Annotated in this window: 34 protein-coding genes; 20 read left to right on the forward strand and 14 right to left on the reverse strand. The window is 40.0% G+C overall.

Translation table 11 applies throughout. The features are described 5' to 3' along the window. A partial coding sequence (locus BGP78_RS01175) for an ISAs1 family transposase (RefSeq protein WP_119859688.1) occupies positions 1–388 on the reverse strand: 388 nt, incomplete at its 3' end. Between the two features lie 813 nt (positions 389–1201). After that, positions 1202–2635 carry a M12 family metallo-peptidase gene (locus BGP78_RS01180; protein ID WP_119859689.1) on the reverse strand — a complete coding sequence of 478 codons (1434 nt, stop codon included), beginning with the start codon at positions 2633–2635 and terminating at the stop codon, positions 1202–1204. Positions 2636–3435: 800 nt separating this feature from the next. On the opposite strand from BGP78_RS01180, the gene BGP78_RS01185 reads away from it, so the two are divergent. Further along, on the forward strand, positions 3436–4980 hold the full coding sequence (locus BGP78_RS01185) for an FAD-binding oxidoreductase (protein ID WP_119859690.1): 1545 nt from the start codon (positions 3436–3438) through the stop codon (positions 4978–4980). 399 nt (positions 4981–5379) lie between these two features. On the opposite strand, the gene BGP78_RS01190 is transcribed toward BGP78_RS01185, so the two are convergent. After that, positions 5380–7716 carry a TonB-dependent receptor gene (locus tag BGP78_RS01190; protein WP_119859691.1) on the reverse strand — a complete coding sequence of 779 codons (2337 nt, stop codon included), beginning with the start codon at positions 7714–7716 and terminating at the stop codon, positions 5380–5382. A 353-nt stretch (positions 7717–8069) separates the two neighbouring features. Between BGP78_RS01190 and BGP78_RS01195 the strand changes: the two genes are divergently transcribed. Next, positions 8070–9530, forward strand: coding sequence for a hypothetical protein (locus BGP78_RS01195; RefSeq protein WP_119859692.1), 1461 nt, complete (start codon positions 8070–8072; stop codon positions 9528–9530). A 63-nt stretch (positions 9531–9593) separates the two neighbouring features. Here BGP78_RS01195 and BGP78_RS01200 read toward each other — a convergent pair whose 3' ends face one another. Together BGP78_RS01200 and BGP78_RS01205 are read right to left on the reverse strand one after the other, a co-directional pair. Next, positions 9594–10613 carry a helix-turn-helix domain-containing protein gene (locus BGP78_RS01200; RefSeq protein WP_119859693.1) on the reverse strand — a complete coding sequence of 340 codons (1020 nt, stop codon included), beginning with the start codon at positions 10611–10613 and terminating at the stop codon, positions 9594–9596. Then, positions 10610–11470 (reverse strand): GGDEF domain-containing protein, encoded by an 861-nt coding sequence (locus tag BGP78_RS01205; RefSeq protein WP_259386072.1) that lies wholly within the window; start codon positions 11468–11470, stop codon positions 10610–10612. The genes BGP78_RS01200 and BGP78_RS01205 overlap by 4 nt, the downstream gene beginning before the upstream one ends. Positions 11471–11870: 400 nt before the next feature. Between BGP78_RS01205 and BGP78_RS01210 the strand changes: the two genes are divergently transcribed. Further along, on the forward strand, positions 11871–14657 hold the full coding sequence (locus BGP78_RS01210) for a TonB-dependent receptor (protein ID WP_119859695.1): 2787 nt from the start codon (positions 11871–11873) through the stop codon (positions 14655–14657). Positions 14658–14706: 49 nt separating this feature from the next. After that, a complete protein-coding gene (locus BGP78_RS01215; RefSeq protein WP_119859696.1) occupies positions 14707–16011 on the forward strand; it encodes a metallophosphoesterase in 1305 nt (434 codons plus the stop codon). 86 nt (positions 16012–16097) lie between these two features. Here BGP78_RS01215 and BGP78_RS01220 read toward each other — a convergent pair whose 3' ends face one another. The 5 genes from BGP78_RS01220 to BGP78_RS01235 form a co-directional block, all read right to left on the reverse strand. Then, on the reverse strand, positions 16098–17297 hold the full coding sequence (locus BGP78_RS01220) for a hypothetical protein (RefSeq protein ID WP_147386047.1): 1200 nt from the start codon (positions 17295–17297) through the stop codon (positions 16098–16100). A 99-nt stretch (positions 17298–17396) separates the two neighbouring features. Continuing rightward, a complete protein-coding gene (locus BGP78_RS01225; RefSeq protein ID WP_119859698.1) occupies positions 17397–19025 on the reverse strand; it encodes a trypsin-like serine protease in 1629 nt (542 codons plus the stop codon). Between the two features lie 568 nt (positions 19026–19593). Then, positions 19594–21438, reverse strand: a complete 1845-nt coding sequence (locus tag BGP78_RS01230; protein WP_119859699.1) for a S8 family peptidase — start codon at positions 21436–21438, stop codon at positions 19594–19596. 324 nt (positions 21439–21762) lie between these two features. After that, complete coding sequence (locus tag BGP78_RS22810; protein ID WP_259386074.1) at positions 21763–21897, reverse strand: hypothetical protein; 135 nt, start codon at positions 21895–21897, stop codon at positions 21763–21765. Between the two features lie 159 nt (positions 21898–22056). Then, positions 22057–22914 (reverse strand): bile acid:sodium symporter family protein, encoded by an 858-nt coding sequence (locus tag BGP78_RS01235; RefSeq protein WP_119859700.1) that lies wholly within the window; start codon positions 22912–22914, stop codon positions 22057–22059. 418 nt (positions 22915–23332) lie between these two features. Here BGP78_RS01235 and BGP78_RS01240 point away from each other — a divergent pair, with 418 nt between their 5' ends. The 14 genes from BGP78_RS01240 to BGP78_RS01305 all read left to right on the forward strand — a co-directional run bounded on the left by BGP78_RS01240 (position 23333) and on the right by BGP78_RS01305 (position 41433). Beyond that, positions 23333–26785, forward strand: a complete 3453-nt coding sequence (locus BGP78_RS01240) for a leucine-rich repeat domain-containing protein (RefSeq protein ID WP_119859701.1) — start codon at positions 23333–23335, stop codon at positions 26783–26785. Positions 26786–26881: 96 nt separating this feature from the next. Continuing rightward, positions 26882–27301 (forward strand): tetratricopeptide repeat protein, encoded by a 420-nt coding sequence (locus BGP78_RS01245; RefSeq protein ID WP_119859702.1) that lies wholly within the window; start codon positions 26882–26884, stop codon positions 27299–27301. 442 nt (positions 27302–27743) lie between these two features. Beyond that, the gene (locus BGP78_RS01250; protein WP_119859703.1) at positions 27744–28865 is read left to right on the forward strand and encodes a serine hydrolase; all 1122 of its coding nucleotides are present in this window, start codon (positions 27744–27746) and stop codon (positions 28863–28865) included. 396 nt (positions 28866–29261) lie between these two features. Next, positions 29262–29510, forward strand: a complete 249-nt coding sequence (locus BGP78_RS01255) for a hypothetical protein (RefSeq protein WP_119859704.1) — start codon at positions 29262–29264, stop codon at positions 29508–29510. 547 nt (positions 29511–30057) lie between these two features. Next, positions 30058–30549 carry a peptide deformylase gene (gene def, locus BGP78_RS01260; protein WP_119859705.1) on the forward strand — a complete coding sequence of 164 codons (492 nt, stop codon included), beginning with the start codon at positions 30058–30060 and terminating at the stop codon, positions 30547–30549. 360 nt (positions 30550–30909) lie between these two features. Then, positions 30910–32148, forward strand: a complete 1239-nt coding sequence (locus BGP78_RS01265; protein WP_119859706.1) for an MFS transporter — start codon at positions 30910–30912, stop codon at positions 32146–32148. 178 nt (positions 32149–32326) lie between these two features. Continuing rightward, positions 32327–33007: a translesion DNA synthesis-associated protein ImuA gene (gene imuA / locus BGP78_RS01270; RefSeq protein ID WP_119859707.1), complete on the forward strand. Its 681-nt coding sequence runs from the start codon at positions 32327–32329 to the stop codon at positions 33005–33007. Continuing rightward, positions 33004–34404 carry a DNA polymerase Y family protein gene (locus BGP78_RS01275; protein ID WP_182912193.1) on the forward strand — a complete coding sequence of 467 codons (1401 nt, stop codon included), beginning with the start codon at positions 33004–33006 and terminating at the stop codon, positions 34402–34404. The genes imuA and BGP78_RS01275 overlap by 4 nt, the downstream gene beginning before the upstream one ends. Further along, on the forward strand, positions 34404–37472 hold the full coding sequence (locus BGP78_RS01280) for an error-prone DNA polymerase (protein WP_119859709.1): 3069 nt from the start codon (positions 34404–34406) through the stop codon (positions 37470–37472). The genes BGP78_RS01275 and BGP78_RS01280 overlap by 1 nt, the downstream gene beginning before the upstream one ends. Positions 37473–37582: 110 nt before the next feature. Then, positions 37583–38878 (forward strand): class I SAM-dependent methyltransferase, encoded by a 1296-nt coding sequence (locus tag BGP78_RS01285; protein ID WP_119859710.1) that lies wholly within the window; start codon positions 37583–37585, stop codon positions 38876–38878. Between the two features lie 252 nt (positions 38879–39130). Further along, entirely contained in the window at positions 39131–39565 is a 435-nt protein-coding gene (locus BGP78_RS01290; protein ID WP_119859711.1) for a carboxymuconolactone decarboxylase family protein, read from the forward strand. Positions 39566–39585: 20 nt separating this feature from the next. Next, entirely contained in the window at positions 39586–40371 is a 786-nt protein-coding gene (locus BGP78_RS01295; protein WP_119859712.1) for a helix-turn-helix domain-containing protein, read from the forward strand. A 151-nt stretch (positions 40372–40522) separates the two neighbouring features. Then, a complete protein-coding gene (locus tag BGP78_RS01300; protein WP_119859713.1) occupies positions 40523–40708 on the forward strand; it encodes a hypothetical protein in 186 nt (61 codons plus the stop codon). Then, positions 40705–41433: a hypothetical protein gene (locus tag BGP78_RS01305; protein WP_119859714.1), complete on the forward strand. Its 729-nt coding sequence runs from the start codon at positions 40705–40707 to the stop codon at positions 41431–41433. The genes BGP78_RS01300 and BGP78_RS01305 overlap by 4 nt, the downstream gene beginning before the upstream one ends. 249 nt (positions 41434–41682) lie before the next feature. Here BGP78_RS01305 and BGP78_RS01310 read toward each other — a convergent pair whose 3' ends face one another. From BGP78_RS01310 to BGP78_RS01320, 3 genes are all read right to left on the reverse strand, one after another. Next, complete coding sequence (locus tag BGP78_RS01310; protein ID WP_119859715.1) at positions 41683–41874, reverse strand: hypothetical protein; 192 nt, start codon at positions 41872–41874, stop codon at positions 41683–41685. Between the two features lie 165 nt (positions 41875–42039). Continuing rightward, positions 42040–43470 (reverse strand): FAD-dependent oxidoreductase, encoded by a 1431-nt coding sequence (locus tag BGP78_RS01315; RefSeq protein WP_182912194.1) that lies wholly within the window; start codon positions 43468–43470, stop codon positions 42040–42042. 314 nt (positions 43471–43784) lie between these two features. Further along, a complete protein-coding gene (locus BGP78_RS01320; protein WP_119859717.1) occupies positions 43785–45005 on the reverse strand; it encodes a glycoside hydrolase family 18 protein in 1221 nt (406 codons plus the stop codon). 496 nt (positions 45006–45501) lie between these two features. On the opposite strand from BGP78_RS01320, the gene BGP78_RS01325 reads away from it, so the two are divergent. Together BGP78_RS01325 and BGP78_RS01330 are read left to right on the forward strand one after the other, a co-directional pair. Beyond that, a complete protein-coding gene (locus tag BGP78_RS01325; RefSeq protein WP_119859718.1) occupies positions 45502–47418 on the forward strand; it encodes a S8 family serine peptidase in 1917 nt (638 codons plus the stop codon). Between the two features lie 360 nt (positions 47419–47778). Continuing rightward, the gene (locus BGP78_RS01330) at positions 47779–48297 is read left to right on the forward strand and encodes a GNAT family N-acetyltransferase (protein ID WP_119859719.1); all 519 of its coding nucleotides are present in this window, start codon (positions 47779–47781) and stop codon (positions 48295–48297) included. A 60-nt stretch (positions 48298–48357) separates the two neighbouring features. Here BGP78_RS01330 and BGP78_RS01335 read toward each other — a convergent pair whose 3' ends face one another. Then, the gene (locus tag BGP78_RS01335; RefSeq protein WP_119859720.1) at positions 48358–49830 is read right to left on the reverse strand and encodes a flavin monoamine oxidase family protein; all 1473 of its coding nucleotides are present in this window, start codon (positions 49828–49830) and stop codon (positions 48358–48360) included. Positions 49831–50228 lie beyond the last annotated feature (398 nt).

The raw sequence follows: 50228 nt of genomic DNA on the forward strand, positions 1-50228 counted from the left end.
TGACCATATGAATAGTCGACTTTCTGTCAGATGGGTCATAAGAACGCCTCAGGGTTTTTCCATCAATGGCAATCACTTGGTTGTCAGTAAGTGTTTCGGTTTCTTTCATCCATTGTACAAAACACTTATGAAGTGCGTCAGGGTTAACACGACTGACAAGACGTGCAATGGTGTCATGAACTGGAATACCGTACTTAAAAGGAGCATACTGATGCAGCCATTCGAGCTTACAATGGCCAAAATTTTCAATGTCTTCCCAGCCTTCACAACCAGCAATGATAGCTGCTACGGTAAGAAACAAGACGTCGTGTAAAGGGTAAATCACTTTAATTTTTTGTCGTGGGTCTTCTATTAATTCAAAGTGTTTTGTCAAAACGTTCAGGCTCATAATGGGCGTTACTCAAAAATAGAGTATACGATCATGTTTGACTCCTTAAAGCAAGGTAGGTTGTGTTAATTGCTTAATATACACTCACGATCTAACCCTGGTTATATTGGCGTTTAGATATCGGGTTTAAAGAAGATGAACGTCGAATTAGGCTTGAAGGAGCTGCCCCTGTATTTGCAGGGCTGAGGCACATTGAATTTAATCAACTCAAAGCTGAGACGAGTTTTAATAAAGGCATGTCAGCAAGACAACATACAGCGATGCGCAGTACATCTTACCTTGAAAAAGTACTGAATCTATAGCAGTTTTTCATGCTCTTGCCCTGAGCAGTGCTTGATAGCACTAAAATTTCACAGTAACTTTAATTTTTTCCTTAATAATAATTTTATTTTATATCTTTTTATTTTTACAGCCCATATGCTGGTGAATTTGTCTTGTAGAATAAAAATACCTTTGTAAATTACATTGTTAATGCATTTGTGTTTTTATTGTTAACTCTACTAACCATGCTATTTAAAAACGCAATAAATTTAGAGTGCAAAAAGGGCTGTTTTAAGGTCGGTAGCGTGTCATAAATCGTCACATATAGTAATAATCTGTGTAATGGTTTCTATTTTAAGGCTATTTTTAGAGAGACGTTGTTTCCTAAATAATTAAACCACAATAATTGTTCATAGGCGTTGAAGTAGATGAACTATAAAGGAGTCGAATTTATTCCTTGTTAGTACGATTTTTAACTATCGAATGCAATTACTTTATACAGAAAACGCAACTTAGTGTTGCGTTTTATAGCTCATAATTATACGTCTTAAATTATTGGCATGAAGTGACCGTTTGCCAAACTTCTTTCCATTCACTTTTACTACTTGTGACCGCTGGGTTGTCGTTATAGCTCCACCAATTGGCTCTATAAAGCATGCCATTATGTGAGATCTCATCTCCTTTTTGATAGGTTTTATCGAGAGTCCATGAATCAAATTGTTTACAGTCAGCACCATTAGAAAAGTTGGTCAGTAAGGGGGCCCATTCATTATGTTGGCGGACATTATCGTATTCGTGTGCTGTTCCAATATATTTTCCATTAAACTCTCTAAGAGGAGTTGAAAAATAGTTGATTATTGGACACTCTTTTGGCCCTCCAGCTGTTCTTACACAGCTATAAGACATAATTGTTCTAAATGACCAGTCTTCAGCATCATAGTAGCCGTGTGCATATTGAGCGATATAAGGAATTTCCGCTGTAGCTTCCCAATTATGTTCAGCACCGAATAAGTGACCTATTTCATGAGGGAGTGTATTTATTTGTAGGCAATGTATATTGGTTACAGCCATAGACTGTGCTCTTTTTTCAGCACCTATAACTTGGGCTACACCACAATATTGTTCAAGTAAATTAGTAATGAGCATATCCATATCAGAGCCATACTTCGCACTTTCTTTAAGCTCTTCATCCATAGCGTCATTGTCCCAAATAAAATCATAACTTGGGAACAGTCGCTTTAGGTTTTCACCTTTGCTTAGAAAAAACTCTACCGCAGAAATAGACGCGTTGGACTCATCGTAGTCAACGGCTGTTATATTTGCTATTTCAATACGAACATTCACGCCACTATTTTTATAGGCTTGGTTTGTACTGTCGATGTAAAATTCAAGATACTCTTTGGGCCCTACACCAATTGTGTCGAGAAATTTTTTCACGTCATTTGTATAATAGAGAGATAAGCGTAGAGTTTGTTGTTTTGTTGGAGTTACAGTTTTTAAATCTGATAACTGTGCGGGTAATGAGAGTAAACCCTTTGATTTTTTAGCCCCTGCCATAAACTCTAATTCAGATTCTTCAGATAGTCCAGATGGTAGCTTAGACTCCATGACTATAAGTTTATTGTCTTGGCTGAATAGATGGAATGATTCATGAGGCGTGTTAATGATGCCTTGTGTTTTACCTTTTCTTGAAATGCTTATTGTGCCTCTTGTATCTCCAAACTCATCTCGTAAAAAAAGCGCACCAGAAGTGTCGTGTAGCTCGCTGCTAGTAAACTCTAGCATTAGCTCAGTGCCGTTAGGCAATGCCACAGCATAGCTTGTTGATTGCAAAGTTAGCTCATTAAATGGATTATTAGTCACTGTGTACTGAACTTGTTCGCCTCCCGAAATCATTTCAACCACTCTGCTAATTGAATAATCAGCTAAAGCTGTTTGTGTAAAAAAACAACCTGAACAAAGTAATGCTAATGTCATTTTATTCATTTTTTTCCCTTTAACGTTTTAAACTCCTAGTACCCAATAATTAAACTGCATTGATTTTTTTTGATTGTCAACTTTATATAATTTACTTAATTAGGCGTTATTTATTTTTTAGGGGATGCTGTTTACCTATTTATTAGCTTTTGTTGCGGTGATAGAGTCGATGAGTTTTTTCCATTAAAAGATTTTTAAAAGTTATTATTTATTCAATTATCTGTATACATTCAGGGTGTTTTTTGGAAGGGTAATTTTTTTAGCCTTGACAAGGTGTGATATACCTTTTTATTTTAACATGAATATCCTACCCACTATCTTTTTAGGGAGATATAGAAGTGGATATGAGTGTTAATGTTTTTGTTGTGAGGACTTGTTGATTTTATTGGGTTATCTAACAACAATGCAATAATGCTAGTCAAGCCTGTCCTGGTACATTGAATTTGACCATCTGATTGGAGGTTATAAAATCACCATAACTTAATTAAGTGTAATAATGGCAAAATAAACACGACTACAATATTCTCCCTAGTTCCGCTTAGAAGTATCAACAGTTGATTTTAATAGCATTATTTGCTCAATTAGGTCTAGCCCTTTTACGATGCTTTACAATATCACGTTCAAATGAGTGAAGAGAATTGAGCGTGATGAGTAGCAGTTGATATTCGCTTTTTCACAGTAACTTGAATCTGTGTTTATACATGAAATATTCTAATTTACTTGCAGTTAGTTTATTTATCACCTTCTTTATTAGGAAACTTTTTTGCATACTATATGAACAATTATTTTAATAATTCAAGGATGTGTTTATGGATCGCCGCCAGTTTTTAGGGTTTTCAGCAGTATCCGCTTTTTTAACTGCTTGTGGAGGAGGGAGTGCTGGTTCAAAAATAGCGAGTTCTTCGGTAGTCGAAGTGCCACCAGCACCAACAGTGGTGAGTAAGCTCAGTGCTGAGCAATGGCAAGGTTTGTCAGAACAATTGAATGGTGAGCTAATTTTGCCAACTAATGTTGTTGATTATTCTCAAGAACGGTTGGTTTTTCATACTCGCTTTGATCATATTTACCCGCAAGCTGTTGCTAAATGTCGAACAACAGATGATGTCATTGCCGTATTATCATTCGTTAAGCAGCATGATTTACACATTGTGCCTCGTTCTGGGCGTCACGGCTACGCTGGTTACTCAACAACTGAAGGTGTTGTGTTAGATGTTTCACAGTTGAACTCTATCAGTATTGACGATGGTTATGCGACGATTGGAGCAGGTGCGAGACTTGTTAATATTTATGATCAATTAACAAATCAATCGGTTTGTATTCCTGCAGGTACATGTTTAAGTGTTGGCATTGCAGGCTTGACATTGGGTGGGGGGTTTAGCGTGATAGGTAGGGCTCATGGGTTAACATGTGACGTACTTGAATCTGCACAGATTGTGACTGCTCAAGGTGAGCTTTTGACCTGTAATAATAATGAGAATTCAGATTTATTTTGGGCGTTAAGAGGTGGAGGCGGCGGAAACTTTGGTATTGTTACTTCGTTTGTATTTAGAACTCATAAAACCCAAGACATAAATGTATTTGAAGCAAGTTTCAGCTTCAATGACTTCGAGCAGCTTATGTCGAAGTGGCAAGTATTAGCACAGAGCTGGCCAGATGAAATGTGGGCGCAATGCCTTCCCAATTGGATAAATGGTTCCGTGAGAGTCACTGTACGAGCATTTTGTCTTAATCAAGCCGATGAGGCGAGAAGCTACTGGGAACAATTTATTGCGGCAGTTCATACCTCGCCTTTATCAAACAATGAATCGACTGAAAGTTATCGAGACATCATGTTAGGGAATTGCGTAAATAATATACCTAGCTGCCATTTAAGTGTGCAATCTGCGGGTGGACGAATGCAGCGAAGCGCGTTTGGTGCAAGTTCAGACTTTTTTGAAGGGATTATTCCTCCAAGTGGTATTAAAACATTGAAAGGGTTTATTGAAAAAAGCATCAATGAAGGTAAGTATGGCATGATTATTTTTAATTTGTTAGGTGGTGCAATTAAACATACTGAGGTCACAGAGACTGCTTACCCCCATCGAAGGGCGAATATTAGTGCTGAGTATTATGCACCGATCAATATTTCGTCGACCAATGAGCAGATTGATGAGACGCAAAAGTGGCAGAATCAATTTAGAGAAATTATGGCCCCTTGGAGTACGGGTGGTGCATATGTTAATTACATGGATCCTCTGATACTAGATTGGCAACAAGCATATTACGCCGGTAACTATTATCAGTTGCAAAAAATAAAGTCTAAATATGACCCAGAGGAAATGTTTAACTTTACGCAAAGTGTTGAACTTGCATAATTAAAATACTCCAAAATAAGATAGATTGGTGCAGTTTTTTATAGGCGAAAGGCTTCAAGTGTTAATAATGAACCTTGATAACTTTACTCAGGAGAGTTTGGCAGTTATTCACTTTTTACAGCTGGGATTGTGAAATGAATGTAGCTCCCTCATCGTTTTTTAAAGGCAGTTTTATAGAGTTTTTTTAATTTTGGCTTCTTAGGTTGTTAGGGAGATTTTGATATTAAGAATAAAAATTTGGTGTTCACCTATAAGCAGTTCAGTAATAATGCGTTTAAAAAAGATAGGCTTTACCTGAGGTATTATCTTTAGGAACCTGTCCGAAAAAATGACTGTGTGATAAAAGTGGTATTACAAAAAAGGGGGTTAATGCTATTTCCCCCTTACTTTTATTTATTTTTAAAAGTCCATCTGAAAGGTTGCTGATATTTGACGTGAACGACCGATTTGCGATTGGCCGTATGAGCCAAATGTGTTTTGTCTATCGTCGGCGTCATTAAAATAGGTGACTATATATTCCTCATCAAGCAAGTTACTCACATCTAACCTGACACTGTATTTATCCCAGTGATAGCCCATTTGTGCATTTACAATGACTCTGGCATCATTTCTTGGATTATTATTAACAGCATACTTCACGGCACTCATATCATTTTCAGGGTCTAAATAGGCAGAACTTGAATCGGTATATTTGGCGTTAACGTTCAGATATAGTCCATTATCAAAGCGATAGTTTGAGGCAATGTTAGCAGTCCACTCAGGAGAGTCTTCGAATGCGCGGCCCTTTAAGTCAACACCGTTAGAAATAAAGTGGGTAAATTCTGTCTTGGCCAAACCAATTCCCCCTTTAATACTGAGTTTTTCGCTTGGGTAATAAAATACTTCTGTTTCAAAGCCTTTTACTTTAGATTCGCCAGCATTAACGGTCTCCACATTAAATGTTGACCCATAATTTCTAGCGACCTGTTGATCTTCCCACTTTAGTAAAAATGCATTGGTATTAAATACTAATTTACCATCAAGTAAAACGGAGCGATACGAGAACTCATAGTTATTAGTATATTCTGGTTCGTAGGTATAGATGCGCGATTGAGCAATGTTAAACCCAACGCCACCAGAGCGATAACCACGCTGATAAATAAAGCTTGTGGTGGTATCTGCATCAATATGATAACTAGCACCTAATTTAGGGAGCCACGCATTTAAATCGGTTGACGAAACAGGCTCTACCCCTGTCGCCGCTGCAGCAAAACCGTTTAAATACTGGTTAAGCCCTGCAACGACTGCATTAATAGGCGCTGGTAGAGACGTGGGATCTGGCATACTGTTGTTAATACGATACTCGTTATTTGAGCTATTTGACTGCTCCTCTGTGTCATACCTTAGGCCTGCCAAAATATCGATTTTATCTGTGGCAGACCAGGTAAGGTCGCCATAAATCGCCGATGTTTTTACTTCTTGTGTTAGCCCGTAGTCCATTTCTAGTTTTAAAGGGTCTATATCAGGGTATAGTGGTGCCACCATCGCTGCAGTCTGCATGGCTACTTGAGCTGGTAGTCCTTGTGCTTGCATTAAAAAGCCAGCGACTGCAGTCGTAAAGTCAGATACACCAATCGCATCATACAATCTAAAGTAACGTTCGCCATCTGCTTTATCGGCCACGTCGACTTTTGAGGTATACACACCAATCACCGCTTGTAACGTATCTGTATCGTATGTTAGACGTAACTCTTGACTAAACGTTTCGTCTACGCGTCTATTTTGGGTATCTCTTACGATTTGCTCTGAAGACATATCACCATCCCAGTTATAACGGTACTCAGACTCGTTATAAGTTGAAATAGAATGTAATGCGAATGAGTCATTAATGTCCCACGTGACTTCTATGGTATAGATATCGGTATCTGTTTGTTCCCAAATATGGGTATTAAAGTCTACGGTGCGGTCATATAGAGATTCACCATAGTTATATAGACTCCAATTCGGTCCATATTTATTGACGTTTTGCGTGTACGTGAAAAGCACATCTACATCTTGGTTTGGTTCAAAAAGTACCTTGGCACGTAATGTCTCACTGTCTTCAAAATTTGAGAAATCGTCACGGGTTGTATTGTATATATCACCATCGAGAGATTTGTCTTCATAGCTCACTCTAAAAGCTAACATGTCATCTATAAGCGATGTGCCACCGGCAAATGCATAACCATACTGGCCATGGTCGCCCAGTGTGAATTGTGCTTTACCCGTTGTTTCATAGGTTGGGTCTTCAGAGCGTAAGACAATGGCACCAGCCAACGCATTTCGACCTTGCAGGGTGGACTGAGGGCCACGAAATACTTCTACTTGAGATAAATCCCACACAGACAAGCCACCACTTTTTATCATTCTAAAAGGTAGAGGAGCACCATCAAGATATACGCTGGTTAAAAAGCTATTACCACTTCCTGACACTGAAAACGCGTCTATGCCTCGAATACTGAAGCCTTTGTTAAAGTCACCAGCCACGTTTGGCATCATAGACATCACATCACTCATATTGGTAATGTTATTGTTTTGCATCTCTTTACTTGTTAATACAGCAACACTTGTTGGTGTATCTTGCAAGGTACGGTCAATTTTTTGGCCTTGTACAACGATAACTTCTAATTCTTTTTCTTCGTCGGCGTGTACGGCGGTTGTTATGCTTGTTGCCAATAAAGCGACGTTTATAGCGTGTGCAATTTGATTTATTTTCATCTTTTATCCAGAGAGTATTTGGGAACAAAAATTCGGCAATAGTCTACTGAAAAATGCAATAAATTAAAATGCAAATAACTCTCGTTTGTGTTGTTTTTATGGGGTGGGTGTTTTTTTGCTGTGCTATTTAGTAAATGCGTTGGTTTTGTGGGCTCTTATTGAACAATGGCCTATTACTCAGAATGTTGGCCTTCTATAAGAACATTAGATTAAAACGATGAATTAAAGCGGGTACTAGGTTTGAAAATAGCGCCAGTTTATGGCCTTGTGTCTTTATAATTTGAGTTTTGATTCATGTAGAGGGTTAAGCTATAGTGCGCAGTTATTATTATTGGTAATAAAAAAGGTCTAGGATGAAGGACGATTTCATTAGAGAAGGCATACGAGGGAGTTTAGTCGTTAAGGACTTCGTACCGGCGACTAATATCGGTAAATTTGATTTAAAAGTAGAGCCACATAAAAAGAAAATTACAGTCGTGGTAAAAGTTTTCTATCGTTTTATAGATAATCTACAAGATCAACTTACTTGGACCATGAGTCAAAAAAACGATTTTAAGCGAGATACACGGCGTGTCATTTTAGAAAAATGGTCAAATATTTATAAAATTCGCTGTACCAAGCAAAGCTGGGAAGAGTTTGTGATGGGGATTGATTTCGTCATAGCCGAAGTCAGTAACCCTGCTTATTGTCGATATGTCATAGAGGTTAAAAAGCTGGCCCGTTATAAGTCCAGTGGCGGCATAAACCACGGTGTGGTTCCTCATGTTTGTGGTGTTAATAACTTTGCCAATGAAGTGGATATAACGAAGAATCAAGAGCAAATATTTAACTACAAAGAAGGGTTGTTACGTTCTGGGTTACGGGGCTTATTACCTGCTGGAGATGGCGATTTTTTAACTTTTTCATCAGATCAGCATACGCTCGCATCGGGTATGAAAACCTATCTGGACCGTTTTTTAAGTATTGTCAGAGCGAGGCGCACCCCTGATGTATTAGGCGTTAAAGCATATGTTATTGGCCTCAAAGGTAAGAATGACAGTATGTTTACGCACAATTTAGAATCGAAACGTGCGACATCAATTGCAAGTTATATCAATGAACGTATTGTCGGTGATAACTTTGCGATTGTTTCAGACACGTCGCAACAATGGGCAAAAGATGCAGTCAACTTTTTAAAAACGCGTACACGCAATCATACCGTATCGGGTCAGGATGGAGGGGTGCTGATTGTTATTAGAACGCCTGAAGATGTTGAGCGCACAGTGCCACACAAATATGTGGTAATGACTCATGAATTTGGCCATATGTTGGGGTTGCCAGACGAATATATGGGGATCCACAGTGCATCCACTTTATCCAAGATCCAACTTGATAAAGTATGGCCTGCGACATTAGCGTCTACTACAGTATCAACAGGTAACAACCGGTTACGATTGATGCAAGACGGTTATACCCAAATGGTGACGCAGGCTAACGTACCGCTGCCGAACTTAATATCAACAAAAGCCACAGCGAAAAAACCAGAAGCGATATATGCGTCGCAAAAAGTCCAAGAAAAGAATGATCAACATTCATTACGTAAGCAACAGTTGAAAGACAAGTTTGGCCAAGATAGTTGGATATATAAAAAATATAAGAGTTCACATCCTTATATTTATGCGCCGCCAGTAGTCACTGCTATTTCTAATAGCATAATGCACAGCGGAAGCGATATTCAAAAAGCGCATTTTGTCACTATTTGGTCTGCGTTGTGCCATGCGACAAGAGATCATTTACAGTGCACCGATTGGGAAATAATTCCAGCACATGGATAGTCGCAACGTCGTTAAAACCCCTTTATTGATTGAGCTTGCTTATATTTGTGCGACTAAGGTTATTTAAGTATTTAACGCGACTGTGCTGCGCAATTGCGAAGGGGTCATGCCAGTCCAACGTTTAAATGTGCGCCGAAAGTTGGTCAAGTCAGAAAAGTTCAACTGAAGCGCCGTTTGTTCGTTTGAATAGCCCCGCTCTGTGATATTAATGACCGCATGCTGTTTAGCTAAGGCATCTTTAAGGGTTTGCAAAGAAGTATTATGGTTTTTTAACTTTCGTTTGAGAGTCGCCGAGCTGATGTTTAAACTATGTGCGATGGCGTCGCTGCTACACTTTGGACTTTTTATAAGTTGCTTTGATATATGTTGAATAAACCCGACCTGTTCAGTCGTGCTATTAGCTTGCTGCAAATAATAATGATGCATGATGGGCGTCGCAGTGGTTTGTGAAACTCTGAGCAACTCATTGGGTATAGAAATACAAAAATAGGGATGCTCGAACTGATATTGTACGGCCAAGTGAGCATAATACTGCTCTAGGTGTTCAGGGGCACTAAAAGGGAACTTCACGAGTATCTTGTCTGTAAAGTCGAATCTCCATTTACACAGCGCATTCATTTTTGCTGCAATCATTTCAAAGTAAAATTCAATAACCTTGGGCGGGGGCATTCCAATCGCCAAGTTAAACACGTAGTGAGTGTGGCTATCACAGCGATAAGGAATAAAAAACACCAACGGACAGAGCGTAAATTGCTTTAAGCATATCACTCGACTCATTTGCATCAGGTTTTTACAATTGAGTAAGGCTTGCCCACTATAACTGGTTTGATTGAATAACCAATGTTGACCTAATAAAAAGCTTAGCCCGTCGCTTGGCAGCAGGTGTATCGTATTTTCTATAACGGTGTTAAGTTGCCTAAAACTCAGCATTTTTTGACTCTTAGTTAGGTCATCATAAAAGAGTTTGCTGCCTTTCAGTACTTGATGACTATTCACACCACGTTGCATTGCCATTTCAATGAGTGGCAATAATAATGATTGGCTACTTAGGCAAGCTGTTTCGGCATCAAAGTAGGACTTCATACTGTGGTTGCTCTTTTTTGTTGTTCGAGCCCTTGATTTAGTTCGCTAAGTAAATTGCTCAACGTATCTGTATCAGCCGCTTCTACACAGTGCCAGTGTACTTGACTAAAACCGGTCTTAGCCTGATTTTGATCATACGGCGTGTGTTGCGCGACCATATTGGCCACTTGTTCTGTTATGTAGGTTGCTTCTAGGTGACTGGTATTTGGTAATAATACGATGAAACGATCAGATGCAAAACGACACGCCAAATCGGTATTTCGCAGGTTTAAAGTAATAATCTGACCAATATCAAATAATAGATTGTTGGCGCGTATAGAGCCATAGCGCTGGTTAAAAAGTGCGAATCCTTTTATGTCAAATAAAGCAATGCAAAAGCAATTGGAAGTGTTAGCTAGTTTAATAAGCTCTTGTTCAATTTGCCTTTTCATATAATCAGCACGATACAGCCCGGTAATAAAATCATGTAAACCATGGGTGCGATAAAACCGTTCTTTTTTTGTCAACAGGTGGTTGAGTACACGTTGCTCTTGACCCCAATAATACATTGCTAGGCTCATAAAGATCATGCCAACCACCGCTGGAAATGCTTCTAGGCTGCTTAACCAGCTATGGTGTTTTGAGAAAGTAAAAAACTCATCTAAGAAATCCAGTAATAGGGTTATATGCATGGCACTGAGGCCAAAAAATAGCAAGTTAGTTACGGTGCCTTTTGGTCGCATGATTAAGGTGGTGAGTAGCCAAATTAAAGTCATAAAGGCGATCCCTCCTTCAGCAACACTATCCACCCAGTCGATGTCCACTGCAGGTTTTAGGGTACCTAGCTGAAACACAACGAGCAGTGCGAAAAATAGCATAAAAAGCAAAGTGCTTAATAATGTGGTGTGTAATTTTATAAAAGAGTGAGGCATAGAGATCGCTAATTTATTGGCCGCTGATTAAGCTGTTATGCGTTATTGTATTTGCAGAGTTATTCACCTTATAGGGTCACTTTAGCTCACTAAAGGGCACATATTTATGACAATAACCCGTGTTTAGTGGTAGGTGAGCGGTATCTATCACGATAAAGCTGATCCAAGAGGGGGGTTAAATAAGCTCATTACTTGATGAAAGGGCATAAAATAGCCGGGTAAATACGCCTTTATGAGGTTGTCTAGATAGTTCTGACATATTTGTTTCATGTACTTTTTTTACCTTTGCTGCGTCGCCGTATTTAGCGGGATAAACATTGACCTCCTGTGCAAAGAGAAAACAAAAATGAAATTACAAAAACCGTCGAATTTTTCATATTCTAAACTTGCCTTAGCCACCGCCAGTGTGCTGTTTACAGTGCATAGCTATGCAAACACATTACAAGGTCGGGTAAGCGATCAAAATAACACCGTGTATTTTGAAGGGGCAAAAGTCACATTAAAAGAGTTATCTCGCAGTGTCAGCTCTGATCGAGATGGCTCATTCAGGTTAACAAACTTACCTGAAGGTCAATATACTTTGCATGTGAGTTATTTGGGCGCGCCTTCGATAGAGCGCACTGTAAAGATTGTAAAAGGTGAGACCCTGAATACGGCCATTCAATTGGGGGCCAGAGATGCCTTATTAGAAGATATAATTGTGGTTGGGCAACGAGCTGGGCAGGCTGGTGCTTTGAATAGGCAAAAAAATGCACTTGGCATTAAATCTATTGTGAGTAGTGATGCAATTGGGCAACTGCCAGACCAAAATGCGGCTGAAGCATTACAGCGACTGCCTGGTATGTTTATTCAACGAGATCAGGGGGAAGGGCGTTTTGTTGGGATCCGGGGTATTGACCCTAGTTTGAATAACGTCACGATAAATGGGGCGAATGTACCATCACCTGAGTCGGGTGTGCGCAGTGTGGCGATGGATGTGATCCCCAGTGAATTAGTGCAAAGCTTAGAGGTGAGTAAAACAGTCACCCCTGATATGGATGCCAGTGCAATTGGCGGGAGCATTGAAGTTAAAAGTTTAAGTGCTTTTGATAGAGAAGGCCGCAGTTATAGTGTGACTACACAGGCAACGAATAATGCGCAAGTTGATAAAACGAGTCCAAAGTTATCAGGGAGTTTCACAGATATAGTTGCTTTGTCGAAACAGTATGATTTAGGTGTTGCCGCAGCAGTGTCTTGGTCACAGCGCAAGTTCGGTTCACACAATATGGAAACTGACGGTGGTTGGCAATTATATGATATTGAAGACACGACAGGAGAAGAAGTCAGCCTATTTGGTGCGCAGGAAATAGAGCAACGCCATTATGTGATAAAACGTGAGAGATTAGGGGCCGCACTGAATTTAGACTTACACTCAAGCCAACTGAGTAAGTACTACTTACGGACATTGTTCAGTGAATTTTCAGATGATGAGTTTCGTCAGCGAAACGAATATAAGTTTGATAAAGGGACATTGGTCGCAGGGACACATACGAATACCTCTGCGGTATTCAGTAATGCAGAAATGGATAGAGACACCAAAGACCGCTATGAGTCACAAAAAATTATGTCGCTGGTACTAGGAGGTGAGCATCAACTTCGTGAATGGTTTGTCGAATATAGCGTAGGTTATTCAAAGTCTAGCGAAACAGAGCCTAACCGTATTGATGCTGATTTTGCCGCTGAAGACCTCATGATAGGGTATGGCAGCCTATCAGAAACACCTACTTTGAGTCGTAATGAAGGCGCACACGATTTAAGCCGTTTTGAACTGGATGAAATTGTATGGGAAAACAACCGAACGGAAGATGAGGCAACGAGTTTCAAAATCGATTTATCTAAAGAGTTTGTTGTAGCTGGTTTTAACAGTGAGTTTAAGTTTGGCGTAAAATATTCAGAACGGGACAAAATGAACGATACTCATGCCACCGTTTTTGATAGTGGTTTTGATGATGCACTGGCGAGTCAATTTGGGAGTGCCTCACCTTCTTATAGTCTAGGTGATTTTGGACCTGGCTTGTCTCGCGCTGGTATTGCTCAATTTGTAAAAAAGAACCGAACACAGTTTGATATCAATCAGTTAGATAGCGACATTGAGAGTAAAGGGCGCAGTTATCATATTTCAGAGGAAGTACTGGGGGCATACGCTATGTTGACGGTCGATATAGGCCAGTGGCAAGTTATTGGCGGGGTCCGTTATGAGGGGACAGACTTTAGCACATCGGGTAATAAGGTTGAGTTGATCAAAGACGATACAACCGACACTGAGCGGGTTGATTTAAGCCGATTTGATGCTGTAAAAGATTATGATCACATTATGCCTAATTTAACAGTGCGTTATGATTTTACCGAGCAACTTGTTACGCGTTTTGCGTATACCAACACCATCGCGCGCCCTGGGTTTTCTGATGCTGCGGCATTTCAAATTGTTGAAACTGAAACGACCTTAGAGGATGACAACATCGAAGTGGAGCGTAAGGCGGAAGTGGGTAACCCGGCTCTTGACCCTTATGAATCTCATAACTTGGATATGTCGATAGAGTACTATCCAGGTAACATTGGAGTGATTTCAGCCGGGGTGTTTTATAAAGACATTGACAATTTCATCAGTATTGAACAGGTACAGGATAATGGACTGTGGGAAGGATACAAAGAAGTTGTTCAAGCGGTGAATGGAGGAGCAGCCAGTTTAACTGGGCTTGAACTTGCGTATACAAAAAACTTTCATAATGGCTTGATGTTTTCTGCCAATGGTACCTTCATTGATGCTGATGATAAATTACCAAACCAATCAGATATTGTTGCCAATATCATGTTCGGTTATGAGAGCAATAACATCAGTACACGGCTTAGTAGCAGCTATAAAAGCAAGAGCTTTATGTTTGAAGAGAATGGGGCCCGTGTATATCAAGATGCACATATGCAACTCGATTTTAGTGCAAAATACTATGTTACAGAACAAGCACAACTGTATTTTAATGCCGTTAACTTAACGGATGAACCTTACTATGCGTATCACGGCACTCCAGATCATAACTATCAATATGAAAGCTATGGCCGTTCTTTTGAATTGGGTTTCACATTGACATCACTATAGTTTTTTGAAAATTGAAGAGGTCCGTCAGTGAGAGCTGGCGGCAATGAATATGAACAACTTTTTATTTTATAGCATGGTCGCGACGTCGACTACTTTAGCAGGGTGTGCCAGTACCGTTTTTAGTCAGAATGTACCGCAACCAAATAGTGCCAATCGCATCGCTTTTTTGGCCTTGGGTGATGGGGGATACCATACTGATTACCCAAAAACTAAGCATATTCTCAACCCCAAAACCAAAGCTGAATTTATAGCTGCGGAGAAAAAAGACTGGATAGCTGAGCATCGACCATTAGAAGAGTTCAGTCATGCGCCGATTTATGTTTATCCAGAAACGAATATTGCCACTGAGCAAGGAGGGGCGATAGCGGTTGGCAAAGCGATGGCAACCCTGTGTTCATCTGAGTTGTGCCAGTTTGCAATTCAATTGGGAGACAATATATATCCTGACGGTGCCGATGCGAACGATGGCAAAGATGACCAAAAGCGCATGGATGATTTGATTTTAAAGCCGTTACAGCCGCTATTTGTACAGCAACCGGATCTCGTTGTGTATTCGGCACTGGGTAATCATGATTGGAAAACCTCTAGAAAGGGCGTTGCGTTACAAACCGAATGGATGGCCACTCAACCTAATTTTTATATGGATGAGCGCGGTTACTATAGTTATAAACAAGGTGTTGAGGGGAGTGATGTCGAATTTTTCGTGCTTGATACGAATATGCTCCTCTCAGGTCAACATTACTACGAAATCCCTTTGCGTAGCGATGGCTCAGAGCAAGGACTTGCAGCCGCATTGGCAAGTGGTGAGGCAGAGATTGAGGATATAGAACGTCATGAAGTGCCTATTAATGGGGAAGACCATAAACAACTGGCTTGGTTAGCAAATGGCTTGAAAAACTCGACGGCAAAATGGAAAATTGTATATGGGCATCATATTCTTTGGTCCATTGGCGGCAGTAAGTATGACGAAGGTCATGTTTTACGGCGGTTAATTTTACCTGAATTATGTGAATATGCTGATGCATACATTGCGGGCCATGAGCATGACTTAGAACTATTAACGGATGATTGCTCACGTGTACTTCCTGGTAATAAAAAGGCCAAATTACCACTTATAATTAGTGGCGCAGCATCAAAAATGCGTGGTAAACATACACCTTTCTCTGAGCAACAAGAAAAGCGTTATCCTGAGTATGACCTAATTTGGTCAAAAAGTTTTACATGGGGTTTTGCGCATATAGCGTTGAATAATCAAGACGATAAATTGCAAGTACAGTTTTATAGTACGCCAAGTTCAGGCTCTGGTGAGCTTATTAAAGAACAAGCGTTTAGTTTTGAGCACCGCAGTGATTAAATGATGTATGAATGATGCCGCCGTAGGCAACATATTAACTATGCTGCCTACGGAAGGTAATAAGGTTTTGTAACAAACTACGTTTTTTATTCACTGTGCTCAAAATAAATACGATAAGTAGAAGACCAAATCGGGAAATCTACTTCCATCACATAGCAAGCAAACTGGGTATCTTCGAGTTCACTATAATTGAGTAAAAATGCGATTTTTTCGGCCAATTCTGGATGTTCGGTTATATAATTTTTAGGTGACTCTAAAGAAACAACCTGTAATTGCGGGAAGTCAGGTAGCCGCTCTGTCCACATGTCTGCGGCATTCAGTTTTCCTTCTTCAACTTTTTGGTTGCCATGGTAACAGCCTACTTTTACATTGCTGGTGGCATTAATCTTTTTATCAACAAAAACCAGTAGAGTGAGCTTTTTTGCGGGGTTTTTAATTGAGATACTGGTTGATGTGCATTGGCTACTGTGGGTAAGTGGATTAACAAGTTCATCTGGGTTATTGAATATAAATGTGGCATCTAGTGCATTTACGTTTGGAATATCATCAAAAACCATTCCTGAATTACTGACTGAGTAGCTGGTATAGGCATTATAGAATCCGGCAGAAGAAAGTGGTTCGACAATGCCAATACTGAACTTATTTTGTTCTATCTTGGATGTCTGGGTTAAGCGAGTGGGTTTATCAAAATCACTGGGGTGTGGGTGAGAATAAAATTGCACGAAGGGGGCGGCATCTGGTGAGCGTTGTATACCTAGCTTACTAACCATCGCGACTTCTTGCAAAAAGTGATTATTGCTTGGGTTGACCGTCAATACATAGCTGCAGCACACATGCTCAACGCTGAACCCCAATAATGATTTAGCTGCGTAATATAACTGTGCTCGATTATCGCTTTTAGACGGGCTTTTATTATCATGTAATGCGTTTAACTGGCGCTTTAAATCTGCGTGGCTTGATGCATGCTGTGAGATGGCTCGTGCGTAAAGTTGGTGAGCTTTACTTAATTTTTCATAGCTTGCGGCGGAAATATGTGGTGACGCTTTTTCGATAAACTCTTGTAATGCTTTAACGCCGGGCAGTGCACACAATACTTGATGGCCATCGGTTGATTTTTGCGCCGTAAATACACGCTGACTATTGGAGCGGTGGTAATTTAAGAACGCCGTCAGAGAGTTTATGCTGTGCACATGTGGCGTAAGCTCTGAAAAAGCGAGTTTAAGCACGCTTTTAAGACGTTCACCAAGGCGCATTAATTCTGACGAAGTTTGTTGATTAAGTCCCATGAAGTTAGGTAAGTATGTTTATCATACCGCTCAGGTTACATGGGACTTAGGCTTTTTAAAAGTCAGGTTGAAAGACTAATAAAACAATTATCAAAATATTTACCGGCATGTACCATTTGCTTGCCATGCACCCCATGGACCTGAGGCGGTTGGATTTTCTCCTTGCACCCACCAATTGGCGCGATAAATCATATTCCCGACCGTGACTTGATCACCCGCAAGGTAGACTTGCTCTGCAGACCAGGGCTGAATGCCATTACAACCGGTATTATCGCCACTAGACACGGATACTGTTTTGGTAACTTGGCTCACTTGCCCCTGATCATCTGTCACACTTAAACTCACTTGATAATCTCCTGCAGCTCGGTAACTATGCGTAGGTGAAAATTCAGTGCTGCTATTGCCGTCACCAAATAACCAATTTGTTTGTGTGATTTGACCATTGTCACGACTTAAGTTAGAGAATGTGGCAACTAACCCTGAGGTTGTCACTGAAAACTCGACAGTTGGAGCCGGATCTGTGGTGTCTGAGCAGGCACTGCCTTTTCTCCAAACTTGACTGTATCTATCTGGGGCTGCCCCTTGTGACCACCAAGTTGCCTCATATTCAAAGCCTTGATAGCTGACTTTATCACCTAAGGCATAGGCCGTTGTTGCGCTCCACGGCGTTACCCCATTACACGGCATCGCTGAACCAATTTGTACTGACTGAGTTGTTGTATGGGTTTGTTGTGCTGAATCCGTAACCGTTAGACTCACGGTATAGGTACCCGCTTGCGAAAATTGATAACTCGGGTTTGCGTCACTTGATGTGCCGCCTTGGCTATCACCAAACTGCCAATAGTGTGATGCAATGGCTTTATCATCACTTGAGCGGTCAGTAAATTGCGCGTTGAATTGATTCACTTGTACATCAAAATCCGCCACTGGCGGTGCATCAATAGGGTCGTTCAGGCCTGTTTTATTTTTGATCCAGTTTAAGTAGCTAGTAGTGCGAGTAAATGCGGTTGCACCACTACAGCCAATTCCCCAACTGACGGTCCCCATGCTGTAAAAATCGTTACCAACTCTCACAGCATAAGGGCCACCACTGTCGCCATTGCAGGCAGACTTGCCACCTTGGCCACCGCCACAAATGACGGAGTTAGGTATATTATAATTTAATTGGCTAGAGCAATTAGCATTGCTTATTACGGGCAGTGCAACTTCTAATAAGCGGTCACTTGGACGACCCCGGTTTGAGGTTAATCCCCATCCAGAGACAGTAACTGCATTACCAACACTGGCATATTGACGTTCGATTTCCGCAGTTGGCAGCTTAGCTGGGGTATATTTTGCGTCTGCAGGAGAGGCTAATTTCAGTGCTGCAATATCGTATCCAGAGCGGATCCCATTCGCACCACGCCATTGTTCATGGTTAATGATCTGGGAAACACGCAATACTTGCCCATCATTTTGAGACAGTGAATGGGCACCAACTTTTACCGTAAGGTTACTGGTTGATGCGCTGTCTAAACAATGTGCAGCGGTGAGCACCCACTCTCGACTGAGTAATGTACCACCACAACCTTGTCGGCCATTCATTAACAGAGCAACTTGGTAGGGCCTTGAGTAAGCGGGAGTTTCTGTACCACCAACAATGTTTGGTGATACGTCTACGGCGGATGCAGAGGTAGTCATACTGGCTAAAGGGCTTAGTATTGCCAATGCAGAAAGTGTCATTTTCATGTTGTATCCTTAAGTTCTCGTTGTTGAGTAATCTAGAAATAATCTGAGATACCCCTAGGTTGCAACACTTTATTGACACTTTAATCGTGGTATGACCTGTCTTTTTGGAAGGATGCAAACCAGCAATAGATGAAAAAACAACCTCTTGAGTGTAACTTTTTATTTACATTGCGCTTGTTATGTAGACCGAACTAATTGGCTTTCATACAATAAATTGCGCGCTTGATACAAAAAACAATGTCGGCTCAGGTCGAAATATAAAGTAAGTAATAGGAAATTATATTGACGTGTTCGAATCATTAAGGCAGGTAATCACATCTGATTATTTAAATCTTATAGCAGGACGTTATATTACTTTAAAAAGAGATACAAAATGCCAACTCTGTTTTAAAGGGTTGGCATGTTATTTTATAGCCACGTGACTAAATTACTGTTCATTATTAGGTGCAAAATGCGTACGTAACAGGGTAAGCATCATTGGTCGGGCAACTCAGCAATGAAACTACCCCTTTGTTATTACTGCATCAACGTGTCGCACGCTGTGAACAGTCATTTAATGCATTGAGTATTAGTGGCCATAAAAGCGAATATTCCAGCCGATCAGGTTACCGGGTTGGCTGTTATTTGGTTGGTATTTGTCAGCACGTTGCGGTAGGTTGACCACCGAGTCAGCAATGAACTCCCCACTGGCAACATCATATGTTCTCTCACTCCAGCCATCTTTAGCATTAGTGTCTACAATGCGAAGCTTCCAATCACCTTTGGCAGTTTCACCATAGAAATGATTTGATAGCATGAGGGTATTGTCAAACTTATTACCTTCAAGGTCAGTACCAGCATGGAGTAATACACTGCGCGTGTTACTTGGCGAGATGAGTTCAATCGATAAGTCGCCTAGACGCTCATGTTCTAAGCTCAACCGAACTTGTACACCTTCAACGGTCAGGTTTTCAGTTTGTGTATGTACAGATTGTGTTGCTGCAAAGTTATCGTAGATTGCAGAGTCGCCTGATACGCTTACATCGTAATTGCGTACTTTAAGTTCAGGTAAAATAGTCCCTGTTTGTAATGCTTTTTCGACTGCTGCGTCGACGTTGACTAAGCCAAAGCCATAGTCATTATGAAAAGGTAGTCCTGCAGCATTGACTTGCCAACCAGGAATGGCTTCAAAATCACCAATGGTACGAGGTGTGCTGTCTGCATGTACTTTTGTTGCTGTTGTGATCATAAGGTGTTTTACATCACGCCAAGATAGCTGATGGTTGGCTGACATGATCAAGGCAGTTGCACCAGATAGTGCAGGTGCTGCCGCAGAAGTACCATTCATACCATTGGTATAAACAGGGTATTCACATTCATTCTGGGCTTGATCTTTACACCATTTTGGTAAGTCAGTCGTTACGATAGCTGGGCTATGAACACCGTATTCTCCGGCAGGGGCGCCAAGTAATACCGCAGAACCCGCTGACGAGTAATTAGCGAGTGTGCCATTTGCATTTAGAGCAGATACCGTAATATTCCAGAAGTTAGCGTTGGTCGGATCTGCTACAGACGTGTTATAAGCAGGCAAGGCATAAGCATTTGGGTAAACGAGCGTTAATTCACCTTTTTCACGATCACTCCAGCGACCGCCAATAAAGTGGTCATTACCCGCAGACTTTATGGATGCAGAACCTCGTCCGCCATGGCTTTGCGTTGCCGCAATCTTTTGCACATCTGCAATGTTTTCGAAGAAGCCAAGGTACGTATTATAAATAGTTGGGTCGCTAAATGTGTAGCCAATACTTTGGTTGATAACGCGTGCATCAGTAAACTTATTCATGGGTTGAACTGCGCCATCCATATCCATAACAGAACGAATAGCCAGTGCTAAACCTGGTACATTAGATTGATTTCCAATCAGATTTGCACCAGTCAGTGTCGCATTAGGTGCAACACCACGGCCGCCATGGTTGTTGAAGGCTGAAGCTGCAGCAATACCCGCTACCATTGTGCCATGGTTATCAATTTTATTACGACCTCTAGAAAAGTACTCGTAAATATACGGATCTGGGTTTGGCGTTGTGCCTTGTGCTACATTCGATGTTAAGTCAGGGTGATATGTAGCAAGGCCATCATCAATAATCGCAATATTGATCCCTTGGCCAAAAATACCGCGTCGGTGTGTAAAATCAAGGTTTAGGTCAATCCCTTCTTTTCCCGGATTGGCAGCTCCAGCAGTTTGCCCTGTATTTTGTAAATGCCACTGTTGAAAAACGAGCGGATCACCACCGGCTAGCTGGTAGGTATATTCCCATACGTGCTTAGTCGGATCATAGTTATCACTGTTATTGTCAAAGCTCTGTGCACTTGCTTGATTTAGCGCAACCAACAAACTCGCTGCGATTAAGTTAAGTGTTGTTTTTTTTCTCATCGTAATTTCCTGTTTACGTATTTGGTGTTGATAGTTAAAACAGGATATTTTTGATTAAATAACAAAGCAGACATGTTTATTTTCATATTTAGCTTATAACTGATTGTATTAACTGCGACTTTATATTTTTTGACTAGGTGTACATTGTTGCTAGGGTCTCTCATAGAGGGTGCTAAAAAGTTGAAAATAGTCTGATTGATAACTACCAGACTTTATTGTTACAAAGGCGAACTGTCTATGCTCGCCTTATCGATAACTTAGTATCTTAGTCATAAGTCAATCTTTTTCACTCTGATACTTGTAGCGATTGGAATGGCAGTGATGTTATTGTCCATATTCATCAAGCGTGTTAAATATCAATAAACTGGTACTGTCGTCTAAATCAAAGTTTAAGCTTGGAATGTCTTTCAAGCAGGTCGTATTCGGTTCACTCCATATATCGCTTATGAAGCTAAACATAATACTTTTTGAGCATTCGGACGAAATGAATCAGTTTTTTCATTAATTATCCCTTATATAAAACGTTGCAGACCCATCTATATATTTACATAAGGAAATTTGTAAAATGAATTTAACTTGGTTTACTTTTAATTCTGTTATTTATTGTTAACTATACAATTATTTGTCTTTTTTTAATACAAAATATGTAAATAGGCTGGCTGTAAAAAACATGAGTAGGCTATAAATACTCGGCGCAATCGACATGACACTATTGTTAAGCATACCTGTGGTGATCAAAAGTGCTAACGTACCATTTTGAAGCCCGACTTCCAGTGTGATTGTACGTGACTGTGCGGTGTTGTTGAGAAGACAGTGGCCTGCGGTAAAGCCTAAAAACATTGTCATTATATTGAGCATTAATGTGGCTGGGCCTGCGAGGACAATATATTCAAAGATTTGGCTGCCAAGCTTGCCACAAATACTGAGGATGACGAGCACTAAAATAACAACGGAGAACAGGCTAACGTATGGTTGTGCGCGTCGTGCTAAAACTGGAAACTTGTTACGTATGGCCATACCAATTAATACGGGAAAGACGGTGATCACCATGAGCTTTAACCAAGTTTCAATGAGGGGGAGTGTGAATGTTGAATGTGTGCCGACATACGTGTTAATTGCCCAAACACTCAAAAATGGCAGTGTGAATGGGGTAATAAAGCCAATAATAGCGGTTAGAGATACAGATAAACCAACGTCTGCTTTTGCTAAATAACTGTATAAGTTTGAAGTTGTGCCACCAGGACAAAGCGAGAGGATGAATAAACCTGCGGCTAACTCTCCGTTTAAGCCAAGTATGAATATGATGAGCAGGGCGGTGCAAGGGAGTAAGCATAACTGACAAAATGCCCCAACGATGAAGCTTTTAGGTTGCTTTAAAACACGTTTAAAATCATCGCGTATTAAGCTTAATCCCACGCCAATCATGATAAAAATAAGTGCAATTGGCAATCCGATAGCGATCAGAGTAGTTAACATATTAGCTCCATAGGGACACGTAATTTACGTCAAGTATAGTGTTTTAGGCAGTGTTCAACTTTTCAATGTAGCGTATACAATTACCTGTGTCTTTAAGAAAGCGCTATGTATTGTAAGTTGATGGTTCAAGCTTTTAACTCAGCAATTTAACCTTGAACCGTATCGACAATATTTGCCTAAAGGGTTAGATCTTTACTGTTCTATATGTTCGAATAGTGTTCGAACATTATGACCGACGCCATAGAACACGCTTTCTATTAAAGCTATTTATAGTTACCATGATTTTTAAGTAAGACTAAGTTATTATTTTTATGTTTGATGTCTAAGTCGGTGGCCGACGTCAGCATTAAGCGCTATATCAATATTCGCCCTGCTTGTATTTTTTAGCTTGGAGTCGTTTAAATGAGAAGTGGTACAGATGAGAGTTACTAAGTTCACGTTTTTTTTATTGCTTTTTAGCATATTTTTAAATGGCTGTGGCGGCGGAAGTGGCGATAATTTAGAACCATCGCTTACTCAGTCTTATCAGGTAACGGTTAATATTGAGGGAATGGGCGCTTCTAGTGCATCAAATATAGCGGTACCATATGGTCAAAATACCCGCATTACATTAACCCCTAATACTGGCTATCATATTGGAACAGTGAGCGGCTGTAATGGCAGTTTGTCTGGTAATATCTACACAACGGGTAATATTCAAACAGCATGTAGTGTAACGGTTCGATTTAATGAGAATGTTCCTCTAAGCCAAGTTATGACAGATCCAGAACTTTTACGCTGTGCGCTCGATGGAGGTGAACAGCATGTCCATGAGGTTACAACGCTGTCATGTGATGGATATACGGTACTGTCGATGGCTGGAGTTTCACAATTAACGCAGTTGTCTCGTTTGACGTTAAGTAACGCTTCCCTCGCTCAAATCGACCTATCAAAAAATACAGCGCTGACAACATTAAATTTAAGTGGTAATCAATTGTCTTCAATTGATTTATCAAACTTGCCTCAGTTAACAACCCTTAACGTCAGCAATAATCAGTTATCAAGTCTAGATATCAGCAACAATCTTAAGTTAACTGATATGAAAGCATTTAATAATAGGCTGACGCGCATTAATCTCACTAAAAATACTCAGCTGATAGATTTAAGCCTAGGTGAGAATCAACTTGTTGAAATTGATGTGTCGGCTAACTTACAGTTGCTTGAGTTACGCGTATACGCGAATCAATTGACCAGCCTTAATGTAAGTAACAATGAGTCATTAAGTGTACTCAGTGCTTATGACAATAGACTTTCCGCTGTCGATATTTCCAATAATAAATTGCTTCAAGCGCTAAGTTTGGGAGCCAACCAGCTTATGGATGTGGATGTCAGTCTCAATGTACGCTTAGTTGAACTAAAGCTATACGATAATCAGCTCACGAGTATAGATATTACGAACAACACCCGTTTGCAGCTTTTAGATGTAGACGGTAATCAGTTAACGGCTATAGATGTGAGCAATAATACTGGGTTGCTAATTGTTGGTTTAGATAACAATCAACTTAGCGAAGTCGATGTTACGAAAAACACTCGCCTGGAGCAATTAGACTTAGATGGTAACCAACTAACGGCAATAGACTTAACTAATAATACAGGGTTGCTGAGCTTAGGGTTAGATAGTAATCAGCTAAGCAGTATTGATCTAGCGCAATTAGACTTAGATAGTAACCAATTAACGGCAATAGATGTAATTAACAATACTGAATTGCTGAGCTTAGGATTGGACAGTAACCTACTAACAGGTATTGATGTAGCAAAAAATCTATTTTTGACAAGCTTGGATATAGATAACAACCAACTTAGCGAAGTCGACGTTAGCCTAGAGCAATTAGACTTAGATGGTAACCAATTAACGGTTATTGATGTGAGTAATAATACGGCATTACTGAGTTTAGGATTGGACAGTAATCTACTAACAGGTATTGATGTATCAAATAACCGAGTTCTTACCAGTTTAGATTTAGACAATAATCAGTTAACAAGCATAGACATTACGAATAATCTGCTGCTGAGTAGGCTAAATTTAGATAATAATCAAATAACTAGCCTTGATGTCAGTCGTAATGCAAGCTTGTTTGAATTAGGGGTGAATAACAATCAACTGACTGTACTTTTGTTACAGAATAACCTTGAACTGGCCTCTTTGGATTTAAATAATAGCCAATTATTAAGTATCGATGTTAGCCGCAATGTACAACTTACGTCACTGTCATTAGAGAGCAACAAGTTGACTGAGTTAGATGTGTCGAGCAACACTCGATTAAACCAGCTAGATTTAGACAACAATATGCTCACAAAGGTAGAGTTGTCGGCTAATGCATCGCTGAAAGTACTTAATCTAGGGAACAATCAACTCACAGAGCTTGATGTAACAAAAAACACTGAGTTGAACACATTGAATATAGATGATAACCGCTTAGCTATGTTGGATTTTGCTTTGAATACCGCATTAACTAACTTAAGTGTAGATAATAACTTGCTTACCACTTTGTCAGTTGCAACTAACAGACTATTGGTTGAGCTACATGCTGGGGGAAACCTGTTAACGGAGCTAGATGTATCATCAAATACAATGTTAAAGGTATTAAGTGTATTTAATAATCAGCTGAACAGTCTTGATGTTACAAATAATAAGCAGCTCGAATTTTTGAGCATTGGCAAAAATAGCATATCCAGTATTGATGTCAGTTTACAGAGTGAATTGAAAGAATTGCGTGCTTATGAAAATCTCATTGTAGCAATCGATATCAGTAACAACCTTAAACTGGAATCTTTGAGCTTATATAGCAACCAACTTGCACAAGTAGACATAACAGGTAATCTTCAGCTACGTGAATTGAGCCTTGGCAATAATCAACTCAGTGTGGTGGATGTTAGTAATAATATTGCGTTACTTGATCTTAAAGTATATGACAATGCACTCGAGCGCGTTGATGTAACCACAAATACTGCACTGGTGACATTAAGTGTAAGAGATAATCAACTTACAGAGCTCGATGTCTCTCAGAACGTGCAATTGAGTGAGCTTATTGCATATAGCAATCAACTCACCACTATTGAACTAGAAAGTAACACAGCGTTAGAGCGCTTGCAGTTATACAATAACCAATTAGCTGAACTTGATGTATCATCACACACGCTATTAAATGAGTTGATTGTTTATACCAATCAACTCACATTGATTGATTTAACCAATAACCCTGCGCTTGTGACGCTTGATGTGGGAAGTAACGAGTTGTCTTCATTAGATGTTTCAAAGAATACGCAGTTACAAATATTAGGCGTAAATGATAATAACTTAACAAGTTTAGATATTCGTCAAAATAAGGCGCTTGAGCGTGTAGATCTATACCGAAATGCTATAACAACACTTGATACTTCAACCAATGAGCAGTTGCAAAGTTTAAAGGCCTATGAAAATGAGATGACGAGTGTGGAGCTGTCAAATAATATTAATTTGCAAGAATTGAGCTTAGGCAGTAATCAGCTATCGGCAGTTGATGTGTCGAATAATACCTTACTCACTTCATTACGGCTTTATAGCAATGAATTGTCGCAAGTTGATGTGCGTAGTAACACGTCGCTTGTGGATCTTAACCTCAACTTTAATGGGCTAACGTCACTTGATGTGAGTAATAATGCTCAATTGAACACGTTAGAAGTTGAAAGAAATACATTATCGACGATAAATGTGCGAGAAAACCCCGAATTAACAAGTTTGAATGTGCTTCGAAATAACCTAGTTGATCTTGATGTGACGCAAAATACATCGCTGACAACTCTTTTATACGATACGGGTGTGAACTGCACTGGCAGTGCATGTGGGTTGTGAACCGTAGTCGTTACTTTATAAGTTTCTGTTTTGTTGTAAAAAGCCCTATAATCAAAACCTATTTGTTAAGGCGCACATAAACACAAGGCTAAAAATATGAACACCAAGCTATATAAATCTGTATTGGCACTGACCGATGATTTGATGGCAGCTGCACAGGCGCAAAACCAGCAAAGGTTTGACGAACACTATGCGCAATTAAAACTCTTGTGTGAGAGCAACGAAGGCTCAGATAAAGACCATCCTGTGCAATGGGAAACATTGGCTGATTTTACCGATGACTTGGTCCTTGCAGTCACACTGTATGAACATGCTCTTGTAAAGGCACAAGCAATTAACTCGAAAGATTTTTGTTCATCAATTGGTTACTCTATCGGTGCATTAAAAGTGGAATTAGGTGATAAAGAGGGGGCCATCGCTGCATTAGAGCAAGCCAAAATAGCATGTAATAAAATTATTGATAAGCAATTAAAAGCAGAGATCCATGACTTGCTTACTGAATTGAAAAGTAAATAGCCTAGAGTAGCCATCACATTTTGATGTTTTTAAAATGAGTGCTCTGTGTTTAGAACACTCTTATAGTATTTTAGCAAGCTCTAGATTCTAGATTGGCAGTACATTCAAGATCTTTTGTAAAAGCAGGCTAATATGTTCTACCCCGGTAGCTAGGGTCGCTGCTATCTGCATGAGTTCTGCCAGCAATGTCAGCCGTCATATTTGATGGGGTTTTAGCCGCGTCTTGACTTAAAGTTTTTATTTTTTAGTAACATTTAATTATCTCCCTGATTTAGTTACCGTTCTAAGCTATCCACTTTATTTATTTATTTATTTTATTTTATTTTTATTAATAATAACTAAATTATTTTCGGTAATGATTAAGTTTGGTTTTTGGTGGTTACCATGTTTAAGAGAACACGATAAACTATGTGAAGGGTTTGTGTTGAGGTGAATTGAGATAATGAAAGTATGGTTAGTATCAATACTGCTATTATGCGCTTGTAAATATGTATACGCCTTACCTAAAGGGGAGGGGTATTTTAAAGAGTATATTGAAGAGACAGGTTTCTCTGGTATTTTGTTTGCAGCGCATAATGAGAAAATTATTTATAATATGTCATATGGGTTAGCAAATAGAGAGCAGAAGATTAATTTCAATGCTAACTCTGTATTTCATATAGGCTCAATTACAAAACAATTCATTACTGCGGCAATACTGAGGCTTTCTGAGCAGCAGAAATTACGACTTGATGATACATTACCGCTTTATTTTACGCATGTACCGGCTGATAAACGTGCTATCACATTACATCAACTATTAACGCACTCTGCTGGTTTTAGTCATAGTACAGGGCCGGTCTATGAGTTAGTGAATGAACAAGCTTTCATATCGCGCGCGCTTAAGTCTCCACTGCTGTTCAAACCGAGTACACAGCACCATCATTCAAATATAGGATTTGGTCTGTTAGCTTTGATCGTTGAAAAAGTATCTGGTCAAGGTTATGAGGAGTTTGTGAGAGGATCAATACTGCTTCCAGCGGGGCTAAATGAAACGGGTTATCGACTTATTGGCCGTAAAGAAGCTAATTTGGTAATAAACTATGTAAAGACTACTAATATAGTCGAGCAGTTATTTTCATTAACGCCTAGCTATAAAGCATTAGGGCATTCTTTACAGCACTTTTACGAAAGCTTGGGTAAAAGATGGAATGTAGAAGGCTCGTTAGGATATTTATCGACGGTTCATGATATATATCAGTGGTATTTGGCGATCCGATCACAGCAAGTGCTAACACCACACTCATGGTCGTTAATATTAGCTGAGCAGCAATCTGCATCATGGCGCACTGGTGGTGTTCAATATGGCTATGGCTGGATGGCAGAGAAAGCGCCTAACGGTGAACCGCGCTTATTTCATAGAAGTATATCTGAAGAGACATTTGCGATGCTCAGTTACTATCCTGAGAGTGATGTCTATATATTTGTTGTCGCTAATTATCGTGATAAGCAATTAGAGGAAATAGCTTCGGCATTTAACGAAGCTATATTAGAAACCGTAAAGATCAGTAATAAGAGTAACTGAATCATTAAAAAATTGCTCAGACAAGTGCGATTAGCATTTTAAGCTAGAAAGGACGTCTGGCATTTATGCTATTAAACTGGCGAACTTTAAGCTGCTGTTCCATTAATTTTATCACTTTGAGCCAAAGTACGATTGCACTGTGACCAATTCCTAATTCTTTTTTCATTTAATAAATGGATTAAAGCGTTTAATTTTCTGATCGCATTAAACTGTAAAGCTTAATGATTTAGAAAGTAATCTAAAGCAATTAACGCCTCTTTACACTAAAAATTAAGGGTTGTTTTAATGACTGTTGTTAATTTCTAATTTATTTATTGTGATTTTTCTTGTTGATCTTCGTGTTTTATTTATGTTATTTTTTGTTTTTGTATTATTAATAGGTAAAAGGAGTTTTTAATGAGGTTAATATTATTATCAGTTGCGGCATTAACGATGTTTTCTGCAAGTGCTCAAGTAGAGGTTGCACCAACATTTAAAGCCGAACCAAAAGGGTTCACAAAATATTATTTTGTTTGTAGAAAAAGTGGATCAACACTTTACCAAGGCATCCTCTTTAACCGAAGGGATCTGCCCCCAGAGCAAAGTAACTGTATGTCGGAGGGAGGTCAGCTATATTGGTCTACAACAGGTTACCCTTGGTCATAGCCTAATTACTCGCCTCGATTAAACAGCTGTTGGAAGAATATGTTTAATCGGTAGAGAACTGAGCTCTTTAGTTATAAGAGTTCAGTTATTTATTGTGACTATGAATTTAGAATGATTTTAAATATTGTATAATTTAATTAACTCCCTTCTCTCCCTGCTTATAGTTAGACATTATTTAACGTTTTTTAGATTGCTATCTAATGTTCTAGCGAAAAGATCTACGTTTTAAAAAGTGACTATTAATCTTGTCATTATGTAAGGTCGTTTGAAACTGCGCTATCGCATAAATGAAGCATGATTGTACTGTGATAAATTCCTCATTTACTTCTTCGTATCAAAACATGGGTAAGGTATTGAATGATTTTAGTTAAAAGTAATTAAATTCAAGGGTTTAGAAGGTTCCCCTTCGGTTTTATTGTAAGCTTATCTTTTTATTTTAAATACGATAGAATGTGTTCATTGTAAATCGTTAAAAATACACGGTTGATTCTGTGATAAGTTCGTCACTTTGAACTGTGTATCTGCAAGTAAAAAATACTGAGGTAAAATGGCCGTTTTAGAGATCCTTAAAGCACCTAATGAGAAGTTAAAAATCCCCGCAACCCCTGTCACTGATGTGAGCTCTGTACAGCAGCTCATTGATGATATGTTAGAGACGATGTATGCAACCGATGATGGTATTGGGCTTGCGTCTACACAAGTCGGCCGTAAAGAAGCCATCATCATCATTGATATCTCAGAGGAAAGAGATACACCACTGATTTTGATAAACCCTGAAGTGGTTGCAGGTGAAAATGTTGAAAAAGGTCAAGAGGGGTGTTTATCTGTCCCGGGCTATTATGCTGATGTAGAGCGTTTTACTAAAGTAACGGTGACTGGGCTAGACAGAGAGGGCAATGCTGTAACGATCGAAAATGATGAGTTTTTGGCAATTGTCTTACAGCATGAAATAGATCATTTGAAAGGCAAATTGTTTATTGATTACTTATCGCCACTAAAACAAAAAATAGCACTTAAAAAAGTGAAAAAATGGTCGTAATAAGCCAGAGAAAGCCAGAATAGACTACGGTGTAATACAGAGTCATATTCCTTGAAAAGGCAGCTATGTAATGAGCTGCCTTTTTTGTGCCTGTGATTTACACTGACTTCATGAAAATGTTTTTATCTTCATTTGCATTCAGCAGTGCCGGCTTCGGGGCAATACTATGGGGTAAAGCGAAGTAAAGTAAGTTACCGATATGTGATTTTGTACAAGGTTAAAAGAGAGAATGAATATTTTGAAGTCGTGCTGATAATTATATGACGGGCTATCAAATAAATATTATATTTTCCTTTACCTAAACTTAACTTGAGGTTTTAAGCTCTTTCACTAAATAATTCGAACAACAGAGGATATATCATGGATAGAGGCAATGTGATCGCGCAATTAGGTAATTTTACACCCTTAGTTTGGGTGATGTTATTGGGTAACTTTTTTGTACGGGCGACCTACTACATGGTTTGGCCTTTCTTATCTGTTTTGCTTTATCAAAAGTATGACTTAAGTGCCACCGAAGTTGGGTTATTACTGACTACATCAGCGGTTGTATCTGTTTTATTTGGTTTTTATACCGGTAATTTGGCAGACCGTTATGGCCGCTTTAAATTACTGTATGTTGCGGTACTGGTAGGTGTATTTGCATTTAGTGCACTGGCATTTGCAGACTCACTGTGGTCTTTCTGTTTTGCGGTATTTTTAGCAACAATGCCTCGCTCTTTGTGGGATGCACCAAGCAAAGCGGTATTAAGTGACGAACTAAAAGATGATAAAGACCGAGAGCTCGCGTTACACATGTTGTATTTTTTGGTCAACGTAGGAGCCGCTTTGGGGCCATTGTATGGCTTGTGGGCAGGTTTAAACGGGGAGCAATTTAGTTTTATTTACACTGCTATATCTTACTTAGGTTTATGTATTGCATTGCTACTTATGCACCGTAGTAGAGCTGCCAATATTGCTGAAGTAAGCAGTAGCGCGACGCCACCTAATTTTTTCAGCTGGTTAGGCATATTAAAAAAAGACACCGCTTTTTTGTTAGTATTGGCAGCAAACTTACTGATCTACTTTGTATTTGCACAAGGGGACTCCAGTTTAATTCAGTATTTAGCACGCGCAGAAGTACCTGAGCTTGCGACGCTTGTGTCTTTGCTTATTGTGACTAATTCCGCAGTTATTGTGTTATTTCAATTTCCTTTACTTCATGTCATGCGTCATTGGTCAATTCAAACGCGCTTATATTGTGGTGGTGCAATTTTAGTAGTGTCACAAATATTAATGGCGTTAAATCCCGTTGATTATTTTACCGGTTGGATTGTGTGTGTATTCGTATTGAGTGTGAGTGAAGCGATTCTGTTTTCTAACATTAATGTACATATTGATAGGCTTGCTCCTGAACATTTGAAAGCAAGCTACTTTGGGGCGGCTGGTTTATGCTCGCTAGGGTTTGCCTTAGCGCCCTTACTTGGGGGAGTCCTATTAGATGTGGGCAGTGGCCCAGTTTTATTTATAGTTACTTCAGTGATCAGTATGGCGGCACTGTTGATTTATCATATCGCACAGAGCACGCCTCGGAATCATACGACGTGTGCTATTCATTCTTAAGGTATGTGAGTGTGAGGGCTATTATCCGCAAATGGCTCTCACTCGCTCATAATCAGTAAGTTACACTTTACCGTCATACATTTATTGAAATAAGAGGTTTGCTGGAGTGCAGCAAACCTTGCAGATCCGTTGTGATTATTTATACTGTATATGTGTACAGTATTTTTTGAAGCAATGTATGAGCGACTTGATTGACCTATTACAATGCCAACAGTTGGTGTGGCATGGCAACGAACAGTTAAGCAATGTTGAGCGTGTCAGTACGGGAATAAAAACATTTGATGAGTATTTGCAAGGTGGGCTCCCCAAGCATGGTGTAATTGATATACAAGCACCACACGGTATTGGAGAGATACGAGTCTTATTGCCGTATTTAAAACAACAAGAGCGGTTAACGGTATTTATTAATCCGCCGGGTTACGTTAATGGGCATGGATTATTTCACTTAGGATTTGATACGACTCGATTACTTGTTGTTCACCCGTCTAATGACATAGACGCTTTATGGAGCGCAGAGCAGTGCCTTAAAAGTGGAGCCTGTAGCAGTGTAATACTTTGGCAAGATAGGCTCGCAATACATCAAATTAAACGTTTGCAATTGGCTGCAGAGCAAGGAGGGGCTTTGCAATTTATGATGCGTAATAATACAAGCTCGCATTTATCTTTACCTGTGTCTTTATGCTTAAAGTTCGCTGCGCATAATAAAGGGTTAGAGGTTTCTATTAATAAGCAAAAAGGCGGTTGGTCGAAGTCGCGTTTTGTTTTAATGCTAGAAAGTTATTGGCCTGAACTATATCAACCACCTAAAGCAGACAAGGTGATCTCGTTATCAGAGCATCGAAAGTGGGTATCACCGTGACTTTGTGGATATATTTACATTTTACGCAGTTACAACTGGATAGTACTTTTTGTGAAGCAAGTGAGCAGCCAGTTGTTATTGTCGATGCAAGTGATAACCGCATTATTCAAGTGTGCAATAAAGCGCGTGCTCAGGGAGTTGATGTTGGATTAGGGTTAGGTGCTGCAGCGGCATTATGTCAGCATTTACAAGTGCAGCCATACGACTGTATGTTTGAAAAAAACAAGCTAAAAGAGATTGCCCACAGTTTATATCAAGTCACTTGTGATATTAGCCTTGTGTCGCATAATGGCATATTACTGAGAGTGAGTAATATGCTGAATTTGTATCAAGGACTAGAAGCATATTGGCAGTGTATTCAAGCGGTTTTACAGCGTTTGAAGGTATGTTACAGCTATGCTAGCGGTTATTCACCTTTAGCAGCACGTTTACTGGCAAAAAATAAAGTTAATTTGATCACAGACGATAGCAGTATGCTGTTGCATCAAGTAAAGTCACACGCATTATATGAAAGTGATTTACCTTCTACAATCAGCGAGCAGTTAACGAGAGTCGGTGTTCATACGTTCGAAGCATTGCTCAACATCCCTATGGCACAATTAGCAAAACGGTTTGATGCTCAGCTGGTGCATTATGTTGGCCGCTTACTAGGGCAGTTTAAAGAGCCCGTTAACTTCTATCAGCCTCCAGAGTCTTTTTCACGTTATGTAGAGTTGCTTTTTGAAGCTGAAAACACTGCGTGGTTAAGTAAACCATTACATACATTACTGCATCAATTAGAAGACTTTTTATTAGGTCGTGAAAAAGTAGCATATCAACTTACGATTGAACTGCAGCACAGAGATAAGACCCCAGCCATATTACATGTTTATGCAAAAGAGGGAGAGTATAGGGCTGAAAAGTGGCTAATGCTGTGTGAGTTCGTGTTTTCAAATCATCAACTGACTGCGCCTGTTCAGGGGATCACCTTAAGTGCTCAGCGTATCGCAGAGCGTCAAAGTGGGTGCGGTGATTTGTTCGAGAAACAGCACAAAGGTGGTTCAGCTGCATCATTGATTTCTATTTTGCAAGCAAAGTTAGGGGGCGACGCAATACAAGGTGTAGAAGTTTATGCTGATCACCGGCCTGAAAAGGCAAGTGGCTTTATAGAGCCATTATGCCATGGTAACGACGTACCACGGGAGCCTTCATTAGTCAGACCGACAATGTTGTTAAATCCTGAGCCCTTGAACAGTAAAATACATATTCAACAAGGACCGGAGCGAATATCTACAGGCTGGTGGGATGCACAACCTATTATCAGAGATTATTTTGTGGTTAAAGAACAAAGCGGGCGTTGGTTATGGGTGTTTAGAGATCCAACCCAGAACTGGTATATACACGGTGTGTTTCATTGATGCGTTACGCTGAATTATTCTGCCAGAGCAACTTTTCATTTTTACAAGGGGCTTCACACCCAGAGGAGTTGGTTAAGCAGGCTGACTTTTTAGGGTATGAAGCGATCGCCATATGTGATGAATGCTCAGTGGCTGGAGTCGTTAGGGCGCATACTGCGATAAAAAAGCATCAGCTGGGCGTTAAGTTGATCATGGGGAGTTTACTGTGTTTTCAAGACTTAAAAGTGGTGGTGATCTGTCCTGATCGGCAAGCGTACTCAGAGTTATGTCGAGTGATAAGTAATGCACGTAAACGCAGCGAAAAAGGCCAATATGAATTAGCGCTATGGGATTTGATGTCGATAAAACACGGTATTGTTATTTGGTTACCCAGTTTTTCTAAGCGAGATCATCATTGGGCAAAGTGGCTACAACAACACTATGGCGAACGTTTATGGATTGGTGTACAGCGGCACTTGTTACACAATGATGATGCGTATTTAGCCCACTGTGAACGATTAAGCGAGCACTATTCATTACCAATGAGTGCATGTGGGGGCGTATTAATGCACAGCGCGACACGGCAACGACTGCAACATGTTTTAAGTGCAATAAAGCGCGGCACATCCGTTAAAAAAATGGGGGCTGCATTATTGTGTAACACAGAGCGTTCTTTGAGAAGTCGAGCAAAGCTCACTAGGTTATTTAAAGCGCAGTGGATAGAAAACACCCTGGTTATAGCACAGCGCTGCGAATTCTCTCTTGATACATTACGTTATGAGTATCCAAGTGAGTTGGTACCAGAGTCAGAAACTGCAATTGGATATTTACGATTTTTGGTTGAAAAAGGTAAACAGTGCCGCTTTCCTGAGGGGGTACCTGAGAACATTGAAAAGATAATTACCAAAGAGTTGAGCCTAATTGATTCGCTTAATTATGCGCACTTTTTTCTGACTATTCATGATGTTGTTATGTTCGCTAAACAACAAGGTATTTTATATCAAGGGCGAGGGTCGGCCGCTAATTCTGTTGTATGCTATTGCTTAGAAATTACTTCCGTAGACCCTCGACAAATCTCGGTACTGTTTGAGCGCTTTATTAGTAAAGAGAGAAATGAGCCACCAGATATTGATGTGGATTTCGAACATGAACGCAGAGAAGAGGTGATCCAATATATTTATAAAAAGTATGGTCGTGAACGCGCTGCATTAGCAGCAACTGTTGTGAGTTATCGCTTTAAAAGTGCGGTACGCGATGTGGGTAAGGCATTAGGCATAGATGCGACCCAGTTAGAGTATTTTATAAAAAATATAAACCGGCGTGATAGGCAACAGCATTGGCAAACACAAATTGTGGAGTTAGGTTTAGATCCGAATGGATCACAAGGTCAGCTCTTTATTGAGCTAGTTGATGAGATAATTGGTTTTCCTAGGCACTTATCACAACATGTGGGTGGCTTTGTGATTTCAGCTGGGCCTTTATATGAGCTTGTGCCTGTAGAAAACGCCAGTATGGCTGAACGCAGCGTGATTCAATGGGATAAAGATGATTTAGAAAGCTTGTCATTACTAAAAGTAGACATATTAGCATTAGGGATGCTTAGCGCAATTCGTAAAGCTTTTCAGCAAATAGCGTTGCATGTAGGGCATCGCTGGGAAATTGCAGATATAACACGTTTGCAAGACGATGCTCAAGTATATGGTATGTTGCAAAATGCAGATACTGTTGGGGTTTTTCAGGTTGAGTCACGTGCACAAATGAGTATGTTGCCGCGTTTAAAACCAGCTTGTTATTATGACCTTGTGATCCAGATTGCCATTGTACGACCTGGGCCTATTCAAGGCGACATGGTGCATCCTTTTTTAAAACGCCGTAATGGTCAAGAGCCAGTCACTTACCCTTCAAAAGCAGTAGAAGAAGTACTGTCTCGGACGATGGGTGTACCCATATTTCAAGAACAAGTGATTAAATTAGCGATGGTTGCTGCAGGGTTTAGCGGAGGAGAGGCGGATCAATTACGCCGTGCTATGGCCGCATGGAAAAAGTCTGGTGAACTTATGCAATTTAAAAATAAATTGATCACAGGGATGCAGAAGAGAGGGTATAGCACGGCATATGCAGAACAAATTTTTGCGCAAATATGTGGCTTTGGTGAATATGGTTTTCCGGAAAGTCATTCAGCCTCCTTTGCGGTATTAGCCTATGTTTCTGCTTGGTTAAAGTACTATTACCCGGCTTTTTTTTATTGCTCACTGTTAAATAGCTTACCAATGGGGTTTTATAGTGCGTCACAGCTATGCCAAGATGCTAAGCGCCATCATGTCATTATATTACCAATCTGTATTAATCACTCAAATTACGACCACAGTGTTTGTGAAAGTAAAGGGCAGTATGTGATCCGGTTAGGGTTAAGATTAATAAAGGGTCTGAGAGCTAATATTGCACACGCACTCATTATTCAGAGGCCTCAAGGTGGATATACCAGTTGTGCACAGCTACAAAACTTAGGGCATGGACAAAGTGCAATAGCAGCTTTGGCATCAGCAAATGCGCTGCATGCATTTACTGATGGCCGTTATAGTGCTCGCTGGGAAATTATGAATAAAGAAACGGAACTGCCATTATTTAAAAACATAGAAAACAATAATGTGTCAGACAATGTACAAAAATCACTTATAGCGCCGGTAGGAGAGGCAACTGAAATTGATGATTTAGTGGAAGATTATCAAGCTATTGGTCTCACATTAAATAAGCACCTTATCTCATTGTTGGATGAATCAGGGCGATTACCCCGCTTTACCCGAGCGCGCGATTTGATTCATTTACAGCACAAATCTTGGGTAAAAGTGATTGGTCTTGTAACGGGTAAACAGTCACCAGGTACCGCCAAAGGGGTGACTTTTTTTACCTTAGAAGATGATAGTGGCAATATTAATGTAGTGATATGGTCAGGCACTGCCAGAGCACAAAAACAGGCTTATTTGAGTGCTAAGCTGTTAGAAGTACAGGGGACAGTTGAAAAAGAAGGCGAAGTTATTCATGTAATTGCTGGTCGTTTGACCAATCTGAGTGAGCTTTTAAATCGCTAGAGTGCTTATTATACTATTTAGCCCTGTGTAAGCGACTGTAATAGCTATTGTTGCATATTTTGATAGATTAAATCTTTATATAAGAATTGCGTATATTGGAAAGGATGAGTATGGAAAACGTTAGCCTTGGTAAATATAAAACTGCCGTAACTCAGTTACTGAATGAAGCGCCCTGCGCGGGCACAATGGCCCCTTATATTAACGATCTATTGAATTACTTATCGGATAAAACAGGGGTTTGTGCTGATTATGACATGAATGACTGGGACGATGCGAAAACGGCAAAAGGGGTGGCGATTTCACCTGTGCAAGCAGCGAAGTGTTTACAAGAAACGCTACGTAGTCAAAAGTTTATGCAAGGGGTAAAGCGAGCGATTGAAGATAGGTTAAATTGCAGTGATGATAACATCCATGTGCTTTACGCTGGCACTGGACCATATGCTACCTTGTTGCTGCCATTACTTTGCGTATTAAAATTAGACAGAGTCAAAGCCACGCTGATTGATATTCACCCAGAGAATATTGACGCGGTAAAAACGTTAATTAATCACTTTGATGTAACCAATAATATTACAGACGTTGTGTGTGCCGATGCCACACAGTGGCAAGCCACAGAGCCTCAAGTATTTGATATTATTATTTCTGAAACGATGACCGCATTATTAAAACGAGAGCCTCAAGTCTTTATTTTTGCGCATTTATCTCAATATTTAAAACCCTCAGGTGTCCTGATCCCTGAAGAGGTGTCTTTAAAATCTTGGCTAGTTAACCAAGCAGAGACAGACCATTTATTGGGTGAGTTTTTTAAATTGGATATAAACCAATCGCGTGCGTTGCATGAGGGCGACACCAGCGCCTTTTCAGGGGCGCAGCTTATACCTGAGGGATTCGAAACGGGCTATCGCTTTAAGCTCACCACAGACATTAAAGTGTATGATTCAATCTACCTTACAGAGAGAGAATGTAGCTTAAATATTCCTCTGACCTTTTTACCACATAAAGCAGTATTAAAGGGGGGGGAGACAGTAAGCTTTGAGTACGTCAACCCGCAAAGTGCCGACTTTATATTTACATTCCCAAGTGACGATAAGCCTAAAACTGAATTAGAGCTATCTAGCTATGATGTAGAAATGGGGAATGGTTTAAAGCTTATCAAGCGTGTGTATGAGCGTGCACAAATGAATAAAAATGGTTCAAAACATGCTATACCAGAACAAGAATGGCAAGCGCAGGTGAAATTGTTTGAGTTATTGGGGATTTCTATCCATAGGGGAGTTGAAGCATTATATGAACATGAGTCATTTGCTTTGTTCGAAAGTTGGCTCACTGCGCAGTATGATGCGTTAAATAAACCGCCAGCAATAGAGGCAGTAAACGACCAAGTGATGCGTTGCTTAGCAGAGTGATACTTTTACCAAGGTATGTTGGCTTGCTTAGGCTCAGAGTAACTTTCTAAGTAATGTACTGGACCATGATGCCAGCCCTTCGAGTATGAGCTTCGTAGGGCTGAATGAACGTCCAGCGTAAATTTTAATTTATCGTTCATATTTGTCTTTGCAATTCATCTTAGTATTGTCGTTACTGTCTATGTCGATTTTATTCAATACGTTTAGATAGCGTGCGGGTTACTTTATGGCTTTAACCATAAGGACAATAAAATGAATTCGATAAATTACCATCAGTTGGCCCCAAACGCGTTAAATATTCTCTTGCAGCAAGAGGCGTATTTAAAAAGTGCATTCAATGATTCACAATGGCTTAGCCTAACATTATGGGATTTGGTCAAAATGAGAGTGTCACAAATGAATCGTTGCGCATATTGTATTGAGATGCACAGTCAAAGTGCATTAGCACAAGGAGAGTCTGTAGAGCGCCTACTTGCTTTGAATGCCTGGCAAAATTCTTCATTATTTACTAAAAGTGAAAAAGCGATACTCCATTGGGCTGAACGTATAACAAATAATGCAGAGGTAGGCAGTGAGGAATTATCAGAATTACGAGAGCACCTTGATGAGCGTTCAATATGTGACTTAACCTTTGCTATTAATGCGATTAATAGTTGGAATAGGGTTGCAAGGGCCTTCAACCCCTAAATTAGGATGGTAAAGACACAATGAAAATGTTGGTGCAACATAGTGATGGCTTAGATTTACAGGTCTACTTTCCACAAGGAATATTAGCAAAGTATGTGCAAGGTATTTGGATTGCTGCACATCAAGGTGTTGATACCAACAATGTTACACGGTATTTAAAAGCAAATGGATGTAACGCTATTACGTTTTGTTTAAAAGGCCATATCGCATTTGATTCTGTAAAATATGCACAGGGTGTTTATTTACAGCCCGCCACTCTTCAGGCAAAAGGAATGACTTTTACTTCAAACACGCTTGCAGTAGGGGTTTGTTTACAACCCGGTGCTATGTCACTGTTTTCACCGTTACCTAACGAAGTAACGTGCGCAGGTAAAACACAAGATGATAAGACCCCCAATTTGAGAGTCTGCTTTGATATGCTACAAACTGTGCATACCCCTTACGCGTTATTAACGTGTTTATATAGGTATTTTATGTCTATTTTTGCACAGACGGCTGATTTTAATCCCACTTTGTTACGTGTGCTGCCATATTTTAGTGAGCCTAAATCATTGCAGAGTATTGCAGCTGGGTTACCTGTTGGGCAACGTCAACTTGAAAGGGTTTTTAAGCAAGCAATGGGGATCACCGCTAAACAATATCAGCGTATAGTACGGGTAAATAAAGCGGTACAATACTTGAGATGTAATCCCTCTGCCAATTTAATTGCTGTTGCTTACGAATTTGGCTATTCAGACCAAGCGCATATGACGAGAGAGTTTAAGTCTTTTACACACTACACACCAAGCTATTATATACGTGACTAGCATGTAATTTTCGCTGTTAAAAACTAAACAATACCACTGAAATCGTCAATAAACCTCTCTCGCTGTAATGCTCTGTAATTGCTGATAACGCGTAATGTCTCTAACCTATTTGCATTGAGAGACAAATCGTTAATTATGTTAGGTGATGAGAATGAATATTCACAAAGGATATGTTGATAGTGATGAAACAGAAGGTTATTTCCAGCCCCTTTCCTATTTTATTAGCGAGAAACACGCTGACTCACCGAAGCCAGTAGATGATATAACACGTTTGGGGTCTCTTAAGCTCTTTGAACACATCGTACAAGGCTTGAATTGTCAGGAGGTGAACTCATGATAAGTGTGACGCCTAGCACCTTAGAACTGAATAAAGTCTTTGTCGATGAAAGTTTGATCCGTGCTTGTATGTGCTCGCATGCCCCCCTCAAAAATTGGCTATTACTTGATTTTGATGTTCTGCAGTATCCATTTGCAGAGCTTATGACACAGCGTATTCTAAAGTGCGATAATATCGACAAATACCATGAAGCCATTATTGAACAAAGAGCGCAGTTTGGGATGCCAGAGCAGCTATTTGCACAAGATAATTTGTTCTTTAAAGAGATGATCCAAAACCAAGCTGAGGGTGCTGGTTTAGTGACGTTGTATCAGCGCTTTGTGAATGAGTATTTAGCACATAAAGTCGCACATTCGCTCAATTTTGATACGCGTCCAGATATACGGGTCCATTTACCAACCACTCGGCCAGTCAGTGAGTTTCATGATGATTACTCAATGACGCATAATTTCGAAGAAATTAATATGTGGTTGCCCTTGGGTGATACTCAAGGAACATCAACACTCTGGTTGGAGTCAGATTATGGCACTGGAAAAGCACAGCCAATAGATGTTAAATACGGACAAGTCTTGTTATTTGATGGTGGGATACTGAAACATGGTAGTCGTAAGAATGACTCGAATAACACACGGATCAGTTTGGAAGCAAAGTTGTCTTTAACTGGTTCTACTGAGCGTGCTGATGCCGTCCATTTATTAGATCGGTTTAGTTTCGTACAAGGGTAAATAAGGCTGTGCACAAACATAATATTTGTGCACGGTGTATTTAACCTCAGCTCTGGATAGGCGACTTTGCCCAATAAAGCTATTTTTCTCACTCTCGGCGTTGCTTTCATTTGTAATAGCCCGCTATTACTGCATAAAAGCGCCTTGATATTGAGCAAAATATCATCATTGGATTGTACATAAGTTTGTTTTCAAAACATTTTCTATTCCAAAACCCTTATCCAAACCTGAGGTTATTTAGTTTATTTTTTAATAATACTGATATGAATCACAGTGACATTGCGGATCTGCAATGAGATCATTTTCGGTTAAGGTAAGCTGCTTCTGATTTTGATGGTCATACACTGTTGCAACTTTCAGTATTTCATCAATACCAATTACTTCTACTGGATGGTTGTTATATTCAACCCATTCACCGTTTCTGAGCTCTTTTAAGTTCATTGTGAAGCCTCGCTGTTGTTAATTAAACAAGTATAGTACTGGATGGTGAATACACGAACGAATGAGTGTACATTAGGTGATTTAAATACCTAAATAACAGATATATTAGCTGTGCGGGTACAAATTGAGTTATAAATATCATCTATCTGATGTGATCTAGAGTTGTTAATCAAGGCTCAATAGCTCTAATGCTCGATGTGCAGAAGCTATTGCTCCTTCTTGCCAACCACTTAGATAGGTTGTGTGATCTCCAGCAAAAATATAGGGTCCATCTTGATGAGAAAACTCGACAATGGGTGGGTTAGACGACCAACCTCCTTTTGAAAAAGGTGTGTTTTTCCAAGAACGCGAGCAGGCATTATGCGTGTATTCTGTTGCTTCAGGATGAATATGCTGCATTTGAGTTAGTGCGCTATCGACACGTTCTTGGTTTGACAGGTTGGCAAATCGCTCGCCTGCTGACCCATCAAAAATGTAGCCACCAACCAGTACACCTGATTCTTGACCAAAGCCTGAGGAGGGGTACCATAACTGGGTATTATCAGATCCTAACCATGAAATTCCCCCAAAAATATACTCATGGGTTTCCCAAAATCGCTCGGATTGAAAAGCTATTTTTCCTGCTGAAGTATAATTTGCGTTTTGTATTTCTTGTGCAATAGGTGCCGAGAAATCATGGTCTATATCTTGAAGCACGGTGAGAGGGAGAGTGACAACTATCTGGGCTGCGGTCATTTTTTTTATCACGCCCTGTTTGTTACGAAAAGTCACTTCAGACCCTGATTGGACTCTTTTTATTGAGAGAACTTCACTGTTGTAGCGTATTTTTTTGGGGATATTACGGACAAATCCTTTTACGATACGGTCCATCCCACCTACAGGTTGCAACATGGTCGCCTGCTGATCTTTGGATTGCTCAAAATGTATTCGCCTTGCCCATTTGTCCAGATGTGGTAAAACTTGCGTGAAGTCTTTACTTGGCTGTGCTTGAGGTGGGGTAAATACTCCGGAATTAGCCTCTGCTCCTGCTCGTATTGAGCCTGAAAATTGATAATTACTATCCAAGTCCCCAAAGCTTGTTAGCATTTTAAGCATATGGTCGTTATGTTGTGCTGGTAATAGATGTGATACTAAGTTTTGCTCAATAGCTTGCGCCAGTGTTGATGCAATTAGTCCGCGTTGACTGGTGTAAAGTTCTTTCGATTTTATTGGGGTATTATTGAATGCGCCATCGATAGAGAAAAATGTATTACGGTTGTCATTAATGATTGGCTCTAAAGGGATTGACAACTCTTTACAGTAACGTAATACACGTTCATGGTGGTGCGATATTCTAGCTGGTCCAACATTGAAGTATAAGTGCTTGTCTCTATTAAATTCGCAGTATGATGTTCTATCAAATTCTTCTATTTCGCTCCCATGGCGCAGTGTTTCGTTTCTACCCCCTGGCTTAGAGCGTGCTTCAAGCATTTGGAAGTTAACACCTAACTTACTTAATTCGTATGCTACGCATAACCCTGAAATTCCCGCGCCGAGGATCAATATATCATGGTGTTTGTCAGGGCTATTTATTTGATTATCTCGCCATTCTTGCAAGTTAAAAGGTTCTAGTGTGTCATCTGCGAGTGCTTGGGTTGAAAAAGCACTCGCAAGCGTTGCTGTAATGACTTGTTTAATAAGCTATCTTCTGTTTTTATTCATTCTGTTAAACTCTTTTTTAGAAACAGGTCAATTGGTTAAGTTTTGAATGATGTTGGTAAACTTTATATGGTGGGTAGTCCTGTAAAACGAATATGGATGAGGTGTTACCCATATTTGATTAAGTGCAGTGGGCTGAATAAATAAAGCTAATAAAGAACCTATCAATGACTGCGAAAGTACATTACAGGTTCTTTACGGTAACCAGAATCTTATCGGTTAACTACATAGTTTTTACAAGCCCCTAAATTTGTATATCTATGTTCATGACCTAACGTTTTTGGCGCGACACTATGAAGGGGACCGCCATTAACTTTCCAATTACTTCCTTGATAGCTAATAATATCATGGGTGCTATACACTGCTGGGTAAGGCTGCCACGTTTCAGCACAAGGCTGACATTTTGGTAACTCTTTTGCGATTACATTAAGCAACTTATATTGTTCATCTCTGGCATCTTGATGTAGCTCCCATATGAAAACGCCAGGATAACCATTGTCTGAGACAAACTTTGATTTGGTTTTTATCAGTTCTGGTGTTTCCCAAAAATAGGCATCATTATCAAGAGTATATTGACCTCTGTTGTAATCCACGCCCATGCCTTTGACTAAGTTCTCTACAATGTCGCGGGCAGTGTGGCTAGAAACAGGGCCGTTTTTACTGTCTACGAAGGTTTTATTATAGAAAGGGAGACCTAAGCTTGTTTTAGCCACATCATATTTGCTGATCATACTTTGACTCGCGGGGTTTGGATTAATAAGCCCCGCATGAATATCGTCCCACGCAGCATGATGTTTAATTGGTGAGCCACCCCAGCCACCTGTGTAGTCATAGGCCATAAAACGAATAACATCTGCATACTTATCTAAATCAGGGTGAAAGTTAATTCCTGACCAACCGCCAGCTTGTACATCGACCGTCACTTCAATATTTTCAGGTAAGGCAGCACGCAAGTCTTTTACTAAGGTTAGAAGCATATTACTTTCAATGGGGTTTGGCTGGTTGTAGGTACTCCAGTCCTCCCAATCGACATCTATGCCATCAAGATTGTGTAGTTTTGCGTACTCGACTAGGTTGAACACCAGTTGGCTGCGTGCAGCCTCATCCATAGATAAAAAATCTACACCAGCACCGCCAACGGAGATCATGACTCCCGTATTATTAGCATGAGCATGCTTAACGATATCATCAATATACTTGTCAGCCTCAAGAGTATCTAGGCTACCATCGGGCTGAGGGTAAGCAAAAGCAACGATAATATGCGTCAATTTATCTGTGGCAAGTGCTTGAATATCGAGCTGTCCTCCAGCAGGATAATCCCATGTAGCATAAAAGCCTTCTATTCTTGGACAAGACTGTTCAGCAGCAGCCATAGCAAACAATGGCAGGAAACATAACGCGGACAGATTTGTCAGTAATTTTCTTTTGTTCATTGTATATTCCTTATAATTACATGTTGTATTTTTAACCTCGCTTTCGATGTAACGATTTTATTTAAAATATGTAAAGTGAAATAATGTGAAGTTAATTCAGACTGAGTTTTAGCTCTGTCTTTGTGAAGTATTCTCCAGTAGAGATCGCTGAGTCATACACCGTATCTGAGTAATATCGGGTGGGTATACTTTTTAGTGTTTATTTATAGTTATAAGCAACGGAGTATGTGAAATTACAGTGCGTATAGATAGGTGTTCGGGTTACGTTTTACACTGTTTGTAAAATTAAATATTCTAAGTTGGTACTTTGTTATGAATATGTACTGTGCGAAATTTGCAAACTATAAATTCATAAGTTGTTGTTTTAAATTGTTTAATGTATTTTTATGCTATTTTCATTAACAATTCTTTACATGAAGGATTGTTTTTGAATGTTAATTATTTTGTTTTCTGATACATTTTTTAGCGACAACAATAACAATTAACAGGTTTTAAAATGACTAAGAAACAAAAAAACAACAAAATGATTTTTAGTGCAACGTTACTTTCGTTAGCTGTATCTGCATCACTTCATGCAGCCCCAGAACTTGAAGAGTCGAGTAAATCACCGCTGCCAAAGCGTTATATTGTAAAATATAAAACAGGATCTGCTTCTACGCTGATGACTCAAAGTTCAGAAATGTCACATTTGGCACAATCTAGAATGGTTACTCTTGGTATTAACAATGCTCAGTTTAAACCAAGTTTAAATGCCATTGTTACATCATTAACAAGCTCTCAGTTACAAACCTTGCAAGAAGACACTAATGTTGAGTATGTGGAAGAAGACCTACCTCGACGTCTTATGTCGCAAGAAACACCTTATGGGATCAGCTTAGTTCAAGCAGACCTTGTTGACGACATGGTAGCTTCAGCAGCCAGTGGCGGTAAAAAAATATGTGTCATTGATTCAGGCCTCGACTTACCACATGAGGACATGGGGAGTAATGGTGGAACTATAACAGGAACTAATGACCGAGGTACGGGTAACTGGTTTGAGCATGGAGGCCCTCATGGTACTCACGTCGCAGGAACTATTGCTGCACTGAATAATGGGATCGGGGTTAGAGGTGTTATTGGCACAGATCCATCAATGCATATTATTAAAGTGTTTAATGCGAGTGGCTGGGGTTATTCATCAGAATTAGTTGATGCAGTAAATAAGTGTCAGGCAGCTGGCGCTGATGTTGTGAATATGAGTTTAGGTGGTGCCGGCTCTAGTACAACTGAACGAAATGGTATGCAAGCTGCTGCTGATGCCGGCATGTTATTAATAGCAGCTGCGGGTAATGATGGCGTATTATCAAACCCAACTGATTTAGAGAGTTTCCCTGCATCATACGATTCAGTTATGTCTGTCGGTGGAGTCGATAAAAATAAAGACTTATATACTAGTTCACAAAAAAATGATCAAGTAGAGATTGCGGCCCCAGGTGTTGATGTGCAATCGGCTTATCCTGAAGGTGATGGTTCATTTGTTACTTTAACTGTGAATAGCGTATCTTATGAAACAAATGCCATGGAAAACCAAGGTGTTGTTACCGCACCACTATATGACTTTGCGACGGGCGAAGTGCAAGATACTGGTGCCAGCGGTAAGGTTTGTTTGATCCAACGAGGCGCAATTTCGTTCCATGACAAAGTGAAAAACTGTGAAGATAGCGGCGGTTTAGGTGCGATTATCTACAATAATGCAGCGGGCAGCTTTAGTGGTACATTGGGTGACACGAATCTAACAACTATCCCAGGTTTAACTGTCACTGATGTGGCTGGTGCAGCAATGTTAGCTGATGTAGGTACATCTGCTGCTGTTAATATTAGCCCAGGAAATTATGGAAAAATGACGGGTACGTCAATGGCGTCACCTCATGTTGCGGGCGTTGCAGCATTAGTATGGAGTCACCACCCAAGCTGTACAGCAGAGCAAATTCGTACGGTATTGACTGGAACAGCGGAGGACTTAGGTGCTCCGGGTCGTGATGTACAGTTTGGCCATGGTTTGGTACAAGCAAAAGCAGCGGTAGATTACTTGAACACCAATGGTTGCTCTGGTACACCAGGTGGTTCGTTACCGACGATTGATGAAACTGAAAATAATATTAATGTGTCGCGCCGTAGTTGGGTACGCTATACATTTGACTTAGCTGACGGTTACTCTGATTTTAATGTGGCTATGTCTGGTGGCACAGGTGATGCTGACTTATATGTCACATACGGTAAAGCATCTACGCGTTCACAGTGGGATTGCCGCCCATATGCTGGTGGTAATGTGGAAAACTGTGCGTTCCAAAACCCTCAAGCAGGCACTTGGTACGTTGATGTATATGGTTACAGTACTGCGGCTGGTGTAACTTTAAATGTAACTGCAAAATAATCTTCTTTTGACCCATCCTAGTATGGGTTAGCAGAATAATTTTAAGCCGCGCAACAGCGGCTTTTTTTGTGTTTGGATTAGAGTGTGGTTTAGTGTTGAAACGAATTGCTCTAACAGAATTAGCTATTAATACGGTTGATGGAAGTATCAAAATTTCCCCGTTATGGTGTGATAATGATATATAGCCATTACCAACTTCAGCAGAATTTAAGAGCATTTTCTCTACATATTTTTACAATGTACTTGACTAATAAAAGGCGAATTAAATAGCATCATAAAGGTACAGGAGAGTGGCCTAATACACTAGACTGTCCAAGTCTTGGGCTGAGGCTTATATTTATAGAGGAGATAAGGAAGTACATGAATAGTGACAGGTTACAGCTAAAACCACTAGAACAGTCAGATTGGGCGCTTTTCAAAGAGCTAAACCAATGCCCAATACTGATGAAATATGTAGATGAACCTCGCTCAGAGAGTTTGCTTGAAACGATTTTTGAACGTAGGACTTGTGCCGAAATGAGTGGAAAACAAAGCTGGGATTTTAGTATTAATAACAAACATACGGGCGAAAAGCTTGGCAATATTGGTATTGCGCTTACTGATTTTAATAGTAGTGACGTAGCTGAGACTGGCTTTATGCTAAAAGCGTCTGCGCACGGTAAGGGTTATGCTGCTGAGGCTTTACGCTTAATTGTTGACTATGGTTTTGAAACTTTGAATTTAAAAAAAATCATCGCAATATGTGCAACATCAAATATCGCCTCGTGGAAATTACTTGAGAAAATAGGCTTTCACAGAGAATCGATGTTACCTAAAAACACATCGATTGGTGGGCAATCAGTAGATGACTACGTCTATGTCATTTTGCGCAAAGAGTAAAATAATATGAAAGGATGCGGCTTACTTAATAGTCAATATGCCGCAGCCTTAAGACGAGTTTTATAGATTTAACTCGTTAATTTGTTCAGAGACACGAACGCCACTTCTTACTGCGCCTTCCATAAAACCTAAATAGCGCGTATCGGTGTGTTCACCTGCAAAATAGATGCGTCCAACTGGTTCTTGGAATACGCCCCAGTACTTGGTAATTTGTCCGGGCCCATAGGCTAGAAATCCACCTTGCGTCCACTCATCATTTATCCAGCTATGGACACTTGCTTCCACAAAATACTGCGACGAGTTGGGGTACATTAATTCAATTTCTTCTAATCTTGCATCTATAATGTCTTCATCACTCCAATGTTTTTGGATTTGACTATAGTCACCCGACGTATATGTAATTAAAATCCCGCCTTCGCCGCCTTGGCGCTCGGTTGTTTCCCAAGTCCAACCAGTGGGCAACCCTGTAACTATGGTGTCTCCTCCAAGCCCTTGATTTAACCAAAATCGAGTGTCGTATTTGAGTAATACCTTAGAATGTGAACCATAATTAAGTGCTTGAGCTGCTTCATTTAATTTGTCTGGCAAGGTTGGCGAAAATGTAATTTTATCTAGTACACCTAAAGGTACAGTCACAACAATGACATCTGAGGTGTGTATGTCGCCATTTGCTGTAGTTACCGAGATGACATTCTCAACTTGAGTGATCTGTGTTACTGGTTGCCCCAGAATAATTGTGCCAGTAATATTGTCAGCGAAGGCATCGACCATCGCCTTACCGCCATTTAAGAAGCGAAATGCTTCCACGTCATCTTCGTTAACCGATTCATAGACTTTGGCGTATTGTACAATATGTAATAAAGAGAGGTCACTTGGCTCATCAAATTCACCGCGTACCCATTGTTCTGCCAATAATTTTGCGCTTGGGTTGAGGTGTAATTGATCAATCCAAGTTTGGGTAGTCATTAAGTCATATTCGATGGCTTGCTCTAGTTCTGCTGGTTTATCTGGATCAGGTATCGCTGCGGTTAATAAATCTAGCTCATCGTAAAAACGATAATAGTCATTAACAACACTAGGATCAAAACTATCGTCAAATTCTGTATAGCTTATCAACTTCCTCTTGACATAATATGCGCCAGACTCGGTATCACCAGAGTATCCTGTGTCAGCCAGCTCTACACCAAATTGGTTAGCGTATTGATGTATATGAGTATGCACAGTTTCACCATCAATGAATTCACCGCCAATTTCACCATGTTGGTCACCTATATTAAGTGTTCCAACACGGCCGCCAATATGATCTTTTGCTTCAATCACAGTAACTTGATAGCCTATTTGCTCTAGTTCATAGGCAGCGGTAAGACCTGATAACCCTGCGCCAACGACTATCGCGCTTTTTATAGTTGTCACCGGAACGGGGGCTGTATCTATTACCGTATCATTATTATTTCCACATGCGGTGAGTATTAAACTCATACAGGTTGTAACGACTAACTTAGAAAAGGAGTCCTTCCTTTTAATCTCTTTCATGGTGCCTCATTAAATTTTAATATTAAATGTATAGTAAATGGCCTTTTTTGTTATTTAAAAATACTAATTTAAGGCTATTATCATTATACATGTATTTTATTTTAATTCGGCTGTTTATGTTTTTTAGTGGCCTTGTTGATCAAATAGCTAACTACCAATCAACTTCTCAGTTTTAACTCTGTTGCTGATATTTGGGCATACCTAGCCCAGGGCAAGAGCATGAAAAGACATTATAAATTCAAGACCTTTTCAAGGTAATCTGTACTGCGCATCGCTTTCTTTTGCTTTGCGGGCATACCTTTCTTAAAGCTCGTTTCAGCTTTTAGGTGATTAAAAGCGATATGCCTAAGCCCTGCGAACACTGATGCTGCTCCTTCACGCCTAATTCGGCAATCATC

The sequence above is a fragment of the Pseudoalteromonas sp. MSK9-3 genome, assembly GCF_003590335.1.
GTDB lineage: Bacteria > Pseudomonadota > Gammaproteobacteria > Enterobacterales > Alteromonadaceae > Pseudoalteromonas.

Bases quoted from the DNA above. Each gene is read 5' to 3' on its own strand.
- BGP78_RS01310 (WP_119859715.1), bottom strand. From the start codon at position 41,874: ATGAACTTAAAAGAGCTCAGAAACGGTGAATGGGTTGAATATAACAAC.
- BGP78_RS01220 (WP_147386047.1), bottom strand. From the start codon at position 17,297: ATGGGACTTAATCAACAAACTTCGTCAGAATTAATGCGCCTTGGTGAA.
- BGP78_RS01195 (WP_119859692.1), top strand. From the start codon at position 8,070: ATGAAGGACGATTTCATTAGAGAAGGCATACGAGGGAGTTTAGTCGTT.
- BGP78_RS01265 (WP_119859706.1), top strand. From the start codon at position 30,910: ATGGATAGAGGCAATGTGATCGCGCAATTAGGTAATTTTACACCCTTA.
- BGP78_RS01210 (WP_119859695.1), top strand. From the start codon at position 11,871: ATGAAATTACAAAAACCGTCGAATTTTTCATATTCTAAACTTGCCTTA.
- BGP78_RS01255 (WP_119859704.1), top strand. From the start codon at position 29,262: ATGAGGTTAATATTATTATCAGTTGCGGCATTAACGATGTTTTCTGCA.
- BGP78_RS01325 (WP_119859718.1), top strand. From the start codon at position 45,502: ATGACTAAGAAACAAAAAAACAACAAAATGATTTTTAGTGCAACGTTA.
- BGP78_RS01305 (WP_119859714.1), top strand. From the start codon at position 40,705: ATGATAAGTGTGACGCCTAGCACCTTAGAACTGAATAAAGTCTTTGTC.
- BGP78_RS01290 (WP_119859711.1), top strand. From the start codon at position 39,131: ATGAATTCGATAAATTACCATCAGTTGGCCCCAAACGCGTTAAATATT.
- BGP78_RS01180 (WP_119859689.1), bottom strand. From the start codon at position 2,635: ATGAATAAAATGACATTAGCATTACTTTGTTCAGGTTGTTTTTTTACA.
- BGP78_RS01280 (WP_119859709.1), top strand. From the start codon at position 34,404: ATGCGTTACGCTGAATTATTCTGCCAGAGCAACTTTTCATTTTTACAA.
- BGP78_RS01225 (WP_119859698.1), bottom strand. From the start codon at position 19,025: ATGAAAATGACACTTTCTGCATTGGCAATACTAAGCCCTTTAGCCAGT.
- BGP78_RS01295 (WP_119859712.1), top strand. From the start codon at position 39,586: ATGAAAATGTTGGTGCAACATAGTGATGGCTTAGATTTACAGGTCTAC.
- BGP78_RS01250 (WP_119859703.1), top strand. From the start codon at position 27,744: ATGAAAGTATGGTTAGTATCAATACTGCTATTATGCGCTTGTAAATAT.
- def (WP_119859705.1), top strand. From the start codon at position 30,058: ATGGCCGTTTTAGAGATCCTTAAAGCACCTAATGAGAAGTTAAAAATC.
- BGP78_RS01215 (WP_119859696.1), top strand. From the start codon at position 14,707: ATGAACAACTTTTTATTTTATAGCATGGTCGCGACGTCGACTACTTTA.
- BGP78_RS01240 (WP_119859701.1), top strand. From the start codon at position 23,333: ATGAGAGTTACTAAGTTCACGTTTTTTTTATTGCTTTTTAGCATATTT.
- BGP78_RS01320 (WP_119859717.1), bottom strand. From the start codon at position 45,005: ATGAACAAAAGAAAATTACTGACAAATCTGTCCGCGTTATGTTTCCTG.
- BGP78_RS01330 (WP_119859719.1), top strand. From the start codon at position 47,779: ATGAATAGTGACAGGTTACAGCTAAAACCACTAGAACAGTCAGATTGG.
- BGP78_RS01300 (WP_119859713.1), top strand. From the start codon at position 40,523: ATGAATATTCACAAAGGATATGTTGATAGTGATGAAACAGAAGGTTAT.
- BGP78_RS01245 (WP_119859702.1), top strand. From the start codon at position 26,882: ATGAACACCAAGCTATATAAATCTGTATTGGCACTGACCGATGATTTG.
- BGP78_RS01285 (WP_119859710.1), top strand. From the start codon at position 37,583: ATGGAAAACGTTAGCCTTGGTAAATATAAAACTGCCGTAACTCAGTTA.
- BGP78_RS01230 (WP_119859699.1), bottom strand. From the start codon at position 21,438: ATGAGAAAAAAAACAACACTTAACTTAATCGCAGCGAGTTTGTTGGTT.
- imuA (WP_119859707.1), top strand. From the start codon at position 32,327: ATGAGCGACTTGATTGACCTATTACAATGCCAACAGTTGGTGTGGCAT.
- BGP78_RS01190 (WP_119859691.1), bottom strand. From the start codon at position 7,716: ATGAAAATAAATCAAATTGCACACGCTATAAACGTCGCTTTATTGGCA.
- BGP78_RS01185 (WP_119859690.1), top strand. From the start codon at position 3,436: ATGGATCGCCGCCAGTTTTTAGGGTTTTCAGCAGTATCCGCTTTTTTA.
- BGP78_RS22810 (WP_259386074.1), bottom strand. From the start codon at position 21,897: ATGTTTAGCTTCATAAGCGATATATGGAGTGAACCGAATACGACCTGC.
- BGP78_RS01200 (WP_119859693.1), bottom strand. From the start codon at position 10,613: ATGAAGTCCTACTTTGATGCCGAAACAGCTTGCCTAAGTAGCCAATCA.
- BGP78_RS01335 (WP_119859720.1), bottom strand. From the start codon at position 49,830: ATGAAAGAGATTAAAAGGAAGGACTCCTTTTCTAAGTTAGTCGTTACA.
- BGP78_RS01205 (WP_259386072.1), bottom strand. From the start codon at position 11,470: ATGCTATTTTTCGCACTGCTCGTTGTGTTTCAGCTAGGTACCCTAAAA.
- BGP78_RS01235 (WP_119859700.1), bottom strand. From the start codon at position 22,914: ATGTTAACTACTCTGATCGCTATCGGATTGCCAATTGCACTTATTTTT.